Annotated in this window: 50 protein-coding genes, 2 tRNA genes, 6 rRNA genes and 1 pseudogene (2 of these 59 running past the window's edge); 28 read left to right on the top strand and 31 right to left on the bottom strand. The window is 31.1% G+C overall.

What is annotated here, in order from left to right; translation table 11 throughout:
- Nucleotides 1-18 carry the 5' end (the start) of a peptide-methionine (S)-S-oxide reductase MsrA gene (gene msrA, locus APAC_RS12885; protein WP_130234490.1) on the bottom strand. The gene continues 474 nt to the left of window position 1, outside the view, so the window shows 18 of its 492 coding nt (coding positions 1-18); the start codon lies at nt 16-18; the stop codon falls past the left edge of the window.
- A 258-nt stretch (nt 19-276) separates the two neighbouring features.
- Between msrA and APAC_RS12880 the strand changes: the two genes are divergently transcribed.
- Nucleotides 277-1,641, top strand: a complete 1,365-nt coding sequence (locus APAC_RS12880; protein ID WP_024774758.1) for an IS4 family transposase — start codon at nt 277-279, stop codon at nt 1,639-1,641.
- Here the strand turns inward: APAC_RS12880 and APAC_RS12875 are convergent.
- Nucleotides 1,615-1,986, bottom strand: coding sequence for a hypothetical protein (locus tag APAC_RS12875; RefSeq protein ID WP_130234489.1), 372 nt, complete (start codon nt 1,984-1,986; stop codon nt 1,615-1,617). The genes APAC_RS12880 and APAC_RS12875 overlap by 27 nt on opposite strands.
- A gap of 138 nt (nt 1,987-2,124) precedes the next feature.
- Between APAC_RS12875 and APAC_RS12870 the strand changes: the two genes are divergently transcribed.
- The 5 genes from APAC_RS12870 (at nt 2,125) to mgtE (ending at nt 6,086) form a co-directional block, all read left to right on the top strand.
- Nucleotides 2,125-2,499 (top strand): ComEA family DNA-binding protein, encoded by a 375-nt coding sequence (locus APAC_RS12870; protein WP_130234488.1) that lies wholly within the window; start codon nt 2,125-2,127, stop codon nt 2,497-2,499.
- 76 nt (nt 2,500-2,575) lie between these two features.
- Entirely contained in the window at nt 2,576-2,989 is a 414-nt protein-coding gene (locus APAC_RS12865) for a YchJ family protein (RefSeq protein WP_130234487.1), read from the top strand.
- Nucleotides 2,990-2,998: 9 nt separating this feature from the next.
- Nucleotides 2,999-3,742 carry a YaaA family protein gene (locus tag APAC_RS12860; protein WP_130234486.1) on the top strand — a complete coding sequence of 248 codons (744 nt, stop codon included), beginning with the start codon at nt 2,999-3,001 and terminating at the stop codon, nt 3,740-3,742.
- Between the two features lie 9 nt (nt 3,743-3,751).
- Nucleotides 3,752-4,720, top strand: coding sequence for a zinc transporter ZntB (locus APAC_RS12855; protein ID WP_130234485.1), 969 nt, complete (start codon nt 3,752-3,754; stop codon nt 4,718-4,720).
- Nucleotide 4,721: 1 nt separating this feature from the next.
- Nucleotides 4,722-6,086: a magnesium transporter gene (gene mgtE / locus APAC_RS12850; RefSeq protein WP_130234484.1), complete on the top strand. Its 1,365-nt coding sequence runs from the start codon at nt 4,722-4,724 to the stop codon at nt 6,084-6,086.
- 9 nt (nt 6,087-6,095) lie between these two features.
- On the opposite strand, the gene APAC_RS12845 is transcribed toward mgtE, so the two are convergent.
- The 3 genes from APAC_RS12845 to APAC_RS12835 are packed head-to-tail and all read right to left on the bottom strand — an operon-like array spanning nt 6,096 to nt 9,083.
- A complete protein-coding gene (locus APAC_RS12845) occupies nt 6,096-7,928 on the bottom strand; it encodes a mechanosensitive ion channel domain-containing protein (RefSeq protein WP_130234483.1) in 1,833 nt (610 codons plus the stop codon).
- 48 nt (nt 7,929-7,976) lie between these two features.
- Nucleotides 7,977-8,615: a hypothetical protein gene (locus APAC_RS12840; protein ID WP_130234482.1), complete on the bottom strand. Its 639-nt coding sequence runs from the start codon at nt 8,613-8,615 to the stop codon at nt 7,977-7,979.
- Nucleotides 8,616-8,654: 39 nt separating this feature from the next.
- On the bottom strand, nt 8,655-9,083 hold the full coding sequence (locus APAC_RS12835; protein WP_130234481.1) for an MFS transporter: 429 nt from the start codon (nt 9,081-9,083) through the stop codon (nt 8,655-8,657).
- 722 nt (nt 9,084-9,805) lie between these two features.
- On the opposite strand from APAC_RS12835, the gene APAC_RS12830 reads away from it, so the two are divergent.
- Nucleotides 9,806-10,636 (top strand): transposase, encoded by an 831-nt coding sequence (locus tag APAC_RS12830; protein WP_130234480.1) that lies wholly within the window; start codon nt 9,806-9,808, stop codon nt 10,634-10,636.
- Here the strand turns inward: APAC_RS12830 and APAC_RS12825 are convergent.
- From APAC_RS12825 to secG, 5 genes are all read right to left on the bottom strand, one after another.
- Nucleotides 10,620-11,300: an MFS transporter gene (locus tag APAC_RS12825; RefSeq protein WP_130234479.1), complete on the bottom strand. Its 681-nt coding sequence runs from the start codon at nt 11,298-11,300 to the stop codon at nt 10,620-10,622. The two genes, APAC_RS12830 and APAC_RS12825, sit on opposite strands and share 17 nt — an antisense overlap.
- Nucleotides 11,300-11,794: an RDD family protein gene (locus tag APAC_RS12820; protein ID WP_130234478.1), complete on the bottom strand. Its 495-nt coding sequence runs from the start codon at nt 11,792-11,794 to the stop codon at nt 11,300-11,302. The genes APAC_RS12825 and APAC_RS12820 overlap by 1 nt, the downstream gene beginning before the upstream one ends.
- Nucleotides 11,794-12,393, bottom strand: a complete 600-nt coding sequence (pyrE, locus tag APAC_RS12815; protein ID WP_130234477.1) for an orotate phosphoribosyltransferase — start codon at nt 12,391-12,393, stop codon at nt 11,794-11,796. The genes APAC_RS12820 and pyrE overlap by 1 nt, the downstream gene beginning before the upstream one ends.
- Before the next feature lie 5 nt (nt 12,394-12,398).
- Nucleotides 12,399-12,956 carry a ribosome recycling factor gene (gene frr, locus APAC_RS12810; protein WP_130234476.1) on the bottom strand — a complete coding sequence of 186 codons (558 nt, stop codon included), beginning with the start codon at nt 12,954-12,956 and terminating at the stop codon, nt 12,399-12,401.
- Between the two features lie 249 nt (nt 12,957-13,205).
- Complete coding sequence (secG, locus tag APAC_RS12805; RefSeq protein WP_130234475.1) at nt 13,206-13,580, bottom strand: preprotein translocase subunit SecG; 375 nt, start codon at nt 13,578-13,580, stop codon at nt 13,206-13,208.
- 72 nt (nt 13,581-13,652) lie between these two features.
- Here secG and APAC_RS12800 point away from each other — a divergent pair, with 72 nt between their 5' ends.
- Nucleotides 13,653-14,345: a methyltransferase domain-containing protein gene (locus APAC_RS12800; RefSeq protein WP_130234474.1), complete on the top strand. Its 693-nt coding sequence runs from the start codon at nt 13,653-13,655 to the stop codon at nt 14,343-14,345.
- On the opposite strand, the gene APAC_RS12795 is transcribed toward APAC_RS12800, so the two are convergent.
- A complete protein-coding gene (locus APAC_RS12795; RefSeq protein WP_130234473.1) occupies nt 14,297-14,701 on the bottom strand; it encodes a thiamine-phosphate pyrophosphorylase in 405 nt (134 codons plus the stop codon). The two genes, APAC_RS12800 and APAC_RS12795, sit on opposite strands and share 49 nt — an antisense overlap.
- A gap of 42 nt (nt 14,702-14,743) precedes the next feature.
- Nucleotides 14,744-15,448, bottom strand: a complete 705-nt coding sequence (locus APAC_RS12790; protein ID WP_130234472.1) for a Bax inhibitor-1/YccA family protein — start codon at nt 15,446-15,448, stop codon at nt 14,744-14,746.
- A 578-nt stretch (nt 15,449-16,026) separates the two neighbouring features.
- Between APAC_RS12790 and APAC_RS12785 the strand changes: the two genes are divergently transcribed.
- The 10 genes from APAC_RS12785 to istB all read left to right on the top strand — a co-directional run bounded on the left by APAC_RS12785 (nt 16,027) and on the right by istB (nt 29,664).
- A 16S ribosomal RNA gene (locus APAC_RS12785) occupies nt 16,027-17,543 on the top strand.
- Between the two features lie 300 nt (nt 17,544-17,843).
- Nucleotides 17,844-20,771, top strand: a 23S ribosomal RNA gene (locus APAC_RS12780).
- Nucleotides 20,772-20,952: 181 nt separating this feature from the next.
- Nucleotides 20,953-21,068: ribosomal RNA gene (rrf, locus tag APAC_RS12775) — 5S ribosomal RNA — on the top strand.
- A 915-nt stretch (nt 21,069-21,983) separates the two neighbouring features.
- Nucleotides 21,984-23,500 (top strand): 16S ribosomal RNA (locus APAC_RS12770).
- 97 nt (nt 23,501-23,597) lie between these two features.
- Nucleotides 23,598-23,674: transfer RNA gene (locus APAC_RS12765), tRNA-Ile, on the top strand.
- A gap of 38 nt (nt 23,675-23,712) precedes the next feature.
- Nucleotides 23,713-23,788, top strand: a tRNA-Ala gene (locus APAC_RS12760).
- A gap of 290 nt (nt 23,789-24,078) precedes the next feature.
- Nucleotides 24,079-27,005: ribosomal RNA gene (locus APAC_RS12755) — 23S ribosomal RNA — on the top strand.
- Nucleotides 27,006-27,189: 184 nt separating this feature from the next.
- A 5S ribosomal RNA gene (rrf, locus tag APAC_RS12750) occupies nt 27,190-27,305 on the top strand.
- The 16S, 23S and 5S rRNA genes sit together here with 2 tRNA genes alongside, the layout of an rRNA operon.
- 534 nt (nt 27,306-27,839) lie before the next feature.
- Nucleotides 27,840-28,910, top strand: a complete 1,071-nt coding sequence (gene istA / locus APAC_RS12745; RefSeq protein ID WP_130234471.1) for an IS21 family transposase — start codon at nt 27,840-27,842, stop codon at nt 28,908-28,910.
- Nucleotides 28,897-29,664 carry an IS21-like element helper ATPase IstB gene (gene istB, locus APAC_RS12740; RefSeq protein WP_130234470.1) on the top strand — a complete coding sequence of 256 codons (768 nt, stop codon included), beginning with the start codon at nt 28,897-28,899 and terminating at the stop codon, nt 29,662-29,664. The genes istA and istB overlap by 14 nt, the downstream gene beginning before the upstream one ends.
- A gap of 287 nt (nt 29,665-29,951) precedes the next feature.
- Here the strand turns inward: istB and rpsU are convergent, their stop codons facing one another.
- Nucleotides 29,952-30,164, bottom strand: a complete 213-nt coding sequence (rpsU, locus tag APAC_RS12735) for a 30S ribosomal protein S21 (RefSeq protein WP_099343194.1) — start codon at nt 30,162-30,164, stop codon at nt 29,952-29,954.
- A gap of 106 nt (nt 30,165-30,270) precedes the next feature.
- On the opposite strand from rpsU, the gene moaC reads away from it, so the two are divergent.
- Nucleotides 30,271-30,750, top strand: a complete 480-nt coding sequence (gene moaC, locus APAC_RS12730; RefSeq protein ID WP_130234469.1) for a cyclic pyranopterin monophosphate synthase MoaC — start codon at nt 30,271-30,273, stop codon at nt 30,748-30,750.
- Nucleotides 30,750-31,013 carry an HP0495 family protein gene (locus APAC_RS12725; protein ID WP_130234468.1) on the top strand — a complete coding sequence of 88 codons (264 nt, stop codon included), beginning with the start codon at nt 30,750-30,752 and terminating at the stop codon, nt 31,011-31,013. Before moaC ends, APAC_RS12725 begins: the two co-directional genes overlap by 1 nt.
- 5 nt (nt 31,014-31,018) lie before the next feature.
- Here APAC_RS12725 and APAC_RS12720 read toward each other — a convergent pair whose 3' ends face one another.
- Genes APAC_RS12720 through APAC_RS12695 form a run of 6 tightly spaced genes read right to left on the bottom strand, consistent with a single transcriptional unit; the run spans nt 31,019 to nt 37,728 of the window.
- A complete protein-coding gene (locus APAC_RS12720; RefSeq protein WP_130234467.1) occupies nt 31,019-31,285 on the bottom strand; it encodes a hypothetical protein in 267 nt (88 codons plus the stop codon).
- A gap of 14 nt (nt 31,286-31,299) precedes the next feature.
- Nucleotides 31,300-32,085, bottom strand: a complete 786-nt coding sequence (surE, locus tag APAC_RS12715) for a 5'/3'-nucleotidase SurE (protein ID WP_130234466.1) — start codon at nt 32,083-32,085, stop codon at nt 31,300-31,302.
- Nucleotides 32,060-35,623, bottom strand: a complete 3,564-nt coding sequence (gene dnaE, locus APAC_RS12710; protein ID WP_130234465.1) for a DNA polymerase III subunit alpha — start codon at nt 35,621-35,623, stop codon at nt 32,060-32,062. The genes surE and dnaE overlap by 26 nt, the downstream gene beginning before the upstream one ends.
- A gap of 24 nt (nt 35,624-35,647) precedes the next feature.
- Nucleotides 35,648-36,403, bottom strand: a complete 756-nt coding sequence (locus APAC_RS12705) for a patatin-like phospholipase family protein (RefSeq protein WP_130234464.1) — start codon at nt 36,401-36,403, stop codon at nt 35,648-35,650.
- A complete protein-coding gene (locus tag APAC_RS12700) occupies nt 36,400-37,137 on the bottom strand; it encodes a UDP-2,3-diacylglucosamine diphosphatase (RefSeq protein ID WP_130234463.1) in 738 nt (245 codons plus the stop codon). The genes APAC_RS12705 and APAC_RS12700 overlap by 4 nt, the downstream gene beginning before the upstream one ends.
- A 45-nt stretch (nt 37,138-37,182) precedes the next feature.
- On the bottom strand, nt 37,183-37,728 hold the full coding sequence (locus APAC_RS12695) for a DJ-1 family glyoxalase III (RefSeq protein ID WP_130234462.1): 546 nt from the start codon (nt 37,726-37,728) through the stop codon (nt 37,183-37,185).
- 136 nt (nt 37,729-37,864) lie between these two features.
- Between APAC_RS12695 and APAC_RS12690 the strand changes: the two genes are divergently transcribed.
- Nucleotides 37,865-38,608: a FlgO family outer membrane protein gene (locus APAC_RS12690; RefSeq protein ID WP_130234461.1), complete on the top strand. Its 744-nt coding sequence runs from the start codon at nt 37,865-37,867 to the stop codon at nt 38,606-38,608.
- A 5-nt stretch (nt 38,609-38,613) separates the two neighbouring features.
- A complete protein-coding gene (locus APAC_RS12685) occupies nt 38,614-39,210 on the top strand; it encodes a FlgO family outer membrane protein (protein WP_130234460.1) in 597 nt (198 codons plus the stop codon).
- Here the strand turns inward: APAC_RS12685 and recJ are convergent.
- The 5 genes from recJ to APAC_RS12660 form a co-directional block, all read right to left on the bottom strand.
- The gene (gene recJ / locus APAC_RS12680) at nt 39,205-40,773 is read right to left on the bottom strand and encodes a single-stranded-DNA-specific exonuclease RecJ (protein WP_130234459.1); all 1,569 of its coding nucleotides are present in this window, start codon (nt 40,771-40,773) and stop codon (nt 39,205-39,207) included. The genes APAC_RS12685 and recJ overlap by 6 nt on opposite strands.
- Nucleotides 40,773-42,389 carry a CTP synthase gene (locus tag APAC_RS12675; RefSeq protein WP_130234458.1) on the bottom strand — a complete coding sequence of 539 codons (1,617 nt, stop codon included), beginning with the start codon at nt 42,387-42,389 and terminating at the stop codon, nt 40,773-40,775. The genes recJ and APAC_RS12675 overlap by 1 nt, the downstream gene beginning before the upstream one ends.
- 131 nt (nt 42,390-42,520) lie before the next feature.
- Nucleotides 42,521-43,903 carry a cytochrome c oxidase accessory protein CcoG gene (gene ccoG / locus APAC_RS12670; protein WP_130234457.1) on the bottom strand — a complete coding sequence of 461 codons (1,383 nt, stop codon included), beginning with the start codon at nt 43,901-43,903 and terminating at the stop codon, nt 42,521-42,523.
- Nucleotides 43,904-44,003: 100 nt separating this feature from the next.
- Nucleotides 44,004-44,840, bottom strand: coding sequence for a hypothetical protein (locus APAC_RS12665; protein ID WP_130234456.1), 837 nt, complete (start codon nt 44,838-44,840; stop codon nt 44,004-44,006).
- A 239-nt stretch (nt 44,841-45,079) separates the two neighbouring features.
- Entirely contained in the window at nt 45,080-46,255 is a 1,176-nt protein-coding gene (locus APAC_RS12660; RefSeq protein WP_130232576.1) for a transposase, read from the bottom strand.
- A 266-nt stretch (nt 46,256-46,521) separates the two neighbouring features.
- Between APAC_RS12660 and APAC_RS12655 the strand changes: the two genes are divergently transcribed.
- From APAC_RS12655 to APAC_RS12640, 4 genes are all read left to right on the top strand, one after another.
- A complete protein-coding gene (locus APAC_RS12655) occupies nt 46,522-47,538 on the top strand; it encodes a thioredoxin family protein (protein ID WP_130234455.1) in 1,017 nt (338 codons plus the stop codon).
- Nucleotides 47,539-47,562: 24 nt separating this feature from the next.
- On the top strand, nt 47,563-47,892 hold the full coding sequence (locus APAC_RS12650) for a metal-sulfur cluster assembly factor (RefSeq protein ID WP_130234454.1): 330 nt from the start codon (nt 47,563-47,565) through the stop codon (nt 47,890-47,892).
- Nucleotides 47,893-47,950: 58 nt separating this feature from the next.
- Nucleotides 47,951-49,153 (top strand): IS256 family transposase, encoded by a 1,203-nt coding sequence (locus tag APAC_RS12645; protein ID WP_130234453.1) that lies wholly within the window; start codon nt 47,951-47,953, stop codon nt 49,151-49,153.
- 419 nt (nt 49,154-49,572) lie between these two features.
- Nucleotides 49,573-50,732 (top strand): IS3 family transposase gene (locus tag APAC_RS12640; RefSeq protein WP_130234452.1). Its coding sequence is split into 2 segments (ribosomal slippage): nt 49,573-49,816 and nt 49,816-50,732, totalling 1,161 coding nucleotides; the frame shifts between segments, so codons are not numbered across the junction.
- A 16-nt stretch (nt 50,733-50,748) separates the two neighbouring features.
- Here the strand turns inward: APAC_RS12640 and APAC_RS12635 are convergent.
- On the bottom strand, nt 50,749-51,267 hold the full coding sequence (locus APAC_RS12635) for a LysR family transcriptional regulator substrate-binding protein (protein WP_266095889.1): 519 nt from the start codon (nt 51,265-51,267) through the stop codon (nt 50,749-50,751).
- A 69-nt stretch (nt 51,268-51,336) separates the two neighbouring features.
- Nucleotides 51,337-51,441 (bottom strand): annotated as a pseudogene (locus tag APAC_RS13475) (helix-turn-helix domain-containing protein); the annotation flags it as partial.
- Between the two features lie 88 nt (nt 51,442-51,529).
- Between APAC_RS13475 and APAC_RS12630 the strand changes: the two are divergent.
- On the top strand, nt 51,530-52,453 hold the full coding sequence (locus APAC_RS12630; protein WP_130234450.1) for a cation diffusion facilitator family transporter: 924 nt from the start codon (nt 51,530-51,532) through the stop codon (nt 52,451-52,453).
- Nucleotides 52,454-52,855: 402 nt separating this feature from the next.
- On the opposite strand, the gene APAC_RS12625 is transcribed toward APAC_RS12630, so the two are convergent.
- The 5 genes from APAC_RS12625 to APAC_RS12605 all read right to left on the bottom strand — a co-directional run bounded on the left by APAC_RS12625 (nt 52,856) and on the right by APAC_RS12605 (nt 57,165).
- Nucleotides 52,856-53,560 carry a peroxiredoxin gene (locus APAC_RS12625; protein WP_130234449.1) on the bottom strand — a complete coding sequence of 235 codons (705 nt, stop codon included), beginning with the start codon at nt 53,558-53,560 and terminating at the stop codon, nt 52,856-52,858.
- A 137-nt stretch (nt 53,561-53,697) separates the two neighbouring features.
- Nucleotides 53,698-54,081 (bottom strand): NifB/NifX family molybdenum-iron cluster-binding protein, encoded by a 384-nt coding sequence (locus APAC_RS12620; RefSeq protein WP_130234448.1) that lies wholly within the window; start codon nt 54,079-54,081, stop codon nt 53,698-53,700.
- A 210-nt stretch (nt 54,082-54,291) separates the two neighbouring features.
- Nucleotides 54,292-55,425, bottom strand: coding sequence for a cytochrome d ubiquinol oxidase subunit II (gene cydB / locus APAC_RS12615; protein WP_130234447.1), 1,134 nt, complete (start codon nt 55,423-55,425; stop codon nt 54,292-54,294).
- A 1-nt stretch (nt 55,426) separates the two neighbouring features.
- Nucleotides 55,427-56,953: a cytochrome ubiquinol oxidase subunit I gene (locus APAC_RS12610; RefSeq protein ID WP_130234446.1), complete on the bottom strand. Its 1,527-nt coding sequence runs from the start codon at nt 56,951-56,953 to the stop codon at nt 55,427-55,429.
- The gene (locus APAC_RS12605) at nt 56,953-57,165 is read right to left on the bottom strand and encodes a DUF4492 domain-containing protein (protein WP_130234445.1); all 213 of its coding nucleotides are present in this window, start codon (nt 57,163-57,165) and stop codon (nt 56,953-56,955) included. Before APAC_RS12605 ends, APAC_RS12610 begins: the two co-directional genes overlap by 1 nt.
- 247 nt (nt 57,166-57,412) lie before the next feature.
- Between APAC_RS12605 and APAC_RS12600 the strand changes: the two genes are divergently transcribed.
- Nucleotides 57,413-57,671, top strand: partial view of a recombinase family protein gene (locus APAC_RS12600; RefSeq protein ID WP_130234444.1) — the beginning only. It continues 263 nt past the right edge of the window; 259 of the gene's 522 nt are visible here — the first part of the coding sequence; its start codon is at nt 57,413-57,415; its stop codon lies beyond the right edge, outside the window.

Raw genomic sequence — 57,671 nt, 5'->3', positions numbered from 1 at the left:
TTTTTTATAATTATCCATCTAAATCCTTATTTAATTCATTTAATAACTCATAAGTAGTTTTTTTATGATTTTTATCTAACTTAACTTTCGCACGTTAAATTGATTAAAATTGTAGCTAAATCTCCCTAAAATATTACTCCTATAGGTAATAATATTATCCTTGTTGACATAAAAATAATTTAGTTGTTTTTCTATGATATTTTTCTATTTTGAACTCTCAATAAAGCCCTTAAATAGGCATTTTAGCTATAATATCTATTATATTAAAGGGTAAGAATGCAGATAGAATCTAAGATAATAAGCATCATAAACGACAAACTAAAGAATCCAATTTATGAAACATTGCGACTATTAAATATGAAAACGATTTTAACAAAGAGCAATTTTTCTAAAAAAGAGGGAGTTGCTGTTCATATGGTTGTATTACACTTTGTATATATGCTAGTTATGAATAAAAAAATATCAACTTTTATGGATCAGAGTAATGATAGCTTTAAAAAAGATGTCTATTACAGACTACTTGCTAATGCTCACTACAACTGGAGAAAACTATTATCACTTAGTTCTTTAAAGATTTTATCACTGCTTCATAAAGTACAAGATGCAAAGCTAGTAAGAGTTCTTATACTTGATGATACTGTTGAAGATAAAGTTGGTAAAAATATAGAGGGAAGTTGTGACAACCTTTGGAGCAATAAAGCAAAGAGAAAAATCAGAGGTGTAAATGTTGTATCACTAAACTATAGTGATGGTTATTCAAATTTTATGTTGGACTTTGCAATTGCTATGAATAATTATGCAAGGGTAAAGATAGAAGAGTTTACAAATATTATTGATCATCGAACCAATGCACATAAGCGAAGATTGGAAAGCTTAAAAGGGAAATCACAAATTGCTATAGAGATGATTAAAAGAGCAGTAGCTAGTGGTATATATGCAGATTATCTGCTTGTGGATAGTTGGTATTCCAAACCTGTGTTTATAGAAACAATGAATGAGCTAGGATTGCAAGTTATTTCAAGAATGGTAAACAATGATAGAATCTGGAACTTCACAGGGGAGAAAAAAACTCTTGATGGTATCTATAACAAGTTTAAAAAGCTTAAAACTATTAAGATGGGTCAATATGGCAAAAAGATAAAGTTTGAATACTTCGGGGTCATAGTTGAACATAAAAAAGCAGGAAAATTAAAAATTGTTTTTATAAAAACCAAAGAGAATCTCATCCCTATTGTATCTACAAACTTAGACTTGAGTGATGAAGAAATTATCGATATTTACAAACGACGATGGGATATAGAACAAGGGTATAAAGAACTTCGTGAACACTTTGGGTTTGGTAAAGAAGAAAATCGAATTTATGAAGCACTTATTGCTCGCATAACACTCTCATTTTTTACATACAATGTTGTTAGCTATATAAATCGTATCAGTAATGAACCTAAAACAATTGGTGGATTGTTTAAAGATCTAGAATGTGAACTTCACACCTTGGCAATTGCTATGCAAGCATTTTTAGCTATTTTAGATGAGATTGCAAAAATTGAAGAAGTTGTCAATAGAAATGAGGATTTTACAGCAATAATCGATCTATTAAGAGATGTGACTGGAAAACTACTTGGTTTTAGGTGCGAAAGTTAAGTTATCTAATATTATAAATAAATAAGAAACTACAACTACATTCATATATATCATTGCTTCAGACATTGGAGTAAAAGCAAAAATTATACCTGTGATTAAAATAAATACTGGGTTTAAAAACTTAATTAAGCCCTCTGATTTTAATGCTTTGTCTTTATACTCTTTTTCATTACTTTGAATGTAGTCATAATCTTCATTTGTTAATTCATTTTTATCTTTTAGTTCTTCTAATCCTTGAAGAACATCAAGCCTTTTTTTATATTTTAAATATTTAGTCACAATAGTAATACATATAAGTATTGAGATTACATTTGACATTAATTGTAAAGATAGATTTAATTCCATTATATTCCTCTTGTTTACGAATTTATGAAACATTATACCATTTGATTTTTATTAAATAGATAAGATTCCTTACTATTGTATAAATAATATTTAATATTACTTTAGTATAATTAACTAAATTATTTAAAAGGAGTTAAGATGAGAAAAGTTATTGTAATATTGATGTTAGGTGCGTCATTTTTGTTTGCATCAATTAATTTACAAACAGCTACAAAAGAGGAGCTAATGAGTATAAAAGGAATTGGTGAGAAAAAAGCTGAAGCTATTATTAAGTATAGAAAAACAAATAAAATTAATAGTGCTGATGATTTAAAGAACATAAAAGGTTTTGGAAATTCTATTGTAACTAATGTGAAAAAGAATAAAACTGTAGCTAAAGCTGAGAAATCAAAAAAAGATATGAAAAAAGAGCTTAAAAAAGTTGATGATAAAAAACAAAAAGCTTCTAAAGAACTAAATAAAACAAAAAAGATTGATTCTAAAAAAGATGAGTTAATAAAAACTAAAAAATAAGTATTTGTAGGCTTTGCCTACAGTGCTTTTTAGTACACTTATGCTAAAATCTCTAAAAATATTATGAGGTTTTATTTTGAAATTCCCACCAAATAACCCTTGTCCTTGTGGCTCACAAAAAAAATATAAAAAATGCTGTAAAGTTTTTCATGATGGTACTTTGCCAACAAATGCATTAGAACTTATGAAATCAAGATATAGTGCATTTGCAGTACATAAAGCAGAGTATATAATTGCAACTACTCATAGTCAAAATCAAGATTTTACAAGTGATGTTTCAAGTTGGAAAAAAGGCATTTTAGATTTTTGTGAAAATACTTCATTTAATGGTTTAGAAATTATTGATTTTATAGATGGTGAGTTAGAGAGTTATGTGACATTTAAAGCTATATTAGAGCAAGCAAATCAAGATGCAACATTTACTGAAAAAAGTAGATTTTTAAAAGAGAATGGTAAGTGGTTATATGTAGATGGGAAATTTATTGATTAAAGGATAAATATGATAGTATTATTTTCACCAAGTGAAGCAAAACATAGTGGGGGAGAGAAAAAAAGTTTTTCAAAAGAATCTTTTTTATTTCCAGAGCTATTTGACAAAAGATTAGAAATAGTAAAAGCATACAATGAATATATTTTAAATAGTGATGATGAAAAACTTATGAAACTATTTGGAACTAAAAAAGCTGATGTAATAAATCACTATAAAAAAGATATATTTTCAAGTGATACAATGAAAGTAATCAAGCGATATGATGGGGTTGCTTTTGATTATGTGAAATATGATGAATTAAATACAAAAGAACAGAGTTATATTGATGAAAATGTGATAATATTCTCAAATCTTTTTGGACCATTAAGAGCAGGGGATAATGGACTTCCTGATTATAAATTAAAACAGGGTGAGAGCTTTGATGGTTTAAAAATTGAGAAGTTTTATAATGATAACTTTTCATTTATTATGGATGAGTATTTAGCGGGTGAGGATATTATTGATTTAAGGGCTGGATTTTATGAGAAGTTCTATAAATTAAAACAACCATATGTAACTATGAAGTTTATAAAAGATGGTAAGGTAGTTAGTCACTGGGCTAAGGCTTATAGAGGAATTATATTGAATCAACTTGCAAAAAATTCTATTAAAACTATTGATGAACTTATGAATTTAGAAATAGAAAATCTAAAAGTTGAAGAGATAAAAGAGACAAAAATAAAAAAAGAGATTGTATATAGTATTACAAATTAAAGGCCAAGTATGAAAAATGGTTTAGAGCATGCTTTAATCTTAGATAAAAAAGGTGGAGCAGTTGAAGTATCTTATGAAAAGTTAGATGAAATAGATTTTGAAAATAATTTAGTTTGGTTACATTTTGATTATTCTAGTGATGAGGCAGTTCAATGGATTACAAATAAAAGTGGCATTGATCCAATTGCTATTGAAGCACTTTTAACAGCTGAAACTAGACCTAGAACAACAATTTTAAATGAGTCATTACTTTTAGCTTTAAGGGGTGTGAATTTAAATCCAAACTCAAATCCTGAAGATATGATTTCAATAAGAATCTTTATAAATGAAAATCTAATAATCACTACTAAAAGAAGAGATTTACTTTCAGTTAATGATATAGTTGATTTTCTAAAGAGAAATGATGGTCCAAAATCTTCATCTGAATTTTTAGTAGAATTAAGTGATAGGTTAACAACAAGAATGCAAGGAACTATTGAAGAACTTGATGATAGAGCAGATGCTTTAGAAGAGATAGTTATGGACTCTAGTAATATTGAACTAAAAAGTGAAATGTCAAGTATTAGAAGAGAAGCCTTAACTTTAAGAAGATATTTATCTCCTCAAAAAGAAGCGATGTATAAATTATTACATGACAAAATAGTATGGATAAATGAGTACGAAAGAATTCAATTAAGAGAGATTACAGACCAACTTATTCGGTATATTGAAGAGTTAGACACAATAAAAGATAAGGTTAGTTTAATTCAAGAAGAGTTAGTAAATAAAATTAGTGAGCAAATGAATAATAAGATGTATTTATTATCAATTATTTCTGCAATTTTCTTGCCTTTAGGATTTTTTACAGGACTTCTTGGAGTAAATGTTGGAGGAATTCCAGGGACTGAGAATCCAAATGCTTTTTATATATTTAGTGGATTTTTAGTTGTTGTTGTGATATTGCAATTTATTTATTTTAGAAAGAAAAAATGGATTTAAAATGGAAAATTTAAAAACATCAGAAGAGTTAAGAGACTATTTTTTACAGATAATAGAAGATTTTAAAAATGATAACTGTGAAATACATCCATACGATTTAGCACAAGATTTAGCAAAACTTAGAGATATAAGTGATGAAGATTATGAGTTTATTTGTAAAAAAATGCCAAGTGATCTATTCGCTGAGATTCTTTGTGAAATGCCAAACTATGTTCAAGAAGAGATTAGCGAAGTTTTAAGTGATAGGAAAATTGCAAATATTACATCAAAAATGGATTCTGATGATGCTAGTATGCTTATTCACAATATTTCACAAAATGACGAAGAAGCTGCGCAAACTATTCTTTCCAAATTAGATGATGAAGATAAAGAAATCATTGAGAGATTAAACTCATATGAAGATGATGTTGCTGGTGCTTATATGCAAAGTGAGCTTTTTAAAGTTAAACTTGATGAAAATATAAAACAATCACTTTTAAGATTAAAAGAACAAAAAGAGAATGATGAATTAGATAATATTTTTCATGCGCATATAGTAGATGAAAATAATAAGTTTATAGGTTCAATTGGTCTTGAAGAGTTAATACTTTTTGATAGCAATCTAGATTATAAAGATATTCCAGAAGATAAATTTACTAATTTTTCCATAGTAGATAGTGAAGATATTAAAGAAGCAGTTGAAATGTTTACACACTATAATTTAAGTGCATTAGCAATTGTGGATGATAAGAATAAATTAGTTGGTAGAATTACACATGATGATATTCATGATATTATTCAACAAATAGATACAAAACAACTTTACTCACTTGCTGGTACTAATGATGAATCAGAGCAAGAAGAGAGTATGTATCTAATTGGTAGAAATAGAGCTTTATGGCTTGGAGTGAATCTAATCACAGCTATTTTAGCTTCAGTTGTAATTGGATTATTTGATGCAACTATTCAATCTCTTGTAGCACTTGCAGTACTTATGCCTATAGTTGCTTCAATGGGTGGAAATGCTGGAACACAGACACTAACAGTAACAGTTAGACAAATGGCTTTAGGTGAGATCTCTTATGAAGATGCAAAAAAGATTATATATAAAGAAGTAGTCATATCTTTAGTAAATGGTTTTATTTTCGCTTTTGTAATAGGAGTTATTGCATATCTTTGGTTTGATATTGCTCTTTTAGGAGTAGTAATAGCTATTTCTATGGTGATTAATCTATTTAGTGCAGGTTTTTTTGGTGCAGTTATTCCAATATTTTTACAAAAAAGAGGAATTGATCCAGCTATTGGTTCAACAGTGATTTTAACTACAGTTACTGATGTTGTAGGATTCTTTAGTTTTTTAGGCTTAGCAACACTAATTTTATTATAAAAGAGTCATTTATGACTCTTTTATTTCTTCTTTAGACTCTTTTTCTATAGTTTCTTCAAGTTCTTTTTTTATATGTACATCCATTTGAGGGAATGGAATCTCAATTTCATATTTATTTAGTGTTTCATAAATAAATACTAAAAAGTCAGAAATATTTGATGAATCAAGTCCTGCTTTATTTGTATTTGTATGAATCCAAACTAAAAGTTTAAAATCAACACTACTAGCACCCATACCTGTCATCCATACATTTGGTAATCGTGTTATATCATCTTTTATATAAACTAGATTACTTTTATCTAGTTCTTCTTTTATAAGATTAATCACATATTTTGCATCAGTTCCATAGGCAACTCCAAATGGAATATTTAATCTTCTAATATCATCACCAAATGTCCAGTTTGTAACATTGTTTTGCATTAAAGTTGAGTTTGGAATAATTACATCAATATTATCAAATGTTGTAATAACACTACTTCTCATATTGATTTGAGTTACTCTACCTTTTTTTTCTCCATCAATATCTATGATATTCCCAACTTGAATAGACTTTTCAAAGATTAGAATAATTCCAGAAATAAAGTTAGAAACAATGTTTTGTAAACCAAAACCAATACCAACTGAAAGCGCACCAACTAAGATTGTAAGTGATGATAAATCAATTCCAACAGAGTTTAGTGCAAATATAAATGTTAAAAATACTAAGAAATAAAACCCTAAGTTAGCAAGTAATGTTTTAGTTGCTTGGGAACTATTTTTTAAGTTTGCTTTTCCAATTTTTCTTTTATAAAAACTTGCTAATGAAAATCCAATAATAAAAATAAATAAGAATTTAGAAATATCAAGTATTGAAACCCCTTCTCCTAAAGGAATATAAGGCTTATTTACTTCATTCCAACCAAATTTTATTATATCAGTGAAGCTCTCTTTTGTATCGGCAAAAGTTGATTTTGTTATTCCAATATGAACTCTTGATAAATACTTCAATAATTCAGTTAATGAATCATAATTTACATTATTTGTTTTTAAAAATGAGATTAAATCATTATTTAAATCAAAATAAATAGAATCTTTTTCTTTTAATGGTTTTAATAATTCTTCAACTTTGTAAAAAATAATAGTATCAATTAGTTTGATTTTCTTATTTTCAATCTTTTCTAGTTCTTTTTTTGTATTTTCTATTTGTTTTTCATTTTCAGAAATTACAGCTTTATCTAAAAGCAAAGATAATCTATTTTGATCTTTAGATATAGAATCTAGTTCTTCTACAGATTTAGTGATATTTTCATTTAGTTTTCCATCTAAAGTAAATGTAGTAGTTTCAAGTGACTTAACTAATGATTCTTTATATTGATTTAACAATACTTCAAGTGTTTTTAGCTGATTTTTATCATTTTTATTTTCTAAAATATATAAAGCATATAAAAGTTGAGAGTTAGTAGTACTTATAAGCTCTTTATCATTTATTTTATTGATTTGATTTTCTAAAGTTTTTAACTTATTTGATTTCTCTTCTATATTTTGCTTTGTAACATTAAAAGATGAATTAATTTGTAAATAAGTTTTTACACTCTTTATAAAACTATTAGTATCTTTTATTTCTACTGGTTTTTCAAATTTTAATTTAGAATCAAAGTTTAACTCGTCACTTAATCTTTTCAACAACAATTTCTGGTAATCTATTTGCTCTTTTTGTTCACCTACTTCATTTGCAGATATTTTATTTAGTTGCTCAGTATAAATTTTTTGTAACTCTTCATTTGTATTATCAAACCAAGTTTTATCAATACTTATGGCAAAAAGTGTGTTAATAGATATAATTAATATTAATAAAAATTTCATTGCTTATCCTTTCTTGCGGAATGATACTATATTTTATATACGAAACTTCTAAAAAAGTTCTCTTTTATCTGTTTGTAAAATAACTACATCGCTATATATTTTCTTTTTAAATTTTTTATAAAGTACTATTTGAAGTATTATTCCAAACACTCCAATAATGCTTAAATATATAAATAGATAATTCATATTAACACTAAAATAGTCATAAATCATTGCTGTTAAACTTCCCATAACAATGGCTACAGATATCATAAATGATCTAATCATTAAGTAATCTTTTAATTCAACCTCTTCATCTTGCATAAAATCAACAGTATGTATTCTAGCTATCTCAAAGGTTATTCCTTGAATTGTAAATATTGTTAAAATTATATAAGTAAAAACTAATACTGAATATCCAAAAAATAGATAAGAAAAGATTTGAATAATATCTAAAAATATTGCAAATAAATAAATATTATAGATTTTAACATTTTTAAATAGAGGTTGAATAAAACCATCTAAGGCTCCAATTAACATATATAAACTTATCATAAAAACAGGAAGATATGTTCCTTCAAGTTTAGTGACAAAAGGAATTAGTGTCCAATCTATATATGTAATTATAAATAATACAATGGCTTGAATTTTCAAAAATTTAGATTTTTTTATTTCAATAAAAATTGAACTGTAGTTTTTTAAAGGCACTGTAGTAGCCCCTTTTTGTAAGATATATATTTTTCGGAATTATACTACAGATTCTTGATTTTTTTTCACAAAAAATAAAGAAAAAAATGCAATAGCAGAGAATATTGCACTATATAAAAATAAAAACTCTCCATAAACAACTCCAGATATATATGCACCAAAAAAACCACCTAGTCCATAAGCTACTCCGTACATAAACTGTTGTGCAAGTTTTTTATTTGAGTAAAGTGTGTAAAGATATATAATTACAGCACTATGATAAAGACCAAAAGAGAATGCATGAATACTTTGTGAAATGAAAGTAATAGATAATGAGTCAGGATATAAATATAATAATAACCATCTAAATACTGTAATACCTACACAAAATTTTATTATAGTAAGTAAATTGTTTTTTAAAATAGGACCTTGGAAATATAGCATTATAATTTCACATAAAACACCAAATGACCAAAGATAAGAAGTCATTTCTAAACTTACTTAACTTTCGCACGTTAAATTGATTAAAATTGTAGCTAAATCTCCCTAAAACATTACTCCTTTAGTTAATAATCTTATCCTTGTTGACATAAAAATAATTTAGTTGTTTTTCTATGATATTTTTCTATTTTGAACTCTCAATAAAGCCCTTAAATAGGCATTTTAGCTATAATATCTATTATATTAAAGGGTAAGAATGCAGATAGAATCTAAGATAATAAGCATATAAACGACAACTAAAAATCCAATTTATGAAACATTCGATATTAAATATGAAAACATTTTAACAAAGAGCAATTTTTCTAAAAAAGAGGGAGTTGCTGTTCATATGGTTGTATTACATTTGTATATATGCTAGTTATGAATAAAAAAATATCAACTTTATGGATCAAGTAATGATAGTTTAAAAAAGATGTATATTACGATACTTTCAATGCTCATAAATGGAGAAAACTATTATCCTTAGTTCTTTAAAGATTTTATCACTGCTTCATAAAGTCAAGATCAAAGCTAGTAAGAGTTCTTATACTTGATGATACTGTTGAAGATAAAGTTGGTAAAAATATAGAGGGAAGTTGTGACAACCTTTGGAGCAATAAAGCAAAGAGAAAAATCAGAGGTGTAAATGTTGTATCACTAAACTATAGTGATGGTTATTCAAATTTTATGTTGGACTTTGCAATTGCTATGAAAATTATGCAAGGGTAAAGATAGAAGAGTTTACAAATATTATTGATCATCGAACCAATGCACATAAGCGAAGATTGGAAAGCTTAAAAGGGAAATCACAAATTGCTATAGAGATGATTAAAAGAGCAGTAGCTAGTGGTATATATGCAGATTATCTGCTTGTAGATAGCTGGTATTCTAAACCTGTATTTATAGAAACTATGAATGAACTTGGATTGCAAGTCATTTCAAGAATGGTAAACAATGACAGGATATGGAATTTTACAGGAGAGAAAAAGACCCTTGATGGCATCTATAACAAATTTAAAAAGCTTAAATCTATCAAGATGGGTCAATATGGCAAAAAGATAAAGTTTGAGTATTTTTCAACCATAGTTGAACATAAAAAAGCTGGTAAATTAAAAATTGTTTTTATAAAAACAAAAGAGAATTTAATACCAATCGTATCAACCAATCTTATACTTAGTGATGAAGAGATTATAGATATTTATAAAAGACGATGGGATATAGAACAAGGGTATAAAGAACTTCGTGAACACTTTGGATTCGGAAAAGAAGAGAATCGAATCTATGAAGCTTTGATAGCCAGAATTACACTATCTTTTTTTACATACAATGTTGTTAGCTATATAAATCGTATCAGCAATGAACCTAAAACAATTGGTGGATTGTTTAAAGATTTAGAATGTGAACTTCATACTCTAGCAATAGCTATGCAAGCATTTTTAGCTATTTTAGATGAGATTGCAAAAATTGAAGAAGTTGTCAATAGAAATGAGGATTTTACAGCTATCATTGATCTATTAAGAGATGTGACTGGAAAATTGCTTGGTTTTAGGTGCGAAAGTTAAGTAAACTTATTCCATTATCTGTTTCATATATAGTAAAGAAATTGTAAAAACCACCAAAACTTACTTGCATTGCAAATAGACTTAGCCAAAATGGCCAATATTTAAAGAAAGAAAAAGGCTCTTCATTTATATTTTCTTCTTTATGTTCAATATCATATTTTAATAAAAGTAAGGCAAAAATCACAGTTAGAATATTAACAGCTAAGTAATAATGTATTGCTATAAATGGTTTAGTTAAAAATTGTCCTAGCATTAGTGCTATAACTGTAAAACCAATAGAGCCATATAATCTTGATTTTCCATATCTTTCTTTACCTAAATTTTTTATAGCAGTAACTTCTAAATATGGCAAAATTAGAGATAAGCAAGCAGCAAGTAAAGCATTATTAATTAAAAAAGCAAAAAAGTTTTCAATAGTTAAATAAAAAAATGAAGTAGCAACTATAGAAAAAAGTAGGGCACTTTTAAACATAGTTTGATCAAGTTTAATATGCTTTAAAAACATAAATGGAGTTGCAAATCTCATAAGAGGAGCAACAGCTAAAATAATACCAATATCAAAAGCACTGTATCCAATATCATGAAGTACCTTTGGTAAAAATATTACATAAACACCAACAGCAGCAAAATAAAAGAAATAAAAAGCTGAAAGGTTAAAAAACATTAGTTTTTATGTGGAATAATGATAGTGCTTGAAAATATATCTTGAATTGTTTTTTTATCTTTTCTAAAGAAGGGAGTAAACATTAAGAATATTGATATAACACTAAATGTAGTTATAACATACCTAATTAAGACTTGTATTACAGAAACTCTATTTTTTGTTTTACTATCTACAAGTTTTCCTTCGTATGCTCTAAGTCCAGGAGTTTGACCGTTTTTAAGCCAAAAAATTGAAATTATTAGGAAATGTACTATAAATATTATACTCCATCCTAAACTTCTATTTTGAGCAAACTCTTCACCACTACCCATTATTAAATAAATAACTATATAAAAAATGGGTGTTGTGATTAAGAATGTGTCAGTTAAAAAAGCTTTTAATCTTGAAGGGATAGTTGCTGATTCTATTGTTTCATCAAATTTTTTATGTGATTGATTAATCTCAATAGACTCTTTTTGAACTCTATTTTGTTTTACATCCCTCCATTTAGCCATTAGTTTCCTCTTGAACCTGGTTTGTATGCAATATCTTTAAAATCACATTCTTCAGGAGTATACATTTTAAATGTAAAGTCTTCTAATGCAAATAATGGTTTATCTAATGGTAATTTACAATTATCTTGTCTTTCTAAGTTACTACCAACTCTTGAACAGAAGCCTCTGTTTGCAAGTGCAGCATAAGCAACTATATTACCACCAGCATTTTCTACTTGTTTTGCAGCTTCAAGTGCACTTCCACCAGTTGTGATAATATCTTCACAAATAATGTAGTTTTCACCTTCTTGTACTTCAAAACCTCTTCTTATTGTCATTTCACCCTCTACTCTTTCAGCAAAGATAAATCTAACATCAAGTGCAGTTGCTAGTGCAAAACCTGCAATTAGCCCACCAAGTGCAGGAGAACAAACAGCATCAACTTTAATTCCTGATTCTTTGATTTGTTCTGCTAAAGCTTCAGCTAATAATTTAGCTGTCTTAGGGTCTTCTAAAACTTTTGCTGATTGTAAATAAAAGTTAGAGTAATTACCACTACTTAATTTAAAATGACCTTCAAGTAATGCATTTGCATCTTTATAAATTTGTTCTACATTCATTGTTATTATACCGTTAAAATTTCATTTTCTTTTGCTTTTAAAGTCTCATCAGCTTTAGCTACAAAAGAATCTGTAATTTTTTGAACTTCATCTTGAGCTTTTTTGCTCTCATCTTCAGTTATCTCTTTATCTTTTAATAAAGCTTTGATTTTATCATTAGAGTGTTTTCTTACATTTCTAATTGCAACTTTTGCATTATCAGTCATTGTTTTAGCTTGTTTTGCAGTCTCTTTTCTTTGTTCAACTGTCATTGGTGGAAAGAATAATTTAATTACTTCTCCATCATTATTCGGGTTTACTCCAATATTTGCATTTTGAATAGCTCTTTCAATATCACTTAAAAGATTCTTTTCCCATGGATTAATACTTATAGTTGTAGCATCAGTAGCTAATACTGAACCAACTTGATTTAAATCTGTTGGAGTTCCATAATAATCTATTTTAATTCCATCTAAGATATTTGTATTTACTTTACCTGTTCTTAAACTTTTGTAATCTTTCTTTAAAGCATCAATTGATTTTTCCATATGCTCTTTAGTATATGCATAAACTTCTTCTAACATTCATTCTCCTTTTTTAATTATATGATTAGTTTTTAATATTTAACTTCTTGAAATTTGAGGTAGATTATACCATTTTAACCTTTTATATTCTGCCTATATTAGATGGTATAATTATTGAATTTATTAAGTTTTTAAAGCATAGATTAATACTTCTGTACAAATCATTGCTAAATTTATTTATGTATCTAATAAGATAAAAATAAGATTTATAAAGAAGAAAGAGATATCTCATGTCTCTTTTTCTTTATATTAATTATTTTGTGGAACTGCTGGTACAGCTGGTGCTTCTGTAGTTGTAGAAGGAGCTACCGGTGCAGCAGGTGCAGTTGTCTTATTCTCAACTGGAGTTGAAGGAATTAGTGTCTCAGTTTTAACTGAGTCAATTGCACTCTCATTTCTTTCTTGATTATATAAATATCCTAATGCCACTGTATTAATTACGAAAACTAATCCTAATGCCATTGTAGCTCTTGATAAAAAGTTTGCAGGACCTTTTGCTCCAAATAGTGAGTCATTACTTCCACTATATGCTCCAAGTCCTATGCTTGAACTTTTTTGTAATAGGATGATAATTGTTATAAGTACTGCTAAAACAAACTGAACAATTAAAAGTGTAGATGTCATAATCTAGTTCCTTTTTTAAAAATGGTGCCTATTTTATCTAAAACTTATTAAGAAAAGGTTAAAATATACCTTATGTCAAATAAAAATCAATTTTCCAAATACGCAAAAGAGTACAACTCTCATAATATTATTCAACAAATTATAGCTAAATCATTAATTAGAGAATTAAAAACAAAACCAAAAAAAATTTTAGAACTTGGTTGTGGTTCAGGACAAGTTTTTAAACATATTGACTGGGAAATAGAATTTTATAAAGCAATTGACGCTTCTCAATCAATGTGTGATCTTCATCCAAAAAGCAATAATGTAGAAGTTAAGTGTTTTAACTTTGATACAGAAGAGTTTTTAAATGAAATTAAAAATGATAAATATGATATTGTTTTGTCTTCATCTGCACTTCAATGGTCAAAAGATTTATCAAAAATTATAAAAGTTTTATCAAATGTAACAAATGAAATTAATGCAGTGTTATTTACATCTAATACATTTAAAACTATTCAAGTTATTACAAATACAAAATCTCCTATATTAGATGAATTTTCTATAAAAGAAGCGTTCTCAAAATATTTTGAGTGTGAATTTGAAATTATTACTTATAAATTGGAGTTTGATAATAAAAAAGATTTATTTGATTACATAAAAAAATCAGGTGTTAGTGGTGAAAAATCACTTTCATATACAGATTCTAAAAAATTGTATAAAGAGTATAGTTTAAACTATTTAGAGTTTGAAGTAATTTTTGTTAAAACAGTTTCTAAGTTATAAAGTTCATATCTAATATATTTAAAGTTTTCACTATCTTCTATTGAAATTAGTTTTGTAAACTCTTCAAGTACTCTAGAACTCTCTTGAGCTCTTTTGAAATTTGCTATTAATATAGAGTATAAATCATCTCTATTTTGTTCACTTTTAATTGAACTTCTTAAAACGTCATTTGCAACATCTCTAGTTTTTAATAGTTCAGTATAATTATTAGTTCTAGCTTTATGTCTTAAATCTTTTAATTTTAAAGCAGTTTGTTTATCATTATATATGTATCTAAATATATCCTCTACTACTCGAATTCCTTCACGTAGTCTATTCAAATTAGCATCAATTAGTCTTAAATTATTTGAGTTCATATTATATATAGTAAGACTAACTCCAAAAGGAGTTAGTTTTTATTAGTTGTCACTGTTACTGTTCATAATTCCTAAAATCTGTAATAAAGATATAAACAGATTAAAGAAATCTAAGTAAAGTGATAATGCAGCTTCAACTGGAGAATCATAGTGACCTTTGATTATATTCTGTGTATCATATAAAATAAACGCAGAGAATAATAAAGCACCAGCACTTGCAATAATTAATTGCATCATAGAAGATTGAATAAAGATATTAGAAATACCTGCAACAATCATAATGATTAAAGCAATAAATAAAAATTTACCCATTGAAGAGAAATCTCTTTTAGTTGTCATAGCAAACATAGAAATTCCACCAAAGGCAACTGAAGTCATTAAGAACGCTTGTCCAACTATAGCTGCACCACTTGGCATTGCAAAAATTGCAGCTAATAATGGAGCAATTGTAAGACCTGTAATGAATGTAAATGCAAATAATACTGCTAAGTTAACACCTGGAGTATGCTTAACTCTAGGAATAACGAAGAAAATTAATGCAAGCTCTACTGCAAACAGAACCCATTTAACTGGACCCATTAATAATGAAACAATTCCTAATCCAACATATGCACCAGCAGTTGCTGATAATAAAGAACCAGCAAATAATTGATAAGTAGCTTTAAGGAAAGCCATCAATTCAGTTTTCGAAGATTCTTGTGTTGTATACTCAGAAGATTGATTCGAAAGATAATCTCTATTATACATCTTTAATTTCCTTTTTATATTTAAATTTATTTTGCGTAATTTTATTTAGTTACTCTTAATAATATCCTTAATTAAAATAAAGATATTAATTTCACTCTTAATATTAAAGCATAAAGGTAAATAGATAGTTAATAAGTATTAAAACTAAACAAAAGGAATAAAAAACCCAATAGAAACAGAGTAAAAAGGTGGGAAAGGGAGGAATTTTAAAATTTAAGTTAAATTTAAGCATAAACCCCTTGACAAAGGGTCAAGAATCTATTATAATTCCCGTCCAAATTGACTGAGACACATCAAACGGAAGAGAGATGAGTTGAGAGTTAACGATCTTTAAAAAGAAATAAAGTTTAAAGAAGAGTAATCTTTATAAACTGAATATTATCAATAAGATAATTAAATAAATGTTAAATAAAAAAACAAGAATAAAAATTCTTGTCTATTAAATAGAATGTAAAAATTTTATTTTTAGCTTTAAGCTAAACAATGAGTGATAATTTTGTAACTAAAATTGCAGTACTCTGAAAAAATGCAAATTTTTTTAGAATGCAAAGTTACATAAAGTTGTCAGTTTCAAACACTTTATGGAGAGTTTGATCCTGGCTCAGAGTGAACGCTGGCGGCGTGCTTAACACATGCAAGTCGAACGAGAACGGGTATTAGCTTGCTAATACTGTCAGCTAAGTGGCGAACGGGTGAGTAATATATAGGTAATGTGCCTTGAAGAAGGGGATAACAGTTGGAAACGACTGCTAAGACCCTATATGCCTTTAAAACAAAAGTTTGCAAGGGAAATATTTATAGCTTCAAGATCGGCCTGTACAGTATCAGTTAGTTGGTGAGGTAATGGCTCACCAAGACAATGACGCTTAACTGGTTTGAGAGGATGATCAGTCACACTGGAACTGAGACACGGTCCAGACTCCTACGGGAGGCAGCAGTGGGGAATATTGCACAATGGGGGAAACCCTGATGCAGCAACGCCGCGTGGAGGATGACACATTTCGGTGCGTAAACTCCTTTTATATAGGAAGATAATGACGGTACTATATGAATAAGCGCCGGCTAACTCCGTGCCAGCAGCCGCGGTAATACGGAGGGCGCAAGCGTTACTCGGAATCACTGGGCGTAAAGAGCGTGTAGGCGGATAGATAAGTTGGGAGTGAAATCCTATGGCTCAACCATAGAACTGCTTCCAAAACTGTCTATCTAGAGTATGGGAGAGGTAGATGGAATTTCTGGTGTAGGGGTAAAATCCGTAGAGATCAGAAGGAATACCGATTGCGAAGGCGATCTACTGGAACATTACTGACGCTGAGACGCGAAAGCGTGGGGAGCAAACAGGATTAGATACCCTGGTAGTCCACGCCCTAAACGATGTACACTAGTTGTTGTGAGGCTAGACCTTGCAGTAATGCAGTTAACACATTAAGTGTACCGCCTGGGGAGTACGGTCGCAAGATTAAAACTCAAAGGAATAGACGGGGACCCGCACAAGCGGTGGAGCATGTGGTTTAATTCGACGATACACGAAGAACCTTACCTGGTCTTGACATAGTAAGAACTTTCCAGAGATGGATTGGTGTCTGCTTGCAGAAACTTATATACAGGTGCTGCACGGCTGTCGTCAGCTCGTGTCGTGAGATGTTGGGTTAAGTCCCGCAACGAGCGCAACCCTCGTCGTTAGTTGCTAACAGTTCGGCTGAGAACTCTAACGAGACTGCCTACGCAAGTAGGAGGAAGGTGAGGACGACGTCAAGTCATCATGGCCCTTACGACCAGGGCTACACACGTGCTACAATGGGGTATACAAAGAGCAGCGATACGGTGACGTGGAGCAAATCTCAAAAATATCTCCCAGTTCGGATAGTAGTCTGCAACTCGACTACTTGAAGTTGGAATCGCTAGTAATCGTAGATCAGCTATGCTACGGTGAATACGTTCCCGGGTCTTGTACTCACCGCCCGTCACACCATGGGAGTTGAACTCATTCGAAGCAGGGATGCTAAAGTAGCTACCTTCCACAGTGGATTCAGCGACTGGGGTGAAGTCGTAACAAGGTAACCGTAGGAGAACCTGCGGTTGGATCACCTCCTTTCAGAGAAAGAGTTAAGATTCGTTTCTTAACTCGAAACATTTATAGAAAAACTAATTGATATATTCAGTTTATAAAGATTATGAGAATAATCTTGTGATATTTAAAAACATAATGTTAAAGTCTTAAAATTTTTCTAGCGAATATTTATAGCGATATAGATATAAGTTAATAAAGAAACAATTTAAAACACAACTATATTTATTAAATGTAAATTTAATAAGATAGTAGCCAAGGAATAATTATTCAAAAAATAGTAGAAATACTATTAAGAAAAAAGGTAGCTTAGTTTACTAAGTTATTTGAAAAGCTATTAAGGGCTAATGGTGGATGCCTAGACTGTAAGAGGCGATGAAAGACGTACTAGACTGCGATAAGCTTTGGGGAGCCGTCAAGAGGCATTGATCCAGAGATTTCTGAATGGGACAACCCAATATAGTGCGAGCTATATTATCCTTTCGAGGAGGCAAACCTGGTGAAGTGAAACATCTCAGTAGCCAGAGGAAGAGAAATCAATTGAGATTCCGTCAGTAGCGGCGAGCGAACGCGGAATAGGGCGCATACATTTAGCATATTAGATAGAAGAAGTATTTGGAAAGATACACCATAGAGAGTGATAGTCTCGTATTTAAAATCTTTTATGTGGAACTAAGGTATGGAACGAGTAGGTCGGAACACGTGATATTTTGACTGAATATGGGGGGACCACCCTCCAACCCTAAATACTACTTACAGATCGATAGTGAACAAGTACCGTGAGGGAAAGGTGAAAAGTACTCCAGCGAGGAGAGTGAAATAGAACCTGAAACCATTAGCTTACAATCATTCGGAGCCCTATGATTTATCAGGGTGACGGACTGCCTTTTGCATAATGAGCCTGCGAGTTGTGGTATCTGGCAAGGTTAAGTCAAGTACGAAGCCGTAGCGAAAGCGAGTCTTAATAGGGCGAAATAGGGTCCCCATTAAGAACTTTATGTTCTTAATGGGTTCCCTTAGTCAGATGCTGCAGACCCGAAACGAAGTGATCTATCCATGAGCAGGTTGAAGCTGGTGTAAGAGCCAGTGGAGGACCGAACCGATGGGCGTTGAAAAGTCCCCGGATGACTTGTGGATAGGGGTGAAAGGCCAATCAAACTTCGTGATAGCTGGTTCTCTCCGAAATATATTTAGGTATAGCCTTGCGTAGTAGCATATAGGGGTAGAGCACTGAATGGGCTAGGGCTGCTTACCGCGGTACCAAACCCTATCAAACTATGAATACTATATGTGTAATCGCAGGAGTCAGGCGTAGGGTGATAAAATCCTATGTCGAGAGGGGAACAACCCAGACTAACAGCTAAGGTCCCTAAGTTACATCTAAGTGGAAAACGATGTGGAGTTACTGTGACAACCAGGAGGTTGGCTTAGAAGCAGCCATCCTTTAAAGAAAGCGTAACAGCTCACTGGTCTAGTGATTCTGCGCGGAAAATATAACGGGGCTAAGATGTACACCGAAGCTTTAGATTCAATTTTTAATTGAGTGGTAGGAGAGCGTTCTATTCAGCGTAGAAGATGTACCGGTAAGGAGCGTTGGAGCGGATAGAAGTGAGCATGCAGGCATGAGTAGCGATAAAAGAGGTGAGAATCCTCTTCGCCGAAAACCCAAGGTTTCCTACGCGATGCTCGTCATCGTAGGGTTAGTCGGGAACTAAGTCGAGTCCGAAAGGGGTAGACGATGTCAAATTGGTTAATATTCCAATACCAACATATAAGCGCGATGTGGGGACGCATAGAGTTAATCGAGCTCACTGATGGAATAGTGGGTCGAAGGACGTAGGTTGATACTTAGGCAAATCCGGGTATCGTTAGACCGAGATCTTACAGGCTCTTGACGCTCTTCGGAGATGATAGAGAATCGATGATACTGTCGTGCCAAGAAAAGCCACTAAGTATATTATATGTTGCCCGTACCGTAAACCGACACAGGTAGGTGGGATGAGTATTCTAAGGCGCGTGGAAGAACCCTGGTTAAGGAACTCTGCAAACTAGCACCGTATCTTCGGTATAAGGTGTGCCTACTTTGGTATAGAGACTTGCTCTCAAAAGCTAAAGAGGTTGCAACAAAGAGTCCCTCCCGACTGTTTACCAAAAACACAGCACTTTGCTAACACGTAAGTGGATGTATAAGGTGTGACGCCTGCCCGGTGCTCGAAGGTTAATTGATGATGTTAGCATAAGCGAAGCATTTGATCGAAGCCCGAGTAAACGGCGGCCGTAACTATAACGGTCCTAAGGTAGCGAAATTCCTTGTCGGTTAAATACCGACCTGCATGAATGGCGTAACGAGATGGGAGCTGTCTCAACCAGGGATCCAGTGAAATTGTAGTGGAGGTGAAAATTCCTCCTACCCGCGGAAAGACGGAAAGACCCCGTGCACCTTTACTACAGCTTGACACTGTAGCTTGGATATTCATGTGCAGGATAGGTGGGAGGCTTTGATTACTAGACGCCAGTAGAGTATGAGCCATCCTTGAGATACCACCCCTGAATATTTGAGTTACTAACTGCGAGGAGTTATCCTTCTTCAGGACAATGTCTGGTGGGTAGTTTGACTGGGGCGGTCGCCTCCTAAAAAGTAACGGAGGCTTACAAAGGTTAGTTCATGGCGGATGGAAATCGCCAGTTGAGTATAATGGCATAAACTAGCTTGACTGTGAGACATACAAGTCGAACAGAGACGAAAGTCGGTCATAGTGATCCGGTGGTTCTGTGTGGAAGGGCCATCGCTCAAAGGATAAAAGGTACGCCGGGGATAACAGGCTGATCTCCCCCAAGAGCTCACATCGACGGGGAGGTTTGGCACCTCGATGTCGGCTCATCGCATCCTGGGGCTGGAGCAGGTCCCAAGGGTATGGCTGTTCGCCATTTAAAGCGGTACGCGAGCTGGGTTCAGAACGTCGTGAGACAGTTCGGTCCCTATCTTCCGTGGGCGTAGGAAAGTTGAGGAGATTTGTCCCTAGTACGAGAGGACCGGGATGAACGTACCACTAGTGTACCAATTGTTCTGCCAAGAGCATCGTTGGGTAGCTACGTACGGATGTGATAAGAGCTGAAAGCATCTAAGCTCGAAGCCAACTCCAAGATGAACTTTCCCTGAAGATCCCTCGAAGACTACGAGGTTGATAGGCTGGATGTGTAAGCGTTGTAAGGCGTTTAGCTGACCAGTACTAATAGATCGTTTGGCTTTTTTTATAAATTTCTTGGTTTACTATCTTATTAAGTTTACTTAATAAACAGTGTAAAATTGTAAAGCGTTACCTTGAAAAAATGTCAATTTTTTTAAGAGCTTAAGACTTTAACATTATCTTTACACTCAAGACTATCTTGATGTGAGTAAAGAGTATACTTTATAAGTATCTTCTTTACTCATATTGCTGGTGGTTACAGAGAAGTGGAAATACCCAGCTCCATTCCGAACCTGGAAGTCAAGCACTTCATCGCTGATAATACTGCACCTTTCAGGTGTGGAAACGTAGGCCGCTGCCAGCTCTTGAGTTTACAAATAGCCTATCTAAGCATTCTTTTTTAAGTCTGTTTAGGTAGGCTTTTTTTTAGCAGCTTTTTTATTAATTCTGCTATTCTCTTTTTTATTCCCTTTTTTACTATTTAGTCTTACATTTTTATTTAGTTTATTTCCTATTGCTTTCTACTATTTTTTATTATAATTGATTATCAATATGAATCTTTATTGAATTTTATACCTAGATTAAATCTTAATCCGAACTTTGGTTTGAAATTGTCTTCATATCTATAATAATTCTCTGGAATAATATCACTATACAGCCATGATTTAAAATAGTGTCTATATTTAACGCTAATGCTATTTCTTTTTATTCTTAGGTTACTATATTCATTATTTATATTTGTCCCTATTTCATAGCTTATTAGATCTTTATTACTAACTCTTTGATTTAGAGTTAGTTTTTTAGACTATATATTGAGGTTAATACTAAAAACTAAAGCGAATGCATTACATGAAATGCAGATTTCTTACTAATATAAACTAGTAAAAATCTTATTTTTGATTAAATTTAGCTTAAATTTCCTAAAAAAACAAAAAACCCCTTGACAAAGGGTCAAGAATCTATTATAATTCCCGTCCAAATTGACTGAGACACATCAAACGGAAGAGAGATGAGTTGAGAGTTAACGATCTTTAAAAAGAAATAAAGTTTAAAGAAGAGTAATCTTTATAAACTGAATATTATCAATAAGATAATTAAATAAATGTTAAATAAAAAAACAAGAATAAAAATTCTTGTCTATTAAATAGAATGTAAAAATTTTATTTTTAGCTTTAAGCTAAACAATGAGTGATAATTTTGTAACTAAAATTGCAGTACTCTGAAAAAATGCAAATTTTTTTAGAATGCAAAGTTACATAAAGTTGTCAGTTTCAAACACTTTATGGAGAGTTTGATCCTGGCTCAGAGTGAACGCTGGCGGCGTGCTTAACACATGCAAGTCGAACGAGAACGGGTATTAGCTTGCTAATACTGTCAGCTAAGTGGCGAACGGGTGAGTAATATATAGGTAATGTGCCTTGAAGAAGGGGATAACAGTTGGAAACGACTGCTAAGACCCTATATGCCTTTAAAACAAAAGTTTGCAAGGGAAATATTTATAGCTTCAAGATCGGCCTGTACAGTATCAGTTAGTTGGTGAGGTAATGGCTCACCAAGACAATGACGCTTAACTGGTTTGAGAGGATGATCAGTCACACTGGAACTGAGACACGGTCCAGACTCCTACGGGAGGCAGCAGTGGGGAATATTGCACAATGGGGGAAACCCTGATGCAGCAACGCCGCGTGGAGGATGACACATTTCGGTGCGTAAACTCCTTTTATATAGGAAGATAATGACGGTACTATATGAATAAGCGCCGGCTAACTCCGTGCCAGCAGCCGCGGTAATACGGAGGGCGCAAGCGTTACTCGGAATCACTGGGCGTAAAGAGCGTGTAGGCGGATAGATAAGTTGGGAGTGAAATCCTATGGCTCAACCATAGAACTGCTTCCAAAACTGTCTATCTAGAGTATGGGAGAGGTAGATGGAATTTCTGGTGTAGGGGTAAAATCCGTAGAGATCAGAAGGAATACCGATTGCGAAGGCGATCTACTGGAACATTACTGACGCTGAGACGCGAAAGCGTGGGGAGCAAACAGGATTAGATACCCTGGTAGTCCACGCCCTAAACGATGTACACTAGTTGTTGTGAGGCTAGACCTTGCAGTAATGCAGTTAACACATTAAGTGTACCGCCTGGGGAGTACGGTCGCAAGATTAAAACTCAAAGGAATAGACGGGGACCCGCACAAGCGGTGGAGCATGTGGTTTAATTCGACGATACACGAAGAACCTTACCTGGTCTTGACATAGTAAGAACTTTCCAGAGATGGATTGGTGTCTGCTTGCAGAAACTTATATACAGGTGCTGCACGGCTGTCGTCAGCTCGTGTCGTGAGATGTTGGGTTAAGTCCCGCAACGAGCGCAACCCTCGTCGTTAGTTGCTAACAGTTCGGCTGAGAACTCTAACGAGACTGCCTACGCAAGTAGGAGGAAGGTGAGGACGACGTCAAGTCATCATGGCCCTTACGACCAGGGCTACACACGTGCTACAATGGGGTATACAAAGAGCAGCGATACGGTGACGTGGAGCAAATCTCAAAAATATCTCCCAGTTCGGATAGTAGTCTGCAACTCGACTACTTGAAGTTGGAATCGCTAGTAATCGTAGATCAGCTATGCTACGGTGAATACGTTCCCGGGTCTTGTACTCACCGCCCGTCACACCATGGGAGTTGAACTCATTCGAAGCAGGGATGCTAAAGTAGCTACCTTCCACAGTGGATTCAGCGACTGGGGTGAAGTCGTAACAAGGTAACCGTAGGAGAACCTGCGGTTGGATCACCTCCTTTCAGAGAAAGAGTTAAGATTCGTTTCTTAACTCGAAACATTTATAGAAAAACTAATTGATATATTCAGTTTATAAAGATTATTTAAAATAGGTAATAGGGGCCTATAGCTCAGCTGGCTAGAGCGCTCGACTGATAATCGTGAGGTCCCAGGTTCAAGTCCTGGTAGGCCCACCATTAAATAATCTGTAAAAAAAGATTAACTCAGCATATATGGGGATATAGCTCAGCTGGGAGAGCGCCTGCCTTGCACGCAGGAGGTCAGCGGTTCGATCCCGCTTATCTCCACCATATACCTATAAAACTTAATATAAGTTCAAATATATTTGGATTTATATTAGGTTTTAAACCTAAGAATTACTAGAGATGGTAATACGATATTTAAAAACATAATGTTAAAGTCTTAAAATTTTTCTAGCGAATATTTATAGCGATATAGATATAAGTTAATAAAGAAACAATTTAAAACACAACTATATTTATTAAATGTAAATTTAATAAGATAGTAGCCAAGGAATAATTATTCAAAAAATAGTAGAAATACTATTAAGAAAAAAGGTAGCTTAGTTTACTAAGTTATTTGAAAAGCTATTAAGGGCTAATGGTGGATGCCTAGACTGTAAGAGGCGATGAAAGACGTACTAGACTGCGATAAGCTTTGGGGAGCCGTCAAGAGGCATTGATCCAGAGATTTCTGAATGGGACAACCCAATATAGTGCGAGCTATATTATCCTTTCGAGGAGGCAAACCTGGTGAAGTGAAACATCTCAGTAGCCAGAGGAAGAGAAATCAATTGAGATTCCGTCAGTAGCGGCGAGCGAACGCGGAATAGGGCGCATACATTTAGCATATTAGATAGAAGAAGTATTTGGAAAGATACACCATAGAGAGTGATAGTCTCGTATTTAAAATCTTTTATGTGGAACTAAGGTATGGAACGAGTAGGTCGGAACACGTGATATTTTGACTGAATATGGGGGACCACCCTCCAACCCTAAATACTACTTACAGATCGATAGTGAACAAGTACCGTGAGGGAAAGGTGAAAAGTACTCCAGCGAGGAGAGTGAAATAGAACCTGAAACCATTAGCTTACAATCATTCGGAGCCCTATGATTTATCAGGGTGACGGACTGCCTTTTGCATAATGAGCCTGCGAGTTGTGGTATCTGGCAAGGTTAAGTCAAGTACGAAGCCGTAGCGAAAGCGAGTCTTAATAGGGCGAAATAGGGTCCCCATTAAGAACTTTATGTTCTTAATGGGTTCCCTTAGTCAGATGCTGCAGACCCGAAACGAAGTGATCTATCCATGAGCAGGTTGAAGCTGGTGTAAGAGCCAGTGGAGGACCGAACCGATGGGCGTTGAAAAGTCCCCGGATGACTTGTGGATAGGGGTGAAAGGCCAATCAAACTTCGTGATAGCTGGTTCTCTCCGAAATATATTTAGGTATAGCCTTGCGTAGTAGCATATAGGGGTAGAGCACTGAATGGGCTAGGGCTGCTTACCGCGGTACCAAACCCTATCAAACTATGAATACTATATGTGTAATCGCAGGAGTCAGGCGTAGGGTGATAAAATCCTATGTCGAGAGGGGAACAACCCAGACTAACAGCTAAGGTCCCTAAGTTACATCTAAGTGGAAAACGATGTGGAGTTACTGTGACAACCAGGAGGTTGGCTTAGAAGCAGCCATCCTTTAAAGAAAGCGTAACAGCTCACTGGTCTAGTGATTCTGCGCGGAAAATATAACGGGGCTAAGATGTACACCGAAGCTTTAGATTCAATTTTTAATTGAGTGGTAGGAGAGCGTTCTATTCAGCGTAGAAGATGTACCGGTAAGGAGCGTTGGAGCGGATAGAAGTGAGCATGCAGGCATGAGTAGCGATAAAAGAGGTGAGAATCCTCTTCGCCGAAAACCCAAGGTTTCCTACGCGATGCTCGTCATCGTAGGGTTAGTCGGGAACTAAGTCGAGTCCGAAAGGGGTAGACGATGTCAAATTGGTTAATATTCCAATACCAACATATAAGCGCGATGTGGGGACGCATAGAGTTAATCGAGCTCACTGATGGAATAGTGGGTCGAAGGACGTAGGTTGATACTTAGGCAAATCCGGGTATCGTTAGACCGAGATCTTACAGGCTCTTGACGCTCTTCGGAGATGATAGAGAATCGATGATACTGTCGTGCCAAGAAAAGCCACTAAGTATATTATATGTTGCCCGTACCGTAAACCGACACAGGTAGGTGGGATGAGTATTCTAAGGCGCGTGGAAGAACCCTGGTTAAGGAACTCTGCAAACTAGCACCGTATCTTCGGTATAAGGTGTGCCTACTTTGGTATAGAGACTTGCTCTCAAAAGCTAAAGAGGTTGCAACAAAGAGTCCCTCCCGACTGTTTACCAAAAACACAGCACTTTGCTAACACGTAAGTGGATGTATAAGGTGTGACGCCTGCCCGGTGCTCGAAGGTTAATTGATGATGTTAGCATAAGCGAAGCATTTGATCGAAGCCCGAGTAAACGGCGGCCGTAACTATAACGGTCCTAAGGTAGCGAAATTCCTTGTCGGTTAAATACCGACCTGCATGAATGGCGTAACGAGATGGGAGCTGTCTCAACCAGGGATCCAGTGAAATTGTAGTGGAGGTGAAAATTCCTCCTACCCGCGGAAAGACGGAAAGACCCCGTGCACCTTTACTACAGCTTGACACTGTAGCTTGGATATTCATGTGCAGGATAGGTGGGAGGCTTTGATTACTAGACGCCAGTAGAGTATGAGCCATCCTTGAGATACCACCCCTGAATATTTGAGTTACTAACTGCGAGGAGTTATCCTTCTTCAGGACAATGTCTGGTGGGTAGTTTGACTGGGGCGGTCGCCTCCTAAAAAGTAACGGAGGCTTACAAAGGTTAGTTCATGGCGGATGGAAATCGCCAGTTGAGTATAATGGCATAAACTAGCTTGACTGTGAGACATACAAGTCGAACAGAGACGAAAGTCGGTCATAGTGATCCGGTGGTTCTGTGTGGAAGGGCCATCGCTCAAAGGATAAAAGGTACGCCGGGGATAACAGGCTGATCTCCCCCAAGAGCTCACATCGACGGGGAGGTTTGGCACCTCGATGTCGGCTCATCGCATCCTGGGGCTGGAGCAGGTCCCAAGGGTATGGCTGTTCGCCATTTAAAGCGGTACGCGAGCTGGGTTCAGAACGTCGTGAGACAGTTCGGTCCCTATCTTCCGTGGGCGTAGGAAAGTTGAGGAGATTTGTCCCTAGTACGAGAGGACCGGGATGAACGTACCACTAGTGTACCAATTGTTCTGCCAAGAGCATCGTTGGGTAGCTACGTACGGATGTGATAAGAGCTGAAAGCATCTAAGCTCGAAGCCAACTCCAAGATGAACTTTCCCTGAAGATCCCTCGAAGACTACGAGGTTGATAGGCTGGATGTGTAAGCGTTGTAAGGCGTTTAGCTGACCAGTACTAATAGATCGTTTGGCTTTTTTTATAAATTTCTTGGTTTACTATCTTATTAAGTTTACTTAATAAACAGTGTAAAATTGTAAAGCGTTACCTTGAAAAAATGTCAATTTTTTTAAGAGCTTTTTTAGACTTTAACATTATCTTTACACTCAAGACTATCTTGATGTGAGTAAAGAGTATACTTTATAAGTATCTTCTTTACTCATATTGCTGGTGGTTACAGAGAAGTGGAAATACCCAGCTCCATTCCGAACCTGGAAGTCAAGCACTTCATCGCTGATAATACTGCACCTTTCAGGTGTGGAAACGTAGGCCGCTGCCAGCTCTTGAGTTTACAAATAGCCTATCTAAGCATTCTTTTTTAAGTCTGTTTAGGTAGGCTTTTTTTTTAGCAGCTTTTTTATTAATTCTACTATTCTCTTTTTTATTCCCTTTTTTACTATTTAGTCTTACATTTTTATTTAGTTTATTTCCTATTGCTTTCTACTATTTTTTATTATAATTGATTATCAATATGAATCTTTATTGAATTTTATACCTAGATTAAATCTTAATCCGAACTTTGGTTTGAAATTGTCTTCATATCTATAATAATTCTCTGGAATAATATCACTATACAGCCATGATTTAAAATAGTGTCTATATTTAACGCTAATGCTATTTCTTTTTATTCTTAGGTTACTATATTCATTATTTATATTTGTCCCTATTTCATAGCTTATTAGATCTTTATTACTAACTCTTTGATTAGTCTGTCAAGTGCAAAGGTAAAATACACCAGTAGTGCAAAGTAAAAGTGCACCACTTTATTAATAGAAAATAAATACAATAAACTCTAAATAAAATATTTGGAGTGAGTATGATTGATAAAGAGGAATTTACCGTGATACATACTTTACATAAAAGAGGATATAGTATAAGAGCTATATCAAAAATAGTTGGATTAAACAGAAGAACAGTTTCAAAAAGATTAAAAGAAAAAGAATTAAAACCATACAAAAAGTGTGAGTATAAATCAAAATTAGATCCATATAAAAAATATATACTTCAAAGAGTACAACAAGCAAGTCCTGATAAGATACCATCAAGTGTAATATATGAAGAGATAAAAAACTATGGATATGATGGAAAGATTAGAATCTTACAAACATTTTTAAGCTCATTAAAAACAAGTTCAACACCAGAAGAAGTAATAAGATTTGAAACCAAACCATCATATCAAGCACAAGTAGATTGGACAATAATAAGAGCTGGTAAAAATCCAATATATGGATTTGTGATGGTTTTAGGATTTAGTAGAATGGCATTTGTTTATTTTACAGATAATATGAGACAAGAAACTTGGCAAAACTGCCATGTAAAAGCATTTGAATACTTTGGTGGCGTTCCCCAAACACTACTTTATGATAATCTAAAATCAGTTGTAATACAAAGAGATAAATATGGTAAAAATCAACATGGATTTAATAATGATTTTTTAGAATTTGCAAAAGATAATTTCATTCCAAAATTATGTAAAGTATATAGAGCAAAAACATGGAATGAAATGGAATTCTGCAAGATAAAAGGTAAAGTTGAAAGATTTAACTTGTATCTAAAAAGGAATTTTTATGTTCCATTAAAAGCTTCATTAAAAGGAAGTTCAATAACTATAGATACTAATTTACTAAACTCAAAAATATTTACATGGTTAGAAACTGCAAATGCAAGAGTTCATGATACGACAAAGAAAAAACCAATTGAGATGTTTAAAGAAGAGAAACATCTATTACAGCCTTTTTATTCAAGTGTAAAAGAAGTAAAAACAAAAAATAAAGATAAAAAGATTAATGGCTCTATAGACTTAGAAAAACTAAATATAGATATAAAATATCATACAACTATTTCAGATTATGAAAAAGTGTTAGGAGCATCTTATGCTACTGCATGAATCTATTAATGAGTATTGTTCAAAGTTTAAATTACCAGGAGTTTTAAAACACTATCAACATTTAGCAGATAATGCTTCAAAAGATCAAATCTCTTATAGTGAATATCTATTAAAATTGTTAGAACTTGAAAATGATGGAAGAGTTCAAAGAAGCAGACAAATGGTTTTAAAAATGTCAGGTATACCAAAAATAAAGATTATTGATAGCTTTGATTATAAATCTTCTTCTGTTGATAAAACTTTAATAAATGAACTTTTAACTCTAAGGTTTATAGATGAATTTAAAAATATTTTACTCTTTGGACCAAGTGGAGTTGGAAAAACTCATCTTGCAACAGCAATAGCATATGCAGCAACACAAGAAAGAATAAAAACTAAATTTATAACTGCAAGTGATTTAATGATTCAACTTGAAAGTGCTCAATCTCAGAATAAACTTGATAGCTATTTTAAAAGAGTTATTGGAATTGCAAAATTACTTGTAATAGATGAGTTTGGGTATGTAAAATTTAATGGAGCTCAAGCAAATCTATTTTTCCAAATAGTTAATAAAAAATATGAACTTGGTTCAATAATTATAACTTCAAATTTATCATTTACAAAATGGAAGGAGGTACTTAATAATGATGAAGCTTTAACAGCAGCTATTTTAGATAGATTAATTCATCATTCACATTTAATAAATGTTACTGGTGAAAGCTATAGATTAAAGCAAAAAAGGGAAGCTGGATTGTTAGATATTTCTAACAAATAGGTGTTACTAAGTGGTGCACTTTTGCACTGCATATTGGTGCATTTTTGGTTTGCACTTGACAAGTCTGTAAGTTTAATCGTGTAAGATCTCTTAGATTGTAGATTAAAAAGTATTTACTTTAGTTATTAGAAAAGTATAATATTGTCAATAGATTAATTATAGAGTTAATAAGATTTGATGAAATAAGTATGTAGTTGTATATATTTTTAAAAAGATGAATTATAAATGAGATTAAATAAAAAAAGCCCCGACAAGGTCGAGGCTTTTTGTGGTATGAAAACGAATTATTACAGTCTGCTTTCGTATCTTCTAAGCATGTATAATCTTTTAAGCATTTTCTTTCTAGCGTTAATTTTTTGTTTTTTTCTGATCTCTGTCATTGGTTCAAAAAATCTTCTAGCTCTAGTTTCAGTAACAATAAGATTTCTATCACATTGCTTCTTAAACCTTCTGTATGCTTCGTCAAAAGATTCGTTCTCTTTTACTTTAATGCCTGGCACTAAAATCACCCTCTTTCTTTTAAAATTTGAATGCGTATTATAATTAAACTTTACTTAAATTTAATTTAAGTATAATATAAGTTATAAATATAAATAAGGCATAGTTTTGGATTTAACTCACTTAGATGATAATAATAGACCTAAAATGGTAGATGTCTCTGAAAAAATAGAGACAACAAGAGTTGCGGTTGCTTCTGGCCAAATTTCAATGAGTCAAGATGCATATAACGCAATTATAGAAAATACTATAAAAAAAGGTCCAGTATTACAAACGGCTGTAATTGCTTCAATTATGGGTGTTAAAAAAACAAGTGAATTAATTCCTATGTGTCATCCATTATTGCTTAGTGGAATAAATTGTGATATTGAAGAATTGCCACAATTACCTGGATTTAAATTAATAGTTACAGCAAAACTAAATGGACAAACAGGAGTTGAAATGGAAGCACTTACGGGGACTTCTATTGGACTTCTTACAATCTATGATATGGTTAAAGCAATTGATAAATCAATGGTTATTTCAAATGTTCAATTAGAGAGTAAATCAGGTGGTAAAAGTGGTGATTTTAATAGAGGTGATAAATAATGATAGATTTAAATAAACATAAATTAGAGTTAACATATCCTTGTTATTGGAAATATAAAATTGTAATTTTAGAAAGTATAAATGTAAAGCATATCTCAAAAGATGTATTTGGAGATAGAGAGCATAAAGTTAATGAATCTAATGTGAGTAAGAAGGGTAAATTTAAAAGTTATAATATTGAATTAATAGTTCATAGTGACGATGATAGAACAGAATTACATAAAGTACTTGGAGATCACAAAGATATTAAAATGGTATTGTAGATATATTAATTATATATATCTACAAGTTCTTTTTTAAATAATTCTTGGTTTACTTTTTTACAAGCTTTTTTGTAAATCTCTTCAACTCTATCTATTTCTTCGTTTAAAGTTTTAGCTGTCTCTTCAATCGAGTTTCCTTCTTCAATAGAAACAAAAACTTTATACTCTTTTTTTGTAAATTTTCTTTTTAGAACTTCTTTTAAACCCTCTTCATCTTTTAAAGTTCCAACAAGTTTATCAATGTGTTTCTCAAGTGAATCTGCAAAATTCATTTATTTCCTTTTGTTTAATTTATCCAGTTTTCTAGATTTTTTATATCATCATATGATGTCATATCAAGTTTGATTGGTGATATTGAAATATAGTTTGCTTTTATTGCTTCAAAATCACAATCTTTGTTTTGTGATTCTTTCCAAATTAATGGATGTAAACCTATCCAATAAAACTCTTCGCCTCTAGGATTTAGATGCCTATGTGTATCATTTCCATACTCTCTATATCCAGCTTTTGTAATCTTTATTCCATTACAATCTTTGGGTTGAATTGGAGGAATATTGATATTTAAAAACTTTCTTTCTTCTAAAGGAAAGTTCCCATCTAATATTTTTTTTGCAATTTTAGCTATTGTTTCCTTTGCAAGAGCAAAATCCCAACCATTTTTTATGTCATTACATTTATCTCTACAAACTTGTGAAATAGCAACTGCTGGAATTCCTTGTAAAACTGCTTCCATAGCACCTGCTGCTGTTCCACTGTAAGTTATGTCTTCACCCATATTTGCACCAATATTTATTCCACTAATTACTAAATCAGGTTTGTACTCTTCTTTAAATAGATTGTTTAGTGAAATAAAAATACAATCAGTTGGAGTTCCATCATCAATTTTGTAAAAATCATCATCAATTTTATCAAGTTTTAAAGGTCTATCTAGTGTTAAAGAGTGACCGCAAGCTGATTTGTTTTTAGCAGGTGCAACTATGATTAATCTAGCAATGGGACTTAATGCTTCAATTAAAGCTTTTAATCCAATGGCATCAAATCCATCATCATTTGTTAGTAGTATCTGTTTCAACTATATATGCTCCTTGTACTTGATGTATTAACTTCTCCACTACACTTGTAACTCTAAAACCAGTTTCTAGTTCTATATCTGCTAGTTTTGATTTTATAATTACTTTTAATTCTCTTTTCCCTTGATTATGTGCAACTAAATCAAATAATTGATACATGATATTTTCATCATCACTAAATGGAAGAGCAATAGTTAATGGTGGTTCTTGTATCTCTTTTTGTTTTACTTTCACTTTTTCTTTTTGTGCATCTAAAATAGTTTCAATTTTTAGAATATTCATTCTTGTAAAGTTTTCATCTTTTGAGATTCTTACTTTAAATGCAATTGGCTTATCAAGATTGAATTCTTCTTTTAGAGTTTTTAATCTATCTTCAAAAAGCATAAGCTCTATATTTCCGTGAAAATCCATGATTGAAGCGATTCCAAATTTGTTTCCTTTTTTAGAAATCTTTTCAGTAATTCCCTCAATTTTTCCTACAAAAAGTGCTTGGCTACCATCATCTAATTCATCTATTTGTGAAGAAAGTGTATATTTTATTTTATCAATTTCTTCTCTGTATTCATCAAGTGGGTGTCCTGATACATAAAAACCTAGGGAAGCTTTTTCTAGTTCTAGCAGTTCTTTTGAAGAAAACTCTTCCAAATGTTCTAATTCAATCTCAATTCTAGTTAACTCTTCACTATCACCAAAAAGTGAACCAGTTGCCATTTTTTTAGCTTGCATAGCTTTTTGAACAGTTTCCCCAATCTTTTCTATTTGGTCTAATAGTGCTTTTCTAGAGAATCCAAAACAGTCAAATGCTCCAGATTTTGTAAGTGATTCAATAACTCTTTTATTTACTTTACTTCCATCAATTCTTGAAACAAAATCTGAAAAGTCTTTAAACTCTCCATTTTCTCTTCTCTCTTTTAAAATTGAATTAATAGCAACATCTCCAGCACCTTTAATGGCACCCATACCAAACATTACTACTTCTTTATCATCAATTTTTTTTGCACTAAACACAAGGTCTGATTTATTAATATCAGGTGGAAATAAATCAAATCCTAATCTTTTTACTTCATCAACATATTTAACAACTTTATCAGTATTATCTTTTTCAAGTGTTAATAAGGCTGCCATAAATTCTGATGGATAGTAACACTTTAAATATGAAGTATAAAATGTTACAAGTGCATATGCTGCTGAGTGAGATTTATTAAATCCATATCCGGCAAATTTTACAATCAGGTCAAACAGCTCTTCACAGTGCTCTTTTACATAACCTTTTTTCACTCCACCTTCCGCAAACTCACCTTTAAGTCTGTCCATCTCTTCTTTAATCTTTTTACCCATTGCCCGTCTAACAAGGTCCGCACCACCAAGAGAGAAGCCTCCAATAGATTGAACAATTTGCATTACTTGCTCTTGGTAAACAATAACCCCATAAGTTGTCTCTAAAATAGGTCTTAAAGGCGCATCAAATTCATCATAGAAGTAAGAAATCTCAGCTCGACCATGCTTTCTATCAATAAAGTCATCTAGCATCCCTGACTCCATTGGTCCTGGTCTATAAAGTGCTAGAACGGCAATGGTATCTTCGAAGTTTGATGGCTTTAATCTTTTACATAAATCTTGCATACCATCAGATTCTATTTGAAATAGTCCTATTGTATGACCTGTTTGAATCAGGTCATAAACACCTTTGTCATTTACATCTGTAGTTAAGAAGTCAACTCTTTTACCATGTCTTTTTTCAATAAGTTTATTTGCTTCTTCAATAACTGTTAGGGTCTTTAGACCTAAGAAGTCAAATTTAATTAAGTCAACATCTTCTACATACTTACCATTGTATTGAGTAGCTAAAGTATCAAGCCCACTTGGTTTAAATAGTGGAGTTTTTTTCCATAAAGGCTCATTTGAAATAACAACACCTGCTGCGTGAGTACCAGCATTTCTATTTAGTCCTTCAAGTGAAATTGCATAATCCCAAACTCTTTTTGCTTGTGGATCACTATCACAAAGCTCTTTGATTTTTGGCTCTTTTTCCCAAGATGATGTAAGATTAATTCCAAGTTCATCTGGAATAAGTTTTGCCATAGCATCTGCTTTTGAGTAGGGCATATCAAGAACTCTAGCAACATCTCTAATAACACCTTTTGCAAGTAATTTACCAAAAGTGATAATTTGAGCAACATTGGCCCTTCCATATTGATTAATTACATAATCAATAATTTCACCCCTTCTACTTTGACAGAAGTCCATATCGATATCTGGCATCGATACCCTTTCAGGATTTAGGAATCTTTCAAAAAGTAAACCATAAGGCATAGGATCAATATCTGTAATAAACAGACAATATGCAACTAAACTACCAGCAGCTGAACCCCTTCCAGGACCAACTGGAATACCCATTTGTTTTGCAACAATAACGAAATCCCAAACGATAAGCATATATCCTGGGAATTTCATATTATTAATGATATCAATCTCTACTTGTAATCTATCTCTATACTCTTGATGCTTTTCTTTAGGAACAATTTCAAGTCTTTTTTCTAATCCTTTCCAGCACTCATGGATAAATAAAGTTTTATCATTCTCAAGTGAATATTCATCATCAGGAAATGGTATTTCTACGTTTTGTTCTTTTAGTTTATCTCTAGTAAATTTAAAGTTAGGAGGAGTAGGGTTTCCTAGTTTTATTTCTAAATTACATTTATCAGCTATTTCTTGAGTAGCTTCAATGGCTTCAGGAATATCTGCATATAGTTTTGCAATTTGTTCAGGGGACTTTAAATAAAACTCATGAACAGAGTGTCTAAGTCTGTTTGGGTCATCATAAAGTTTATTCATTGCAATACACATAAATGCTTCATGGGCATCTGCATCTTTTGGTTCTAAGTAGTGAGTATCATTTGTAGCAACTACTTTGATACCTGTCTCTTTTGCAATTCTTAGAATTTGGTCATCAACAAAGTGTTGATCTCCAATACCATGTCTCATAATTTCTAGGTAAAAATCATCACCAAAAATATCTTTGTATTCAAGGGCTATCTCTTTGGCTTTTTCATAACCTTTTGCACCATTTTTTACATTTCTTTCATTTTGAGTGTTTAGGTGCCAGTTTACTTCACCTTGTAAACATGCAGCACTACAAACTAAACCTTCGCTATTCTCTCTTAAAAGTTTTTTATTGATTCTTGGGTAGTAGTAAAAACCATGCATATAAGCTTGGCTACTTAAGAACATAAGATTTTTATATCCTACATCATTCTTAGCGTATAAACATAAGTGATATCTTTGTCTAGTTGTTTTATCATCTAATTCTTCACTATTATGAATATATGCTTCCATTCCAATAATTGGTTTTATGCCTTCTGCTCTCATGGCATTATAAAAGTCAATTGCTCCAAACATATTTCCATGGTCAGTCATAGCAACTGAATCCATTCCTAAAGCCTTAACTTTTTTAGCTAAGGGTTTAATTTTATTCGCACCATCAAGTAAAGAGTATTCAGTATGTAAATGTAAATGTGTAAATTTTGGTATTTGCGACATATATAAATCTTTATAAATTTTTATTTATAGTATATCTAAAAAATGTTTTTGAGCCTCTTTAAAACCAAGATTGAAACAATCATTTAGTTCATTAAATGTAAATAAAGAAAAGTCATTTATGTTGCCATTTCCTACATATTGGTCTGTCTTTTCCAAAGTATATATATGATTTTTACAAAGTTGTGTTAAAAATGTTTTTTTTAGTGTTCTTGATAAATTAAATTTCTTTTTTTGCTGATTATCATTTCTTTTTGCAAACAAGTCAATTGTAACAATATCATAGCCTTTATTTTCAAGTGGTTTTATAGGAAGATTATCAAAAAGTCCACCATCTATTAGATACATATTTTCATAACTTATAGGTTTGAATATAGGTATTAATGCACTTGAAGCCATACATAAAGATACCGTATCACCACTATTAAAGTAATAAAGCTCTCTTTTTTTTATATCATAAGCATTTACCCATACAGGTTTTGGGATATCTTCAAGTTTTTTTATTGGTAGCATTTTATCTATGATTTTATGAGTCTCATCAATTTTAAGAAGTCCATTTTTAAAATAGTTAAATTTTAAAGCTTTTTTTACGTCATTACTAGAAAATAATTCAAGTTGTTCTTTTGCTCTAACTCCACTTGCGTGAGAGGCACTAATAATTGCTCCAATTGATGAGCCACTATAGGCATTGATTTCTATTTTATTTTCTTCGCAAAAATGTAAAAAACCTAAGTGAAAAGCACCTCTTGCAGCACCACCACCTAAAACAAATGCAAAATTCATTTATCTAACCAATTAATTATTTTAAATTCTCCATCATATGTTTCAACTATTGCAGTGCAATTTTCAACCCAATCTCCACAATTTAGGTATTCAATTCCATCAATATCTTTGATTTCAGCTTTATGGATATGTCCACAAATAATACCATCATATCCTTTATTTTTAGCATGATTGGATAATACATTTTCAAAATCACTTATGAAAGATACAGAAGATTTCACATTATCTTTAACATATTTTGATAGTGACCAATATTTTTTTATTCCCAATTTTTTTCTTACAAAATTTAAAGCAGCGTTTAAATGTAATAAAAGGTCATATCCATAATCTCCTAAAATGGCTAGCCATTTTTTTGTCATTGTTATTGAATCAAAAAAATCTCCATGTGTTACATAATATTTTTTCCCATTTAAACAGTTGTAGTCTAATTCATTTGCAATATTTAATGAATTACCAAGTATTAAAGGAACAAATGGTCTTAAAAATTCATCATGGTTACCTGTAATAAAAGTTACATTTGTACCTTTTCTTGCTTTTTTTAAAACTTTTTGAATAACATCAGAGTGTGCTTGAGGCCACACAAACTTTCGTTTTATGGCCCACCCATCTATAATATCTCCAACTAAAATGAGGTTTTCACAATCGTGATGTTTTAAAAATTTAAGTAGTTGCTTTGCTTTTGAAAAGCGTGTTCCTAAGTGTATATCTGATATAAAAATGCTTCTGTATTTCATTGAAGCATTTTAATTTTAATTGGTTACATTTAAATAACAAATTTATTAATTTGCTAATAAACCATTTTTTATATTTTTGTAAGTAGCCTCATCACAAAGAACTCTTACTATTTCAAGTCCAAAACTCATTGCAGTTCCTGGTCCTCTTGATGTGATAACATTTCCATCTATTACAATTGCATCACTATCATGGTAACCTTCATCTTTTATTTTCTTCTCAAAACTTGGGTAACATGTATAGTTTTGATTTAAAACACCAGCTGTATGAAGTGCATAAGGTGCTGCACAAATTGCACCAATATTTTTATTTTGTTGTTTAAACTCTTTTAATAGAGTTTGAACTTTTTCATTTTCAGCTAATGTAAATGCATTTGGGAGTCCACCCGGAAGAACTATCATATCAAAATTTTTAGAATCGATAGCCTCGATTAAGCAATCAGCTTTAATGATAATTCCATTTGCACCTTTTGTTTCTATATCCTCAATCGCCGCAATAGTTACATCAATTTCTGCACGTCTACAAATATCAATAATTGAAACAGCTTCAATCTCTTCAAATCCATTTGAAATAGGAATTATTAATTTTGCCATGAAAATCCTTTTTGTTTTTTTGATTATATAAAAAAGGAAATTAAAGCTTTATAGAGCATAGAATAAATTATTTTCAAGAATATGTAAGCAAGTTTTAAATAAAATTTAAGGAAATTAAGTTAGAGGGATTATGAGAATGATTAGTAGTTTATCAAAGATTTTGTTTTTGGGAGTTTTTTCTTTAAGTATTGTAGGTTGTAACATTAAACAATCTGTAGTGCCTCAAAGTGATGGAAGTTATAAAGTTTCTACTTCAGTTTTTGGTGGAGAACCTAAAAAAACAAATAGTTCTGATACTAATAATGCTTATAAAACACCTCATGTAAATCAGGTTAACAATAATCTTCAAGTTACAAAAGAGTATATGAAAATTGCTAATGATAATGAAATGTATATTACTACTCAAAAGACTTTAGAAGCTACTATTAACTCTCTTGCAACTCAAATGATGAGAAATCAAAAGATGGCTACTTCTAAACCTGTTTTAATTACTTCATTTGTTAGACTTGACCAATTTAAGAAAACTACTGAATTTGGAAGAATTGTTAGTGAAAGTTTAATAAATGAGATGTCAAATAGAGGTTTTAATGTTATTGAATATAGAGGTCAAATGGCAGTTTCTGTAAATGACCAAGGTGAATATTTCATTACAAGAAAGCCACATAAATTAAAAAGTAAAATCCCTAATACATATGTTGTAGTTGGTACTTACTCAAGACAACTTGGTAAAATTATGTTAAATGCAAGAGTAATTGATAATATTACAGGTAAAATTATTACAAGTGCAAGATCTACTTATGATCACGGGTATGTAAATGATTGTATTATTTTTAAAGATTGTAAACCAGCTAGAACAGTAAAAATTATAGAAGAAAAATAGTAAAAATGATAACTATTTCATGTTTAAAAGTAAGAGTGTTTTCACTTGTGCTTTTATCTCTTTTTTTAACATCATGTTCTTATCATAAAATTCCAGTAACTTTTCAAACAGGTACAAATGATTTTCACTCATTAGTTTCTAAACTAGTAGATGAATCTGCTAGTAAAATAAAAAGAAAAGTTAAAAGTAATGATATTGTTTTAGTATCAGATTTCGTTAATTTAGATAAATTAAAAAACAGGTCACAATTAGGTTTTTTATTATCTGATATTTTGAAAGATAAGCTAGTTTCCTTAGATATTATTGTTAGAGAAGTAGAAATGGGAAAACAGTTTGAATTAGGTTCTACTGGCTTTAACATGCTTACAAGAGATAAAAATCAAATAATAAGTGATGAGATAACTTCTAATCAAAGATATGCAGTAGTTGGAACATACTCAATTACAAGTAAAAGTTTAAATGTTTTTATCAAACTTATAGATATAAGATCTGGAAATATTCTTTCTTCATCTTATGAAAGAACAGATATTGATAAAGAGATTCTTCAACTAGAAGGTCAAGATGAACTTAATCCAGTTCTTCGACCTAATGTAGTTTTATAATATATCTTGAATTAGAAACTGTGGAGTAACCTCTCCTCTAAACTCATTTTTACTAACACTTACTATTAAATCTAAATTTGTAGGAAGGTTTGTATTGTCATCATTGAACTTAAGTGCTTCAAAAATAACTCCATCACTATTTAATGTAAGTTTTAAATGATTTTTATCTTTTCCTATTAAATCATATTTTACAAGTTGAGTATTAGTTAATTTAAATATTGGTCTATGGTTTTCTAATCCATATGGTTCAAACTGTTCAATAATAGATAAAAACTCTAAGTCAACACTTTGAACATCTAATTCACCTAAAGTAATAGGTTCTATATGTAAATCCTCTTTTTTAGCATTTGCTAATTCTTGATTTATTATAGTTTTAAACTCTTCTAGGTTTTCTTCTTTTAAGGATAATCCTGCTGCATTTTTATGTCCACCAAAACCTAAAAGTATATGAGAAGCTTTTGAAATAATATCGTATAGATTTATATCAGCGTTTGCTCTAGCACTACCTTTTGCAATACCATTATTAACAGAGAATATAAAAGCAGGTTTTTTGTATGCATTTGATAGTTTTGAGGCAACTATCCCTATAACCCCTTCATGCCAAGCTTCACCCCAAACTACTACAGCTTTATCTTCACTATTTGTTTTTTGATCTGCTTTTTTAGATATCTCTTCTTGAAGCGATTTTCTAAAATTATTAAGCTCTTCAAGTAATCCTAAGCCCTCATCAGCTTCAAAAGGAGTTTTTGAAAGTAAAAACTCTAGTGCAACTGAAGCATCATCCATTCTTCCTGCGCTGTTTAGTTTTGGAGCAATGAAAAATCCAATATCATCTGAAACCAATACTTGTTTGGGCATGATTTCATTTAGTTTTTTAAAGGCTTGTCTTTTTGAAGTTTTTAGTTTTTTTAAACCTTGTTTTACCATAGTATAATTAAGTGCAGTCATAGGCATAATATCTGCAATTATAGCAACACATAATAAGTCTAAGAACTCTCCCATATTTACTTCAAGGTTCAATTCTTTTTTAATTGCGGCACATAAGTACCACGCAACTTGTGCCCCACAAATATCTTTAAATTCAAAGTTACAATCATGTTGTTTAGGATTTACAATAGCATGGGCAATAGGTAATTGTTCACCAACAGTGTGATGATCTGTGATGATTAAATCAATTCCTTTTTCTTGTAGTTTCACACTTGCATTATAAGCTGAAATTCCATTATCAACAGTGATTACTAAACCACTATCAATCATATCTACTATCTTAGGACTTAATCCATAACCATGAACAAATCTATTTGGAATAATGTGATTAACTTTTATATTTATTTTTTCAAAGAAATCAAGCATTATAGTTGTTGATACAACTCCATCAACATCATAATCTCCAACGATTGTGATTGTTTCATTTTCTATTATTGCTTGTTTAATTCTTGAAGTTGCTTTTTTGATATCTTTGAAATTATCAGGTGAGGGAATGTTTGCAAGGCGAGAATAGGGATTGTTCCTATGCCTTGCACTAAGAAGCTCAAAGAGCCTAGTTTTAGTAATTTTTGACATTAGTCTTTTTTATTTGCTTGTTTTACAAACTCTAAAATAATTGGATTTGGTGTTTCTAAGTGAGAAGTAAATTCAGGGTGGAATTGTACTCCTACAAACCATGGATGGTCTTTGATTTCAACTGCTTCAATTAAGCCATTTGATTGACCTGAAACTATCATTCCAGCTTCTTCTAATTTTTCTTTATATGCTGGGTTTGCTTCATATCTATGTCTATGTCTTTCATGGTAAACACCATCTTTACCATAAGCAGCTTCTAATTTAGAACCTTTTAATGGTTCAAATGGATACTCTCCAAGTCTCATAGTTCCACCCATTGGTGATTTATGAGTTCTAAGTTGTTTCTCCCCACTTTGGTCAATAAACTCATCAATTAAGTAAATTACTGGATTGGGAGTTTTTTCATCAAATTCAATTGAGTTTGCATCTTCAATTCCAAGTACATTTCTACAGTACTCAACAATTGATAATTGCATACCAAGACAGATACCTAAATAAGGAATTTTATTCTCTCTTGCATATTTAATAGCTTCAAGTTTACCTTCAACACCTCTGTGTCCAAATCCACCTGCAACTAATACTGCATCAGAATTTCCAATAATTTCATAAGCACCTACATCTTCAATTCTTTCACTATCACACCAGTTGATATTAATTTTAGTATTTAAATGGGCTCCTGCGTGAATTAAACCTTCAATTAATGATTTGTATGATTCTTTTAAATCTAAGTATTTACCTACAAATGCAATAGTAACTTCATCTTGAGGTACTAAAATATTTTTAACTAAAGTATCCCATTTTTCCATATTTGGTTTAATTTTGATATTGAAGTGTTCTGATAGTGGATTTAAAATTCCTTCTTTTATGAAGTGTAAAGGAACTTGGTAAATAGATTGTGCATCACCAGCTTCAATTACGGCATTTCTATCTATATCACAAGAAAGTGCAAGTTTTTCTTTTAATGCTTTGGGTAACTCTTTTTCTGTTCTACAAACTAACATATGAGGAGTAATACCAATTCTTCTTAACTCTTGAACAGAGTGTTGAGTTGGTTTTGTTTTAAGCTCCCCTGCTGCTTTAATAAATGGGATTAAACTTACATGAATATTCATAGTATTTCTTTTGTTTAATTCATGTCTAATTGCTCTAATAGCTTCCATAAATGGAAGTCCCTCGATATCTCCAACTGTTCCACCAAGTTCGATAATTAAAAAGTCATTATCTTCAGCTGCTGCGTAAATTCTTTCTTTAATTTCATCAACAACGTGTGGGATTACTTGAATAGTTTTACCTAGGTATCCACCTTCTCTTTCTCTTTTAATAACACTTTGGTAAACTTGCCCTGTTGTAAATGAGTTTTTACTTGAAAGCTCTTTATCGATAAATCTTTCATAGTTTCCTAAGTCAAGGTCAGTTTCTGCACCATCAGCTGTAACAAAAACTTCACCATGTTCTAATGGACTCATAGTACCTGGGTCTACATTTAAGTAAGGGTCGATTTTTAACATACTTACGTTAAAACCTGATTGTTTTAAAATTGTTGCAATAGATGCTGATGTAATACCTTTTCCAAGTGAGCTTAAAACTCCACCCGTTACGAAAATGAATTTTGTCATTAGTAGTTCTCCAAAAAATTATAGTTGTATAAGTTGTAAATATATTTCGCGATTTTATCTAAGTTTTGTTGATAAGTAAGTTAATTAAGAAGGTTTGTAGGCTAAGTAGGAAAATATATCCTACTTAGTTTTTATTTTAATTTATCAGCTCTTGGATAAATAAATACTGCTTTTCTAGTAACACTTACCCTTTGAGGTTCTTCTGTTGCATAAGCTTTTAATGTAATAGTAATAGGTGTATCTTTTGTATTGTCTTTTACTAAAATTTTATCAGTTTCAAGTATTACAACTTTTTTAGCCATTTTACCTGGACTCAATGTAAATGGTTTAAATCTTTTAATTTTTACATCTGGATTATCTATTATTTCTAAATTATATGTTAAAGGCTTTGATTCAGTGTTTTGGAAAAGTAATACAAAGTTATTTGAAACTACATTATTCTCTTTTACTTTATACAATTGAGTAGTTTTATTAACATTTAATAACATATACTCTTTTTCTCCACCCATAACAAATAGTAAGCCTACAACTACTAGTAACGCAATTGAGTACATAATTGTAGATTTTCTTAACATTTTTGTTGGTTTATTATGAACTATTTCATTTGTACTTGACCATTGAACAAGTGAAGGTTTACCTAATTTCCCCATAACAGTAGTACATGCATCAACACACTCTAGACAGTTAATACACTCTAATTGTAAACCTTTCCTAATATCAATATGTGTTGGACAAACTGTAACACAGGCTTCACAAGTAGTACATTCATTTGTAGGGTCTGGTAAATCTTTTGCTTTGAAAATCATTTTTTCTTTATTTTCATTATAGATTTGTCCACCTCTATTATTAGAATAAATAGCTTGTAAAGTGTCATTATCATAAAGAACTGATTGCACTCTTGAGTAAGGACAAATATATACACAGAAGTTCTCTTGTAAGAAAACTACATCATATACTAAAAATGCAGCAACTATTAAAACAAATCCAATTAAAAAAGTATGCTCAAATGGATCTTGTAAATAAGCAAAGAAATCTTCAGGTGGAACAAAATACCACATAAAGTTAGATGCCGCAAGTAAAGCTAATACTGACCAAATTATAATACCAATTACTTTTTTTGATTTGTTAGAAGCTTTTGACCAATCAGGTTCTTTTTGCTTATTTTTAATTCTTCTAAGACCTAAAAGTTTACCTTCAATAAAATCCCTGTAAATAACTCTGAAAATTGTCTGAGGACATGACCATCCACACCATGCTCTTCCACCTAAAGAAGTAACAGCAAAAATTCCTAAAAATAGTAACATTAATAAGAATGGCATCATATACAACTCTTGCATATCAAATGCTGTACCAAATAGATGTAATTGCTTTTTATCAAATGACAATAAAAATATATGATTTCCATTGATTTTTATAAATGGAGTAATCATAACCATAATCGTGATTAGTGCATAAACATAGTATCTTTTAATTCTAAAAGGTGTTTTGCTTAGATATTCGTTTTTCTCGCTCATTATAAGCCCTTTAATAGAGTTTCTATTGAAATTTTATATTAAATTACCTTATAATTAGCATAAATAAATATAACTAGCACTTATAATAATGTAATTATGATTAGTTATTCAATAATTTATTGAAAGTTTCGATCTTTTTACTTACTTCTCTAAACATATTTTTAGTATTTGTAAGAGCAAAATTTACAATATTGGGATAGTTCGATATTATTTCTTCGAATCTTACTATTATTTCATTTAAGTCATTTGATAATATCACAGGAATATTTAAGTCAGTTATTAATTTTTCATTATATAGTTTATCTGTTCTTTTTAATAAAACTGGATAATTACCACAACTTATAGATTCTAATGCAGCTTGAATTGAACCTGTTAAAAGGTATTTACTATTTTGTATAGTATCTACATATTCTTCTTCCTCTATAACATTATCAAAGTGTTCAGCAAATAGTTTTTCATTTCCAAGAAAAAAGTAGTGACCCATTAATAGATTTATCTTATATGTACCAGAATTTTTAACCATATTCAAAAACTCATTGAGATAGTCATCATCCCCATAAAATATTGTTTTATCTAATTTTGCTGTTTCAACTTTTGAATATAAGTTTTTATCAACTATAATTTGACTAGTATCATCATTTAAATCATAAACTAAAGAACAAAAATCTTCCATATCCTTTCTCATTTCTTCATTTACTTCAGGAGTATCAAAAATTAAGATATCTTTTCTATTCATAATATTGGGTAAATTCCTAATTACATCGATGTTTACATATTTTCTTACACCTAATAAATCTTTTGCAAATGCACCCGCTCTGAAATCGCTTGTACATAATATAGGATCGTAATCTTTAAAAATATTTGCAATAACAGCACATCTTTTTGTTGCATCTAATCCAATTGTATGTCCACTTTTTGCATATAAATATATATTCATAAACTAACCTTTGAAAGAAATAAATAATTAAAATTAATTTTATTTTATAGAGCCGCTTGCAAATTCCACCATCATAAACTAGTGAATTTGTAAACCTACTAAGCTTATCAAGCAGATCTTTTAAACTTTTAATCATTTTACCGCTTTATGGGTCAATTTTAGATAAAAAACTATTATTGGGTGCGTGCTTGATGGTTGAGTTTTAAAAATGGCTAATTTTTAGTGTTTTTAGCTAAAAGTTATGTTACCAGTTTCAAACTCTGATGAATACAAACTGATAAAATACCAAATGCTAAAACAGAAGCTACTTTTGTAGCTCCTTTATAATAAATATTACTGCATCCAAAGTCTTCTTTGAGGTATTTATTGACTCTCTCAACCATACTTCTTTGGTTATAGTGATGGGTATCTAAACTTTGAGTAAGGTTTAGAATTTTAAATTTCTTTTTTTCATCTTTTATAAGTTGAATTTTTCCTTTTAACTCTTTGGAGTTCTTCGGATTGATATCAATAAGCGGTCTATGATTTAGTTTTTTGGAAAAATCTCTGATAATATTGCTGTCGTATCCTGCATCTTGTAAGTCATAAAGATATGATACTTTTTTGCTTGTCTCGTTTATAAGAGGAAGTGCTACTGAGCTATCATGAACATTTGCCCCTGAATAAATAGCAGTAATAGGGATATCTCCATCTACTACACTGATATGGAGTTTCCCTCCTATCCATGTTTCAAAGTTGCCTTTGGAATTCTGTTTTCTTCCAACTCCACACTGCGTTGATACCAAAGATAGCATCTGCTTTGTGGTTTTCATATCTTCTTGTTGCTGCAAGATACTGGGTGTTTTAGGCTCTCTTGTTTCACCTTTTTTAGGTCGTCCTCTTCTTTTTGGTTTAAACTTTTCTTTTTCAACTTTTACAGGTTTTTCTCTCAGTGGTATTTTTGTTGCATCACTTGCATTATAAAAAAAGAGTGTATCCCTTAGATACTCCTTCACAAACTGCTCATGCGTCTTTTGTGCAATTTTAAGCTCACTGAGCTCCTTAAAGACTCTACTAAATTTAGACTCACTTGGAATATCGTTTTTATATCTCCACCCACACAAGATCCTCAGCGTTCTATCACTATGAAGTCTATCGATAAGGTCTCTGGTTGTTTGGATATTGTAAACACTCTTTGCAATAAATGCTCGTGCAATCTCTTCTCTATGCTTTGGAGTGTTTGTAATAGATACGACAGTGATATTTTTTTCAATCGCAGCAAAGTCTAATATCTTAATAAGCTTTTGCTCTTTATTTGACAACTCTTCTAATTGAAGCTCTCTTTTCAAAGAAGGAAAAAGTGAATTTTCAAGATTTAAAACCTTAGTCCACATTTTAGATAGACTTGAAGATATTTTTGGTAGAATAATTTCCATAAGTTGAATCGCTCTTCTGTTAAATTTTTGTAGTAAAAAATTATAACTTATCTGAAGTTTGATTCAACTTTTTAAAATTTAAATCAGCTTAAATTACGGGTTGTTTTTTATAATCTGCAAGTGGCTCTATAAAAAATAAATAAACAAGAGCCTTAAAGTGTAAAATAAAGTATCAGTTAAAAAAAATAAATTAATAAAAAAACTATAAAAAGAGTAAAATTAAAATTTTATAATAGAATAATAATAAAAATAGATAAGGAATAGTTATGAATAGAACATTAAAAAATATTATGCTGATAATGCTTTTAAGTTTTTTTAGTTTAAATCTTTTCGCACAACAAGGTAAGATTATTGGTGGAGAGATGCATGAGACTCCTGAATGGTTTAAAGAGAGTTTTTTAGATATGGCTGAAGATGTTGAAGAAGCACAAGAGAATAATAAACATATCATGTTATTTATGGATTTAGATGGTTGTCCATATTGTACGAAAATGTTAAATGAAAATTTTATTGAAAAAAATAAAACGAGTGATTTTATTAAAAAATATTTTGATGTTATTGACATAAATGTAAAAGGAAGTAGAGAAATTGTTTGGGATGAAGAGACTACTTTAACTGAAAAAGAGTTAGCAGAAAAATTAAAAATTCAATATAGTCCTACAATTTTATTTTTCAATTATGATAAAGAAGTTGTAGTAAGAGTAAATGGTTATAGAAGTCCTATAAACTTTAAATATATTTTAGAGTATGTTCAAGGTAAACATTATGAAAATATGACACTAACTGAATATGCAAATAAAATTACAAAAGATAGTTTATATAGTTTCAAAGAGAATGATTCATTTAAAGAAATTAAAGATTTATCAAAGGTAAACTCTCCCTTAGCAGTGATTTTTGAAGATGGCTCTTGTACTCAATGTGATTATTTTCACAATAGAGTTTTAAAAGATGCTTTAGTAAAAGAAGAATTATCAAAATTTACAGTTGTGAGACTTGATGCGAAATCTACAAAAGAGATTATTAATCCTAACGGAGAAAAAACTACACCAAAAAAGTGGGCAGAATCTATTAATTTAGATTATAGACCAGGTGTTTTACTATTTGATAATAAAAAACTAATTTCTACAGTTGATGCATTGTTATATCCATTTCATTTCAAAGAAATTTTAAGATATGTAAGTGGTAAGTTTTATGTCCAATATCCAAATACATACTTAGACTATTTAAGAGTTAGACAAGATGAACTTTTAAAAGAGGGCATTAATATAGATTTAGGTGAATAAAATCAATCTTAATAGGATATTTGTATGGATAAAGATGAAATTATAAATGAAGTGATTGAAAAGTTAAAAACTATAAAAGACTCTGAATTACCTATAAATATTTATGATTTAGGACTAATTTATGATATAAATTTAGAAAAGCTAGATGAAATTATAAATGTAAATATTGAAATGACAGTTATAAACTCAAGATGTGCTAGTACAAAATCTTTTACAGATTTGATATGTGAAAGAGTTCAAAGTGTTGATGAGGTTACAACTTGTAATGTAAAATTTGTTTTCTCACCTAAATGGGAAGTTACAATGATAAGCCAAGAGGGATTAGAGATGCTAAGAAAATCTCAGGAAAGATAGGGAGTGTTAGAAATTTTGTGTCAGTCTGATAGAATTTATAATTCTAAAGGATTGAACAATGAATCAAACACTTGATTTAACAGATGCACTTGAACAAATAAAAGCAGGTGCAAAAATAGATGGTAAAGATGGAGTTTTAGCTCCACTTATTAAACAACTTACAGAAGCTGCACTTCAAGCAGAACTTGAATCTCATCTTACAACAGAGATAAATAAAAATAGAAAAAATGGTAAATCTTCTAAAACTATGAAAAGTAGTGTTGGTGAATTTGAGCTTGATGTTCCAAGAGATAGAAATGGTTCTTATGAACCTCAAATAGTTAAAAAACATCAAACTCATATCTCAGACCATATAGAACAGAAGATTTTATCTTTATATGCTTTAGGGAATAGTTACTCTCAAATATCTGAACATATTCAAGAGATGTATGGATTAGAGTTCTCTAAAGCTACAATAAGCTCTATTACAGATAAAGTTATACCCCTTTTAAAAGAATGGCAACAAAGACCATTAGAAGCAATATATCCTTTTGTTTGGCTTGATGCTATTCATTATAAAATAAAAGAGAATGGTAGGTATATATCTAAAGCAGTCTATACTATCCTTGGTGTTGGATTAAATGGTAAAAAAGAGATTTTAGGATTATATCTGTCTGAAAATGAAGGAGCTAATTTTTGGTTGCAGGTTTTAACAGATTTAAACAATAGAGGAGTACAAGATATACTAATAGCTTCAGTTGATGGTTTAAAAGGATTTCCTGAAGCTATAAAGGCTATATTTCCACATACTGAAATTCAACTATGTATAGTTCATCAAATAAGAAACTCCATAAGATATGTTGCTTCTAAAAATCAAAAGGAGTTTATGAAAGATTTAAAGCTTATTTATCAAGCTATTTCAAAAGAGGCTGCTGAAATAGAACTTGATAACCTTGAATCCAAATGGGGCAAAAAATATCCTATTGTGATTCAATCTTGGAAAAATAAGTGGGAGAATCTATCTGCTTATTTTAAATATCCTGAAGATATTAGAAGGATTATTTATACTACAAATATCATTGAATCTGTTCATAGACAATTTAGAAAGCTTACTAAAACTAAAGGTGCATTTCCAAATGAAAATTCTCTATTGAAACTTCTTTATATGGGTATTCAAAATGCAAGTAAAAAATGGACTATGCCTATGAGAAATTGGTCACTAACTATTTCCCAATTGGCTATATTTTTTGAAGGAAGATTAGATAAGTCTTTAAATTTATGATTTAAACAAGTCAATTTTGTTGTTCAAAAAATCCTAAGGATTTGTGAGAGTCTCTCAATTTTACTTTTTGAACATTTTGTGGAACACGGAAAACTCGCTTGAGTACTTCGTGTTCCAAATATAAGAGGTTTAGAAAAAGATTATTAAGAACTTATGTCCTATAAAGTCTTAATATTCTAAGTTCCTACTCAAAAAGGAATGATAGGAAGTTCATATGACCCAAATTATTTATTATATTTTAATTAATGTAGTTTAACTCTCTTCAAATATTCATTTATTATTGGTATATAATCTTTTCTACAAATCAAGAATGTCTTTAACTCATTTTGGAATGACCCCTATAAAGTAGACACCATTTAATTCAGTTAATTAACAAAACAATTTGGAGAAAATTGTTTAATCGTTAAAGGAATTAAAAAATGGCAAGAAGAGATTATAGTGATGAATTTAGAAGAGATGCAGTAAAACAAGTTGTAGAAAATGGTTATGGAGTTATTGAAACAGCTAAAAGATTAGGCATGCACCCTGACTCACTTAGAAATTGGATAAGAAAATATAAATCACCACAAGCAGAATTTGAAGCAAAAGTTTCCCAAGAAGCACAAGACGAAATTAAAAGATTACAAAAAGAGCTAAAAAGGGTAACAGAAGAAAGAGATATACTAAAAAAGGCCGCAGCGTACTTTGCAAGCAACCCAAATTAAAGTACGCGTTTATTAAAGAATATAGAACACACTTCAATATAAGAAGAATGTGTTCTGTATTAAAAGTTCATCCAAGTGGGTATTATAAATGGTTAAAACAACCAATATCAAATTTACAGTTAGAAAATGAAAAACTACTTCTTGAAATAAAAAAAGCATATAAAGAATCAAATGGAATATATGGATATAGAAATATACATAAAGACTTAAAAGCTTTAAATATTCATGTGAATAAAAAAAGAGTTGCAAGACTCATGAAAGAGGCTAAAATATGTGGAATTGGTAACTATAGAAGAAAACCTAAATATAAAGCTGGTTCCATTCATAACGCCCACCCAAACCACTTAAAACAATGTTTTATAACAAATACTCCAAATGAATCATGGGTTAGTGATATAACTTATATTAGAACTCATGAAGGATGGTTATATTTAGCAATAGTCTTAGATCTATTTTCAAGAAAGATTATAGGATGGGAAACTTCTCATCGACAAACCACACAACTACTTTTAAATGCTTTAAATAAAGCAACTTATAGAATTCCTGATACAGGAGTAATATTACATTCAGATCAAGGAAGTCAATATAGTTCTTATGGTTATAAAACATTTTTAAAATATCACAAGATAACTCCAAGTATGAGTCGAAGAGGTAATTGTTATGATAATGCAGTAGCAGAAAGTTTTTTTAAGACATTTAAAAGAGAATTAGTTAGGAAAAATATATTTAGAACAAGACAAGAGGCAAAAGATAAAACATTTGAGTATATAGAGATGTTTTACAATTCAAAAAGAAGGCATAGTTATTTAGGTTTTATAAGTCCAAATGAATTTGAGAAAAGATACAATGAAAGTCTTACAAACATTAGGTGTTAACTGATTAAAAAACTGTCTACACTTTCGGGGTCATTCCATTTGGAAGTTTTGTAAGAATTAAATTATTTGAATAGCCATATTTATCAATAATTCTTTTTGATAGATATGCTTTCCCCATTCCATTTTTCACACAACCAAGCATTACTTCATAGTTTTCAATAAAAATTGTTTTAAAATTTTCATTACCTCTATTTTTTTCATATTCAACTAAAAATTTATAATGAGTGCTATCTTTTTTATATCCAAATAAACAATTATTATATTCTTCTTTTTTGGGTTCTACCATATACAAATCATCATCAAAACTATTTAAAATCATTAAATCTTTATGAGTAGGAGCACCTGTAAGAAATGCAATATCAAGTTTATAGTCCAATAGTTTTTCTAATATTTGAGGATTAGCATCTGCATAGAGTTCTAATTGCATATTTGGATATTTATTATTTAGTTTATTTATAAATGGTAATAATCTTAATGCAACATTTGCTTGACCAGAGCCAATACGAAGTGTTTCTTGATGAGTTATATTTTGCATTTTATATTGTGCTATTTCAACTTTTTTTATAATCTCAACAGCCATAGGATAGAGTTTTTCTCCCTCTTTTGTCAAAATTACACCAGATGGCACTCTATGAAAAAGGAGGTAACCTAAACTCTTTTCTAATTGCTTAATTCTATTAGTTGCATTTGATTGGGTAAAGTTTAAATCAACTGCTGCTAAAGACTATTCTTCATTAAGTCACATTTAGCTATAATCCTTTTTAAGATGATACATATAAATAAAGTAAGGGATAAAAATGTCAAAAGAAAAGAAAATTCTACTCATAATCATTGTTAATCTACTAATAGTAGTTTCTGAAATAATATTTGGGTATATCTCCAACTCATTTGCACTTATTGCTGATGCCTTACATAATGCTGGTGATGTACTAGCAGTTATAATTACTTATATAGCTTTAATTTTAGGCGTGAAAACTACAACATTCAAAAAAACATTTGGTTACATAAAAGCCGAAATGATGGCTGCTTTTGTAAATACTTTATTCTTATTTATTACAATGGCTTTAATGATTTATCAATCTATTGATAGATTTTTTAATCCTGAAATTATAGATCCTATTTATATGATAGTTGTTGGTATTATTGCAGTTATTGCTAATGGTATTAGTGCTTATATTTTAAACAATATTGGAGTATCTGCTTGTGCTTCACATGATCACACTCCTCATAATCACAATGGTGACGAAGATGCAAATATAAAATCAGCATATTTACATATGTTAAGTGATGCTTTGATTTCAGTAGCTGTCGTTGTTGCTGGTATATTTATTTATTTTTTTAAAATTTACTATATTGATTCTATTTTAACAATGGTTTTTTCAGTTTATATTTTATTTCATTCATACCCACTACTTAAAAAAAGTTTCTTGTCTCTTATGGATATGAATACATCAGATATTAGCGAACATGAACTCGAAAAAATTATAAAAAAAGATACCAGAATAGTTGAGTATCATGATTTACATATTAGTAACCCAAGTTCAAAATACAGTTTTATTTCTTTTCATATAGTATTAGATGATGATAGTATAACATTACAAGAGATAGAATCTATTACAAATAAGATGAAGATAGATTTGAAAATAAATGGGTTTAATCATATATTGATTCAAGCTGACTCTATAATGAATATACAAAACAAAACAAATTGTGTTATATGAAAACATCTTTTTAGATTGAAATATTTAAATAACTAAGACTAAATTATGTGCGCATAGTTTTCATTAAAATATAAAATTTAAGAGTAATTGTTATAGACCCTTATGTTAATGATTGAATTGACAAATTTAAATGGCTATTTTGCACTCCTTCAATATTCATAAAACTTCACTATATTAGTAGTAAAGAAGGGTTTATTTACAAGTGGCTGCAAAAAGTTCAACAAACTGTAATATTTGGAGTTTTCCCTAAATAAATAATATGTAGCTTTTTTAAATAAGTCTAAATCTCACAGTTATGGTCATGAAAGTTAGTAACTAAATAGGGACATGACCGCAAGTATCAAATTTATTGGAATAAAAAAAGGCTTAGTAAATACTAAGCCTTTTTACTTTTATATACTATTAAGACATAATCTCTTCAACAGTAATATAATCACCTACTCTACCAGTCATTTGCTCAACATCAGTATTAACTGGAAGTGTTTTCTTACCTGGAACCCATCCTGCTGGACAAACTTCACCAGTTTTTTCTGCATGTTGCCAAGCTCTTACTTGTCTTAGGAATTCATTTACATTTCTTCCTACCATTGGAGCTTGTACTTCTTGAGCTACTACTGTTCCTTCTGGGTTAATTAAGAATCTTCCTCTTAATGCAACTCCTTCTTCTTCAATCATTACACCAAATGCTCTTGAAACTACACCTGTAGTATCTGCACCGATTGTAAGTTTTAATCCTGCTAATAATGGCTCAGTCTCTACAAATCTTTTATGAGAGAATTTTGTATCAGTAGATACTGCTGTAATTTCTACACCTAATTCTTGGAACTCATCATATTTTGCATTCATTGCTGCAATCTCTGTTGGACAAACAAAAGTAAAGTCTGCTGGGTAAAAACAAACAACATGCCATTTACCTTTGAAATCTTCACTATTTACTTCTGTATAGTGTCCTGTTTTTGAATCATATGCTTCCATTTTAAACTCTGGTGCTTTTCTTAATACTAAACTTGAACTCATTTTTTCTTCCTTTTTTTCTATATTTATATTTTCTTCATTTGTTGAAACTTCTTTTGTTTCAATTGGTTTTGCTCCTGTATCGCAAGCCATTTTATATCCTTTCTATACTAAATAAATATTATCAAACGATAATATTTTTCCTTTAATTGATGGAAGTATACATCACTAAGCATAAAATAAAACTTAAATTATCATTAGATTTACTTATAATACTTTGATAATTAATTCTAATGATTGTGACTATGCCCATGAGTATGTGAACTTTCATGTTTTTTAATTATAAGTTTCATTTTTTCTTCATCTAGAACTACAAGTTCATTATTCTTATATTTTTCAATAAGCTCATTTGTAGTTACTCTATCATCTCCAGCATGATAGATATTCATACTTGTAGCTTTTATTTTTTTATATGGATTTATTCCCATCTCTTTTATTACAATATCATTAACACCTTTATTTAAAAACCAATCAATAAGCGGTGCACCATGTTTAAATGTATTCTCTTCTATTGTTAAATTTTCACCATCATAAAAAGCAAAATATTTTGCCTTTCCAAAAAGCGGTGATACCGCAGCATTCTCTTTATTTGTTTTTACTGGAAATGTAATCATTTTTTTTATCCTTTAAAATATAGTGTGTATATAGGTTTTGGCCTAAATTTATTAAAATCATTAAAAAAAAGAAATAAATAAAACTTCTTTTCATTAGTGTAATCATCATATCTTCTTTATATTTCTTAAAATTAATCTATAAGAGATATAAATAACAAGTGGCCATGTACATAGCCAAATAATTGAACTTAAATATTCCATTTTATAATCCTAATAATTGTGTGCGTGAGGATCTTCTATCTCCTCTTTTGTAATTTTTACCTTATCCATTTGATACCAAACATAAAAGATATATCCTAAAACAAAAGGAACCATTAGTGCAGTATAAGACATAACTGTTAATGTATAATGACTACCTGAACTATTTATAATAGTTAATGAGCTTTGCAAATCATAAGTTGAAGGATAATATGATGTATTATTTAATCCTACATTCAAAAATAGTGCTTTTACTGTTAGCACAACACCTAATCCACCCGTTTTTATACAACAAGTTTTTTTAAAGTGAATAGTTAAAAATACAGCAACAATAACCATCAATATTCCAGTAATAAACATTCCTAGTACAAAAGGCATCTCTAAAAAATTAATCAAATATTTATACTTTTGTACATATATTGATAAATTTTCATCATATGCAAATCCTGTTTTTGTAAATAGCAAAAATAAAAACACTAAAAAGAATATCAAAAAAATTGGCATATCGATTTTTATACTTTTAATTGCTCTAAACCTAATAGTATCGTTATCAATATTGTTAATAAAATATAATGCACCTAAAATTCTTACTAAGAAAAACAATGCAATTCCTAAACTAAGATTAAATATTGAAAATAGTGACTCTAAACCTCTTAAAGAGTTATGCCAATGGGAAAAATTGTTTTCATCTACACTGAAACTTGAGCCAGAAAAAAATGTAGCAATTGCAACTCCTAGTAAAATAACGCCTAAACTTCCATTTATAAAAAGAAAAGCTTCATAAACTTTTTTACCTAAAAAATTATTAGGTTTTTTTCTATATTCATAACTAACTGCTTGAATTATGAAACAAAATAATATTGCCATCCAAACCCAATATGCCCCGCCAAAACTAGTGGAATAAAAAAGTGGAAATGCAGCAAATAAAGCTCCACCAAATAAAACTAATGTTGTAAATCCTAATTCCCATTTTCTACCTAAAGAATTAATGAGCATTGTTTTATAAGTTTCATCCCCTTTTGAAATTCTTCCTAAGAGTGTTTGTCCACCTTGAACAAACATAATAAAAGCAAATAATCCACCAAGAAGTGAAATTATTATCCACCAAAACTGCTGTAGTTGTAATAGTGTTAAATCTTCAAACATATTAATGTCCTCCTTCTGGGCCTATTTTTATTTGACCAATCATTATTTTAATCTCTGCAATTAGTAAAGCTGTAAATAAAAATAAAAACATAAAAAATGTTGTTTTTACATTTGATGTTGATATATCAGTTAAGGCAATTCCTACTGGCATTAAATCTTGTATAGCCCAAGGTTGCCTTCCAACTTCAGCAACTATCCAGCCAGCTTCACTTGCTATATACCCTAATGGAATTGAAGTAACTGTACTTATTAAAAGCCATTTATGGTTTAAAATCTCTCTTTTTAGTGTAAAAAATAGAAGTAAAGCAAAAAGAACTAAAAACCAAGACCCCAATGCCACCATTAAGTGAAAAGTATAAAAAGTAAGTGGTATAGGTGGGATAATATCTTCAGGTTTTTTTAAATGTCCATATCCAAAATATTTCATATTTTTTTCTAATATCTCTTGATATTTTCTTATATTTTCAATGTCATTTATTTTTTTTGCTTTCTTATACTCTTTTAAAGCATTTATAGCAATTTTTCCTTTGTCCATTTTACTTTGAGCAGATTCAATATTATATTTTTCATTTCCATAAACCAAATCTTTAAGTCCTGGAACAAAAGCATTAATATCGTGATAACCTAAAAGAGATAAAGCATAAGGAGCTTCAATTTCAAATAAAAATGGCTCTTCATCATTTGTTAATGTTTTTTTAGGATTTAAAACTCCAATAGCAACTATTCCAGCTTCTGTTCTTCCCTCATACAGTCCTTCCATAGCTGCCAATTTTACAGGCTGTTTTAGTGCAACCTGATGGGCAGATTCATCACCTGTAATAGTAATAAATATTGAAGTTATAAGTCCAAAACTTGCAGCAACAATTATTGATTTTTTTGCAAACTCAATCTCTCTTCTTTTTAATAAATACCAAGCAGAAATTCCTACAACAAAAAGTGAAGCTACAACATAACCACTTGTAATAGTATGTAAAAACTTAGATATAGCAACAGGTGAGAAGAGAACATCCCAAAAGTTATCCATTTCATTTCTTACTGTGTCTGGATTAAATTTCATGCCAACAGGGTATTGCATCCAACCGTTTGCAACTAAAATCCATAGTGCACTTAAATTTGAACCAATTGCAACAAGCCAAGTTGAAAGCAAATGAAAACCTTTACTTACTTTATCCCAACCAAAAAACATTACTGCAAAAAAAGTAGATTCCATAAAAAATGCTAAAATACCCTCAACAGCAAGTGGAGCTCCAAAAATGTCACCGACAAACCAAGAGTAATTTGCCCAATTAGTTCCAAATTCAAACTCCATTATAATTCCAGTTGCAACTCCTATTGCAAAATTTATTGCAAACAAAGTCATCCAAAACTTTGTTGTTTTTTTCCAAAACTCATCACCAGTTTTTACATAAATAGTTTCCATAATAGCTATAATAAAACCTAGCCCTAAAGTTAATGGAACAAAAAGCCAATGGTAAATTGCAGTCAATGCAAACTGAGCTCTAGACCAATCTACTAAATGTTCTTCCATTAGTTATCCTTTATAAGATTTTTTAATACAAATTGAATTTTTTCATTATCATTTTTATATTCAGTTTTAATAGTTTTGTCATAAACAAAAGTGTTTAAAAATAGTAGTATTACAATTAGTTTTATAATAATCAGTTTCCAAAGAATACGACCTATAGTTAAGTTTTGAAACCCTTCTTTATATAATAAATAGATATTTTTAATTTTATGCATATTATAACTTTCATAAATTTTAATTATAAAATTATACTCTTTATTAGTTAAAAAAATGTTAATTTAAATATAAGATTTTTTTATAATAAATTAATATTTGAATTTTATAATGTGCAAATCATTCTAAAATTAAGTTATGATATATTAATTAATAAATGCAACAACCTGTTCTTTTAGGGAAAATACATGACTTTACAATCCTTCCAATATATGAGATAAATAGTAAGTTCAATACAAAGGATTTATTATGAATGTAGGTTATGCAAGAGTTTCAACTTCAAGTCAAAATCTTGAGAATCAAATTAATCAACTTAAGAGTGCTGGCTGTAAAAAGATTTTCTCAGAAAAAAGATCAGGGAAGAATGAAGCAGATCGTGAACAGTTTAAGGTTATGATGGATTTTGTAAGAGAAGGTGATGTCCTTTATATTACAAAACTTGACAGATTAGCAAGGTCTGTAATAGACCTTCATAATATTGCAAAGTTTTTAGAAAGCAAAGATGTAA

It is taken from the genome of Malaciobacter pacificus (assembly GCF_004214795.1).
Classification (GTDB): domain Bacteria; phylum Campylobacterota; class Campylobacteria; order Campylobacterales; family Arcobacteraceae; genus Malaciobacter_A; species Malaciobacter_A pacificus.
This window is presented reverse-complemented; position numbering and strand designations above follow the sequence as displayed.

Coding starts and splice junctions, on each gene's coding strand:
- APAC_RS12665 (WP_130234456.1), bottom strand. CDS start 44,840: ATGAATATATATTTATATGCAAAAAGTGGACATACAATTGGATTAGAT.
- APAC_RS12650 (WP_130234454.1), top strand. CDS start 47,563: ATGGATAAAGATGAAATTATAAATGAAGTGATTGAAAAGTTAAAAACT.
- APAC_RS12655 (WP_130234455.1), top strand. CDS start 46,522: ATGAATAGAACATTAAAAAATATTATGCTGATAATGCTTTTAAGTTTT.
- dnaE (WP_130234465.1), bottom strand. CDS start 35,623: ATGTCGCAAATACCAAAATTTACACATTTACATTTACATACTGAATAC.
- APAC_RS12705 (WP_130234464.1), bottom strand. CDS start 36,403: ATGAATTTTGCATTTGTTTTAGGTGGTGGTGCTGCAAGAGGTGCTTTT.
- APAC_RS12725 (WP_130234468.1), top strand. CDS start 30,750: ATGATAGATTTAAATAAACATAAATTAGAGTTAACATATCCTTGTTAT.
- cydB (WP_130234447.1), bottom strand. CDS start 55,425: ATGTTTGAAGATTTAACACTATTACAACTACAGCAGTTTTGGTGGATA.
- APAC_RS12875 (WP_130234489.1), bottom strand. CDS start 1,986: ATGGAATTAAATCTATCTTTACAATTAATGTCAAATGTAATCTCAATA.
- APAC_RS12825 (WP_130234479.1), bottom strand. CDS start 11,300: ATGTTTTTTAACCTTTCAGCTTTTTATTTCTTTTATTTTGCTGCTGTT.
- APAC_RS12685 (WP_130234460.1), top strand. CDS start 38,614: ATGATAACTATTTCATGTTTAAAAGTAAGAGTGTTTTCACTTGTGCTT.
- pyrE (WP_130234477.1), bottom strand. CDS start 12,393: ATGAATGTAGAACAAATTTATAAAGATGCAAATGCATTACTTGAAGGT.
- APAC_RS12845 (WP_130234483.1), bottom strand. CDS start 7,928: ATGAAATTTTTATTAATATTAATTATATCTATTAACACACTTTTTGCC.
- APAC_RS12790 (WP_130234472.1), bottom strand. CDS start 15,448: ATGTATAATAGAGATTATCTTTCGAATCAATCTTCTGAGTATACAACA.
- APAC_RS12860 (WP_130234486.1), top strand. CDS start 2,999: ATGATAGTATTATTTTCACCAAGTGAAGCAAAACATAGTGGGGGAGAG.
- APAC_RS12675 (WP_130234458.1), bottom strand. CDS start 42,389: ATGACAAAATTCATTTTCGTAACGGGTGGAGTTTTAAGCTCACTTGGA.
- istB (WP_130234470.1), top strand. CDS start 28,897: ATGCTACTGCATGAATCTATTAATGAGTATTGTTCAAAGTTTAAATTA.
- APAC_RS12880 (WP_024774758.1), top strand. CDS start 277: ATGCAGATAGAATCTAAGATAATAAGCATCATAAACGACAAACTAAAG.
- APAC_RS12695 (WP_130234462.1), bottom strand. CDS start 37,728: ATGGCAAAATTAATAATTCCTATTTCAAATGGATTTGAAGAGATTGAA.
- APAC_RS12700 (WP_130234463.1), bottom strand. CDS start 37,137: ATGAAATACAGAAGCATTTTTATATCAGATATACACTTAGGAACACGC.
- APAC_RS12820 (WP_130234478.1), bottom strand. CDS start 11,794: ATGGCTAAATGGAGGGATGTAAAACAAAATAGAGTTCAAAAAGAGTCT.
- APAC_RS12800 (WP_130234474.1), top strand. CDS start 13,653: ATGTCAAATAAAAATCAATTTTCCAAATACGCAAAAGAGTACAACTCT.
- APAC_RS12855 (WP_130234485.1), top strand. CDS start 3,752: ATGAAAAATGGTTTAGAGCATGCTTTAATCTTAGATAAAAAAGGTGGA.
- APAC_RS12625 (WP_130234449.1), bottom strand. CDS start 53,560: ATGGCTTGCGATACAGGAGCAAAACCAATTGAAACAAAAGAAGTTTCA.
- APAC_RS12635 (WP_266095889.1), bottom strand. CDS start 51,267: ATGCAAAATATAACTCATCAAGAAACACTTCGTATTGGCTCTGGTCAA.
- APAC_RS12720 (WP_130234467.1), bottom strand. CDS start 31,285: ATGAATTTTGCAGATTCACTTGAGAAACACATTGATAAACTTGTTGGA.
- APAC_RS12835 (WP_130234481.1), bottom strand. CDS start 9,083: ATGACTTCTTATCTTTGGTCATTTGGTGTTTTATGTGAAATTATAATG.
- istA (WP_130234471.1), top strand. CDS start 27,840: ATGATTGATAAAGAGGAATTTACCGTGATACATACTTTACATAAAAGA.
- frr (WP_130234476.1), bottom strand. CDS start 12,956: ATGTTAGAAGAAGTTTATGCATATACTAAAGAGCATATGGAAAAATCA.
- APAC_RS12630 (WP_130234450.1), top strand. CDS start 51,530: ATGTCAAAAGAAAAGAAAATTCTACTCATAATCATTGTTAATCTACTA.
- ccoG (WP_130234457.1), bottom strand. CDS start 43,903: ATGAGCGAGAAAAACGAATATCTAAGCAAAACACCTTTTAGAATTAAA.
- APAC_RS12870 (WP_130234488.1), top strand. CDS start 2,125: ATGAGAAAAGTTATTGTAATATTGATGTTAGGTGCGTCATTTTTGTTT.
- APAC_RS12795 (WP_130234473.1), bottom strand. CDS start 14,701: ATGAACTCAAATAATTTAAGACTAATTGATGCTAATTTGAATAGACTA.
- APAC_RS12605 (WP_130234445.1), bottom strand. CDS start 57,165: ATGCATAAAATTAAAAATATCTATTTATTATATAAAGAAGGGTTTCAA.
- APAC_RS12660 (WP_130232576.1), bottom strand. CDS start 46,255: ATGGAAATTATTCTACCAAAAATATCTTCAAGTCTATCTAAAATGTGG.
- mgtE (WP_130234484.1), top strand. CDS start 4,722: ATGGAAAATTTAAAAACATCAGAAGAGTTAAGAGACTATTTTTTACAG.
- APAC_RS12645 (WP_130234453.1), top strand. CDS start 47,951: ATGAATCAAACACTTGATTTAACAGATGCACTTGAACAAATAAAAGCA.
- secG (WP_130234475.1), bottom strand. CDS start 13,580: ATGACATCTACACTTTTAATTGTTCAGTTTGTTTTAGCAGTACTTATA.
- APAC_RS12610 (WP_130234446.1), bottom strand. CDS start 56,953: ATGGAAGAACATTTAGTAGATTGGTCTAGAGCTCAGTTTGCATTGACT.
- APAC_RS12620 (WP_130234448.1), bottom strand. CDS start 54,081: ATGATTACATTTCCAGTAAAAACAAATAAAGAGAATGCTGCGGTATCA.
- recJ (WP_130234459.1), bottom strand. CDS start 40,773: ATGTCAAAAATTACTAAAACTAGGCTCTTTGAGCTTCTTAGTGCAAGG.
- APAC_RS12690 (WP_130234461.1), top strand. CDS start 37,865: ATGATTAGTAGTTTATCAAAGATTTTGTTTTTGGGAGTTTTTTCTTTA.